The sequence below is a fragment of the bacterium (Candidatus Blackallbacteria) CG13_big_fil_rev_8_21_14_2_50_49_14 genome (assembly GCA_002783405.1).
GTDB lineage: Bacteria > Cyanobacteriota > Sericytochromatia > UBA7694 > UBA7694.
This window is the reverse complement of sequence record PFGG01000073.1, coordinates 1-57,671: the sequence shown is the minus strand read 5'-3', so window position 1 is coordinate 57,671 and position 57,671 is coordinate 1. Positions and strand designations below refer to the sequence as shown.

At 46.7% G+C, this 57,671-nt stretch carries 50 protein-coding genes and 3 tRNA genes (1 of these 53 running past the window's edge); 29 read left to right on the top strand and 24 right to left on the bottom strand.

Features of this window, described 5'->3' with window-relative positions; translation table 11 throughout:
- The 4 genes from COW20_20730 to COW20_20715 form a co-directional block, all read right to left on the bottom strand.
- Positions 1-1,293, bottom strand: partial view of a hypothetical protein gene (locus COW20_20730; GenBank protein ID PIW45353.1) — the 5' portion only. It extends 141 nt beyond the left edge of the window; only the first 1,293 of its 1,434 coding nucleotides appear in the window; the start codon lies at positions 1,291-1,293; its stop codon lies beyond the left edge, outside the window.
- 71 nt (positions 1,294-1,364) lie between these two features.
- On the bottom strand, positions 1,365-2,729 hold the full coding sequence (mgtE, locus tag COW20_20725; GenBank protein PIW45352.1) for a magnesium transporter: 1,365 nt from the start codon (positions 2,727-2,729) through the stop codon (positions 1,365-1,367).
- A gap of 89 nt (positions 2,730-2,818) precedes the next feature.
- The gene (locus COW20_20720) at positions 2,819-3,757 is read right to left on the bottom strand and encodes a hypothetical protein (GenBank protein PIW45351.1); all 939 of its coding nucleotides are present in this window, start codon (positions 3,755-3,757) and stop codon (positions 2,819-2,821) included.
- On the bottom strand, positions 3,744-4,025 hold the full coding sequence (locus tag COW20_20715; GenBank protein ID PIW45350.1) for a hypothetical protein: 282 nt from the start codon (positions 4,023-4,025) through the stop codon (positions 3,744-3,746). Before COW20_20715 ends, COW20_20720 begins: the two co-directional genes overlap by 14 nt.
- A gap of 25 nt (positions 4,026-4,050) precedes the next feature.
- Here COW20_20715 and COW20_20710 point away from each other — a divergent pair, with 25 nt between their 5' ends.
- The 4 genes from COW20_20710 (at position 4,051) to COW20_20695 (ending at position 6,150) form a co-directional block, all read left to right on the top strand.
- Positions 4,051-4,479, top strand: coding sequence for a hypothetical protein (locus tag COW20_20710; protein PIW45349.1), 429 nt, complete (start codon positions 4,051-4,053; stop codon positions 4,477-4,479).
- Between the two features lie 223 nt (positions 4,480-4,702).
- Positions 4,703-4,778 (top strand) — tRNA-Lys (locus COW20_20705).
- Between the two features lie 3 nt (positions 4,779-4,781).
- Positions 4,782-4,854 (top strand) — tRNA-Glu (locus COW20_20700).
- Positions 4,855-4,896: 42 nt separating this feature from the next.
- The gene (locus COW20_20695; GenBank protein ID PIW45391.1) at positions 4,897-6,150 is read left to right on the top strand and encodes an adenosylhomocysteinase; all 1,254 of its coding nucleotides are present in this window, start codon (positions 4,897-4,899) and stop codon (positions 6,148-6,150) included.
- Here COW20_20695 and COW20_20690 read toward each other — a convergent pair.
- Both COW20_20690 and COW20_20685 read right to left on the bottom strand, forming a co-directional pair.
- Positions 6,147-6,662, bottom strand: coding sequence for a hypothetical protein (locus COW20_20690; GenBank protein PIW45348.1), 516 nt, complete (start codon positions 6,660-6,662; stop codon positions 6,147-6,149). The genes COW20_20695 and COW20_20690 overlap by 4 nt on opposite strands.
- 114 nt (positions 6,663-6,776) lie before the next feature.
- Positions 6,777-7,946, bottom strand: coding sequence for a hypothetical protein (locus COW20_20685; GenBank protein PIW45347.1), 1,170 nt, complete (start codon positions 7,944-7,946; stop codon positions 6,777-6,779).
- Positions 7,947-8,209: 263 nt separating this feature from the next.
- Here COW20_20685 and speD point away from each other — a divergent pair, with 263 nt between their 5' ends.
- From speD to COW20_20670, 3 genes are read left to right on the top strand one after another with little or no spacing between them, the layout of a single operon-like run.
- Positions 8,210-8,635 carry an adenosylmethionine decarboxylase gene (gene speD / locus COW20_20680; GenBank protein ID PIW45346.1) on the top strand — a complete coding sequence of 142 codons (426 nt, stop codon included), beginning with the start codon at positions 8,210-8,212 and terminating at the stop codon, positions 8,633-8,635.
- Positions 8,635-9,492 carry an agmatinase gene (speB, locus tag COW20_20675; GenBank protein PIW45345.1) on the top strand — a complete coding sequence of 286 codons (858 nt, stop codon included), beginning with the start codon at positions 8,635-8,637 and terminating at the stop codon, positions 9,490-9,492. Before speD ends, speB begins: the two co-directional genes overlap by 1 nt.
- 1 nt (position 9,493) lies before the next feature.
- A complete protein-coding gene (locus COW20_20670) occupies positions 9,494-10,528 on the top strand; it encodes a deoxyhypusine synthase (GenBank protein ID PIW45344.1) in 1,035 nt (344 codons plus the stop codon).
- 28 nt (positions 10,529-10,556) lie between these two features.
- On the opposite strand, the gene COW20_20665 is transcribed toward COW20_20670, so the two are convergent.
- The 6 genes from COW20_20665 to COW20_20640 form a co-directional block, all read right to left on the bottom strand.
- Positions 10,557-11,087 (bottom strand): hypothetical protein, encoded by a 531-nt coding sequence (locus COW20_20665; GenBank protein PIW45343.1) that lies wholly within the window; start codon positions 11,085-11,087, stop codon positions 10,557-10,559.
- A complete protein-coding gene (locus tag COW20_20660) occupies positions 11,088-11,588 on the bottom strand; it encodes a hypothetical protein (GenBank protein ID PIW45342.1) in 501 nt (166 codons plus the stop codon). It lies immediately after the preceding gene.
- A 6-nt stretch (positions 11,589-11,594) separates the two neighbouring features.
- A complete protein-coding gene (locus tag COW20_20655) occupies positions 11,595-12,311 on the bottom strand; it encodes a 2-oxoglutarate oxidoreductase (GenBank protein PIW45341.1) in 717 nt (238 codons plus the stop codon).
- Positions 12,311-13,342, bottom strand: a complete 1,032-nt coding sequence (locus COW20_20650; GenBank protein PIW45340.1) for a hypothetical protein — start codon at positions 13,340-13,342, stop codon at positions 12,311-12,313. The genes COW20_20655 and COW20_20650 overlap by 1 nt, the downstream gene beginning before the upstream one ends.
- Complete coding sequence (locus COW20_20645) at positions 13,297-13,626, bottom strand: hypothetical protein (protein PIW45339.1); 330 nt, start codon at positions 13,624-13,626, stop codon at positions 13,297-13,299. Before COW20_20645 ends, COW20_20650 begins: the two co-directional genes overlap by 46 nt.
- Before the next feature lie 73 nt (positions 13,627-13,699).
- Positions 13,700-14,692, bottom strand: a complete 993-nt coding sequence (locus tag COW20_20640) for a hypothetical protein (protein PIW45338.1) — start codon at positions 14,690-14,692, stop codon at positions 13,700-13,702.
- A gap of 368 nt (positions 14,693-15,060) precedes the next feature.
- Between COW20_20640 and COW20_20635 the strand changes: the two genes are divergently transcribed.
- Positions 15,061-15,924, top strand: coding sequence for a hypothetical protein (locus COW20_20635; protein PIW45337.1), 864 nt, complete (start codon positions 15,061-15,063; stop codon positions 15,922-15,924).
- Between the two features lie 78 nt (positions 15,925-16,002).
- Here COW20_20635 and COW20_20630 read toward each other — a convergent pair whose 3' ends face one another.
- Entirely contained in the window at positions 16,003-17,436 is a 1,434-nt protein-coding gene (locus COW20_20630; GenBank protein PIW45336.1) for an rRNA methyltransferase, read from the bottom strand.
- Positions 17,433-18,167, bottom strand: coding sequence for an SAM-dependent methyltransferase (locus COW20_20625; protein PIW45390.1), 735 nt, complete (start codon positions 18,165-18,167; stop codon positions 17,433-17,435). The genes COW20_20630 and COW20_20625 overlap by 4 nt, the downstream gene beginning before the upstream one ends.
- A 494-nt stretch (positions 18,168-18,661) precedes the next feature.
- Here COW20_20625 and COW20_20620 point away from each other — a divergent pair, with 494 nt between their 5' ends.
- The 4 genes from COW20_20620 (at position 18,662) to lepB (ending at position 23,287) form a co-directional block, all read left to right on the top strand.
- Positions 18,662-20,038 carry an NADP oxidoreductase gene (locus COW20_20620; protein PIW45335.1) on the top strand — a complete coding sequence of 459 codons (1,377 nt, stop codon included), beginning with the start codon at positions 18,662-18,664 and terminating at the stop codon, positions 20,036-20,038.
- Positions 20,039-20,091: 53 nt separating this feature from the next.
- Positions 20,092-20,622 carry a TIGR00730 family Rossman fold protein gene (locus tag COW20_20615; protein ID PIW45389.1) on the top strand — a complete coding sequence of 177 codons (531 nt, stop codon included), beginning with the start codon at positions 20,092-20,094 and terminating at the stop codon, positions 20,620-20,622.
- Positions 20,623-20,691: 69 nt separating this feature from the next.
- Positions 20,692-22,599 (top strand): hypothetical protein, encoded by a 1,908-nt coding sequence (locus COW20_20610; protein PIW45334.1) that lies wholly within the window; start codon positions 20,692-20,694, stop codon positions 22,597-22,599.
- Between the two features lie 79 nt (positions 22,600-22,678).
- Positions 22,679-23,287, top strand: coding sequence for a signal peptidase I (gene lepB / locus COW20_20605; GenBank protein PIW45333.1), 609 nt, complete (start codon positions 22,679-22,681; stop codon positions 23,285-23,287).
- Between the two features lie 22 nt (positions 23,288-23,309).
- Here lepB and COW20_20600 read toward each other — a convergent pair whose 3' ends face one another.
- The gene (locus COW20_20600; protein PIW45332.1) at positions 23,310-23,777 is read right to left on the bottom strand and encodes a hypothetical protein; all 468 of its coding nucleotides are present in this window, start codon (positions 23,775-23,777) and stop codon (positions 23,310-23,312) included.
- Positions 23,778-23,847: 70 nt separating this feature from the next.
- Here COW20_20600 and COW20_20595 point away from each other — a divergent pair, with 70 nt between their 5' ends.
- A complete protein-coding gene (locus COW20_20595) occupies positions 23,848-25,404 on the top strand; it encodes an ATPase (GenBank protein PIW45388.1) in 1,557 nt (518 codons plus the stop codon).
- Between the two features lie 5 nt (positions 25,405-25,409).
- Here COW20_20595 and COW20_20590 read toward each other — a convergent pair whose 3' ends face one another.
- The 3 genes from COW20_20590 to COW20_20580 are packed head-to-tail and all read right to left on the bottom strand — an operon-like array spanning position 25,410 to position 28,124.
- On the bottom strand, positions 25,410-26,384 hold the full coding sequence (locus COW20_20590; GenBank protein PIW45331.1) for a hypothetical protein: 975 nt from the start codon (positions 26,382-26,384) through the stop codon (positions 25,410-25,412).
- Between the two features lie 4 nt (positions 26,385-26,388).
- Positions 26,389-27,165: an ABC transporter permease gene (locus tag COW20_20585; protein ID PIW45330.1), complete on the bottom strand. Its 777-nt coding sequence runs from the start codon at positions 27,163-27,165 to the stop codon at positions 26,389-26,391.
- Complete coding sequence (locus tag COW20_20580) at positions 27,162-28,124, bottom strand: multidrug ABC transporter ATP-binding protein (GenBank protein ID PIW45329.1); 963 nt, start codon at positions 28,122-28,124, stop codon at positions 27,162-27,164. Before COW20_20580 ends, COW20_20585 begins: the two co-directional genes overlap by 4 nt.
- A 156-nt stretch (positions 28,125-28,280) precedes the next feature.
- Between COW20_20580 and COW20_20575 the strand changes: the two genes are divergently transcribed.
- Together COW20_20575 and msrA are read left to right on the top strand one after the other, a co-directional pair.
- On the top strand, positions 28,281-30,491 hold the full coding sequence (locus tag COW20_20575) for a penicillin-binding protein (protein PIW45328.1): 2,211 nt from the start codon (positions 28,281-28,283) through the stop codon (positions 30,489-30,491).
- Between the two features lie 3 nt (positions 30,492-30,494).
- A complete protein-coding gene (gene msrA, locus COW20_20570; protein ID PIW45327.1) occupies positions 30,495-31,034 on the top strand; it encodes a peptide-methionine (S)-S-oxide reductase in 540 nt (179 codons plus the stop codon).
- On the opposite strand, the gene COW20_20565 is transcribed toward msrA, so the two are convergent.
- The 3 genes from COW20_20565 to COW20_20555 are packed head-to-tail and all read right to left on the bottom strand — an operon-like array spanning position 31,027 to position 33,257.
- On the bottom strand, positions 31,027-31,422 hold the full coding sequence (locus COW20_20565; protein PIW45326.1) for a SecC motif-containing protein: 396 nt from the start codon (positions 31,420-31,422) through the stop codon (positions 31,027-31,029). The genes msrA and COW20_20565 overlap by 8 nt on opposite strands.
- Before the next feature lie 4 nt (positions 31,423-31,426).
- Positions 31,427-31,807 carry a hypothetical protein gene (locus COW20_20560; GenBank protein PIW45325.1) on the bottom strand — a complete coding sequence of 127 codons (381 nt, stop codon included), beginning with the start codon at positions 31,805-31,807 and terminating at the stop codon, positions 31,427-31,429.
- Positions 31,808-31,862: 55 nt separating this feature from the next.
- Positions 31,863-33,257 (bottom strand): hypothetical protein, encoded by a 1,395-nt coding sequence (locus tag COW20_20555; protein ID PIW45324.1) that lies wholly within the window; start codon positions 33,255-33,257, stop codon positions 31,863-31,865.
- A 215-nt stretch (positions 33,258-33,472) separates the two neighbouring features.
- Between COW20_20555 and COW20_20550 the strand changes: the two genes are divergently transcribed.
- The gene (locus tag COW20_20550) at positions 33,473-38,782 is read left to right on the top strand and encodes a hypothetical protein (protein PIW45323.1); all 5,310 of its coding nucleotides are present in this window, start codon (positions 33,473-33,475) and stop codon (positions 38,780-38,782) included.
- A complete protein-coding gene (locus COW20_20545; protein ID PIW45322.1) occupies positions 38,764-39,096 on the top strand; it encodes a hypothetical protein in 333 nt (110 codons plus the stop codon). Before COW20_20550 ends, COW20_20545 begins: the two co-directional genes overlap by 19 nt.
- A 24-nt stretch (positions 39,097-39,120) precedes the next feature.
- Here the strand turns inward: COW20_20545 and COW20_20540 are convergent, their stop codons facing one another.
- Positions 39,121-40,692, bottom strand: coding sequence for an ATPase (locus COW20_20540; protein ID PIW45321.1), 1,572 nt, complete (start codon positions 40,690-40,692; stop codon positions 39,121-39,123).
- Positions 40,693-40,888: 196 nt separating this feature from the next.
- Between COW20_20540 and COW20_20535 the strand changes: the two genes are divergently transcribed.
- From COW20_20535 to COW20_20495, 9 genes are all read left to right on the top strand, one after another.
- Positions 40,889-41,737 carry a hypothetical protein gene (locus COW20_20535; protein ID PIW45320.1) on the top strand — a complete coding sequence of 283 codons (849 nt, stop codon included), beginning with the start codon at positions 40,889-40,891 and terminating at the stop codon, positions 41,735-41,737.
- Positions 41,738-41,747: 10 nt separating this feature from the next.
- A complete protein-coding gene (locus COW20_20530; GenBank protein PIW45319.1) occupies positions 41,748-42,644 on the top strand; it encodes a hypothetical protein in 897 nt (298 codons plus the stop codon).
- Positions 42,645-42,652: 8 nt separating this feature from the next.
- The gene (locus COW20_20525; protein ID PIW45318.1) at positions 42,653-43,768 is read left to right on the top strand and encodes a hypothetical protein; all 1,116 of its coding nucleotides are present in this window, start codon (positions 42,653-42,655) and stop codon (positions 43,766-43,768) included.
- A gap of 220 nt (positions 43,769-43,988) precedes the next feature.
- Positions 43,989-44,062, top strand: a tRNA-Pro gene (locus tag COW20_20520).
- Between the two features lie 17 nt (positions 44,063-44,079).
- Positions 44,080-44,898 carry a UDP-3-O-[3-hydroxymyristoyl] N-acetylglucosamine deacetylase gene (gene lpxC, locus COW20_20515; protein ID PIW45317.1) on the top strand — a complete coding sequence of 273 codons (819 nt, stop codon included), beginning with the start codon at positions 44,080-44,082 and terminating at the stop codon, positions 44,896-44,898.
- Between the two features lie 33 nt (positions 44,899-44,931).
- Positions 44,932-45,372, top strand: coding sequence for a 3-hydroxyacyl-[acyl-carrier-protein] dehydratase FabZ (gene fabZ / locus COW20_20510; protein PIW45387.1), 441 nt, complete (start codon positions 44,932-44,934; stop codon positions 45,370-45,372).
- Positions 45,359-46,189 carry an acyl-[acyl-carrier-protein]--UDP-N-acetylglucosamine O-acyltransferase gene (locus COW20_20505; GenBank protein ID PIW45316.1) on the top strand — a complete coding sequence of 277 codons (831 nt, stop codon included), beginning with the start codon at positions 45,359-45,361 and terminating at the stop codon, positions 46,187-46,189. Before fabZ ends, COW20_20505 begins: the two co-directional genes overlap by 14 nt.
- A gap of 83 nt (positions 46,190-46,272) precedes the next feature.
- Positions 46,273-48,405 carry a hypothetical protein gene (locus COW20_20500; GenBank protein ID PIW45315.1) on the top strand — a complete coding sequence of 711 codons (2,133 nt, stop codon included), beginning with the start codon at positions 46,273-46,275 and terminating at the stop codon, positions 48,403-48,405.
- Positions 48,406-50,439, top strand: a complete 2,034-nt coding sequence (locus COW20_20495) for a hypothetical protein (GenBank protein PIW45314.1) — start codon at positions 48,406-48,408, stop codon at positions 50,437-50,439.
- A 139-nt stretch (positions 50,440-50,578) separates the two neighbouring features.
- Here COW20_20495 and COW20_20490 read toward each other — a convergent pair whose 3' ends face one another.
- The gene (locus COW20_20490; protein ID PIW45313.1) at positions 50,579-52,087 is read right to left on the bottom strand and encodes a potassium transporter; all 1,509 of its coding nucleotides are present in this window, start codon (positions 52,085-52,087) and stop codon (positions 50,579-50,581) included.
- A gap of 124 nt (positions 52,088-52,211) precedes the next feature.
- Between COW20_20490 and COW20_20485 the strand changes: the two genes are divergently transcribed.
- On the top strand, positions 52,212-53,579 hold the full coding sequence (locus COW20_20485) for a Trk system potassium transporter TrkA (protein ID PIW45312.1): 1,368 nt from the start codon (positions 52,212-52,214) through the stop codon (positions 53,577-53,579).
- Positions 53,579-55,387 (top strand): hypothetical protein, encoded by a 1,809-nt coding sequence (locus COW20_20480; GenBank protein PIW45311.1) that lies wholly within the window; start codon positions 53,579-53,581, stop codon positions 55,385-55,387. Before COW20_20485 ends, COW20_20480 begins: the two co-directional genes overlap by 1 nt.
- On the opposite strand, the gene COW20_20475 is transcribed toward COW20_20480, so the two are convergent.
- The gene (locus tag COW20_20475; GenBank protein PIW45310.1) at positions 55,384-55,749 is read right to left on the bottom strand and encodes a 6-carboxytetrahydropterin synthase QueD; all 366 of its coding nucleotides are present in this window, start codon (positions 55,747-55,749) and stop codon (positions 55,384-55,386) included. The two genes, COW20_20480 and COW20_20475, sit on opposite strands and share 4 nt — an antisense overlap.
- 117 nt (positions 55,750-55,866) lie before the next feature.
- Here COW20_20475 and COW20_20470 point away from each other — a divergent pair, with 117 nt between their 5' ends.
- Complete coding sequence (locus COW20_20470; protein PIW45309.1) at positions 55,867-57,621, top strand: ABC transporter ATP-binding protein; 1,755 nt, start codon at positions 55,867-55,869, stop codon at positions 57,619-57,621.
- Positions 57,622-57,671 lie beyond the last annotated feature (50 nt).

Sequence of the window (57,671 nt, the reverse complement as noted above, 5' to 3'; positions counted from 1 at the left end):
ACCTTCACCCTTTTCAAGTTTGTTCTGACGGGCCAGCATGATCAGGCCACGGCGGAACAGGACATTGTTGATGCGATCTGCAGCCTGTGCAACAGCGGGATCTTGGATATTGGTTTTGGAAAGATTCAGAATCCGGTTGAGATCACGGAAGGGAATATTTTCACCCAGATGAAACTCACGGGTAAGTTGCATGGCGCGAATCACATTGGCGCGCTGAGGGCCAGCCAATGCTTTGCGCAGAGCGCGAGCGAGCAAATCCAATTCAGGTTCGAGTGCGCTCATTTTGCGAAGGTCAGTTGCAGAAATCGTCAGGGTTTGGTTGCCTGCGCCCTTGCTGTGGACATCCAGAACCATCGAGCGAACGATTTGATCAGGATTCATGGCAGCAGGATTTTGGGCAATTTTTGCCATGGTCTGTGCATAACCGTGACCCCAATAATAGGTGGAATCTTCAGAACCGACCATGATATTGGCGACATCCTGCAATTCAGAACCGACTTCGACAGTCGCCATCAGACAGGCATCAAAACTGACAATATCCAACTTTTTGCCGCCCATGCCCTGGCGAACACCTTGGGCAAAACTCATAATATTCATGCTGGCTTCAGGAGCGTCATCATAGGCGATGCCTGCAAAACCCATACCATGAGAACTGATATTCAACCAGTTATAGCGGGCAGGGTAAGCCTTATAGGCCCAGTTGAGGGCATTTGCGAGGGTGCGGGGATCGCCTGAATTTTCAGCATCGGGCCCCAGTTTGACATAGGGAGAAGCTACAATCGGCGCATTATCATTGAATTCTTTATTGGGAGAAATATAGTAGCGGGCAGTATTGCCACCACCATAGCTGTCGGTTTGAGCGAGTAAGTTCATTTGTGAATTGCTGCCCACCAACTCAAGGGCGTCTAATACGCGGTTTAAATCTCCGAAAAGGTTATTGTCCAAAGCTTCATAGGTGAAATAGGTAAAGGGTTTGGCCTGGACAGGAGGCAGTTTGTCTACGGCTTGACCATCTACGGGTGCGCCTTGCGTAATTTCTTCAGAGGCAGCACCGATTTGACGGTTGCTTGGCTGTTGCGATTTGATCCATTGGGTAAAATGGTCTGTGACCATCAACTGGGAACTGGCAAGAGGGCTGGCTGCGCGCGTACTCATGCTGCCAAGTTGGGCAGGTACACGTGCGGGATTGAGTGCCAAAGGCAGAGTTTGAGAAGAGCAACCAACCATAACAGTCAGGCCAAGCAGAGCGGAAGACAGACGGGCAAATACTTTCATTGGATATCCTCTACGCATTCATTAATAATTTAGTTATGCCTGAAAACTGGAGATTCTTTCTTATACTGACAATAAAAAAAGTTTAAGAACTAATGAAGAAAGGGAAGGATGGCACTGGCGATTCCCAAATAAATGATCAGGGCCGTTGAGTCGTTGATGGTGGTCACAAAGGGGCCAGAGGCAACAGCAGGGTCAATTGAGAATTTTTGAAACAGAAAGGGGATACTGGTTCCTAAAAAGGTTGAGAACAAAATACTTAAACAGAGTGACAGACCAATAACCCCACCAATCCAAGGATTGGCATGAAAGAGGAAAAACGCAACGGAACTGGCAATACTGCCACAGAGTAAGCCAATCACAAAAGCAGTGCGAAACTCTTGGAGTACCATGCGCCAGAGAAAATGGCGGGGAGTGGGGCCCCCGCCCATATTGCGAATCAACAGAGTAGAGGTTTGCACGCCGGTATTGCCTGCCATGCCCATGACTGCGGGCATAAAAGAGGCTAGAACAATGGCTTGCTCCAAGGTACTTTGGTAGAGATGGATGATCGTACCAGCAGACATAGAACCGCCCAGGCAGACCAATAACCAGGGAATGCGGGCCATGGCAGCTTCAAAGGCTGAAGATTGATTGTCAGGGTCTCCCAAAGCAGCCATTTTATAGGCCTCTTCATCGGCCTGTTCTTCCATAACATCCATAATATCGTCAACGGTGATAATGCCGATCAAGCGTTGATGCACATCGATCACCGGGACAGTCATGAGTTCATATTTGCGTACAATATCCACCACGTCGTCTTCATCCATCATGACATCGACGGCAATCACATCACGGCTCATGACTTCTTCAATCAAGGACTGGTGGGGGGCTGCTATCAGTGAGGGCAGGGGCAAAACGCCTGTGAGCCGCTGTTTTTCATCGGTGATATAGATATAGTTGATATCTTTAAAGGATTCAATATTTTCGCGGATCATGGCCAGGGCCTGATCGGTATTCAAGGATTCAGGTACATAGACAATATCTGGATTCATCAAGGCGCCGGCAGCGTCATCCGGGTATTGCAGAAGATTGCTTAAATTGCGAAAAGACTCTGAGTTTGCCTGAGATTCAAGAATTTTTTCTGAGAGTTCATCGTCCAATTCATTCAGCAAGTCGGCCGCTTCATCTGAGGGCAGTTCTTCAATAATTTCAACCAGACGGGTTTCATTCAGGGGCGTCAGCAACTCATGCCAATAATCTGAATCAATATGAATCACCAATTCACTCGCCAATTCTGCATCAATCCAGGTCAAAACCTGACGGATCTGTTCCTCTTCAAGTTGCAGCAGAATTTCGGCGACGTCTTCAGGCCTGAATTGGCTTAAAAGCGCCTGAATTTCAGATTTTTTTTCCTGCTCTAAGAGCAAGGTCAGATGGCGTGGTAAAAAATCCAGATTGAGTTTATCAGTGGGCATGCGAAGCTCCTGAAACAGCACTGCCTGCAGTATACTGCCCCCGTGCGCAATAACAGAATGGTTTTATGCAGAAAGCGCCAAGAAATATCTCAAAGCAAGTCAGAAATTTCCTGGGCAAGTTGGTGGGCTGTCTGATCTGAGCTGGCCTCAGGAAGTGCGTCCTTTAAGCGAGAAAAAATCCTGCTTTGAATTTGTTGGGGTGAATCTTCTGTATTCAAAATTTCATGGGGTTGGATTCTGGCGGCCTGATGATCCAGGGGGCGTTCAAAGGCAAAACTTAGAATTTTTTTTGAAAAAACCCTACTTTCGGCAATTAAATTGTATCCCCCTCCCCCAATCAAGAGATCGACCCCAGTCAAAATTTCTGAAAGTGGAAAATAGTGTATCCAGTATGCCGCTAGTTCAGGCAGGGGGGATAAAAAAGAGGCAAAACGCAGTTCAAGTGGAGCATGCTTGAGGGCCAGCCAAAGTCGCATGAACAGCGCATAGGTTTCGCTGGGGGGGCCATTGTGGGCGATCAAGACCAGGGGGAGATTGCTGCTGGCTCTCAAAATTTTTCGCGCCAGCTCAGGCGCGAAAAGCTCACTTTTTTCCCTGTTGACCAAATAGCCTTTTTCAGCAGGTGTAAGCAACCAGTTTTGGTCATAGGCAGTGTGGAGCGGGGTTTGAAGATCTCTGCGCAGAAAAATTTTATACCCCTTGAATTTTGACCAGAATTGAGCGAAGTCTTCGTTCATTCCTACACTGTGTGTATCTACCAGCAAGACCTGGGGAGAGGCCTTTAAACACAGGGTTTCAAGCAGCTGAAGGGAGAATCCTGACTGGTTTTGTTCTGTGGGAGAGGGCATGCGCAAGACGCTCAGGCCTTCCTGAATCAGGGGCGGTAAAAAGGGGGCACTGGTCAGGATCAAGGGGGAAAGATGGGGCCTTATTTTTTTTAAGCTTCGCGCCAGTGCGTAGGCCCGGTTGAGATGGCCGGTGCCCCCTCCTGGTGCGTAAAACAAGACCCGATGTTCAGGTAAAGTCAACCCAGCCGCCCTGCTGGCCTTTTTGTTTGCGCCAGGCTTCTGAAAACTGTTCAAGATCTTCTGCGCTAAAGCGGATTTGCTCATTGAGCTTAAAATGCTTAAGATCATAGGGCAAGGCACATACCGGGCACAGAGCACCTGATGAATCTATCTGGGTATGCTTTGCGCAAATGGGTATTTTGCAATTTTCACAGTGTGTTTCAGCGAGGTTTTTGCATGCCTGCCGAGGGATTAAAAAGCCAATCACAGCCTGACAATTTTCACTCATGCCCCTATGATAACATGGAGTTGCCATGAAGAAATTTTCTCAATTAGTTTGGTTGGGGCCCTACCCAAATTCATCAGCACAGAGATTGCCAGAGCTGCCTGAGCATTGGCGCATTTTACATCTTTTGGGCTGTGCTGATTTGCGTCCATGGGACACGCATCTGCTCGTGCGAGATCCTGTTTCTGTTCTGTTCTGGGGCCAAACCCACAACCCTGTTGAAAATTTACAGTTTCTTGAGCATTTACTCCAGAGACTGGATTGGCAGGCGCTCTGTGTCTCTGAGCCAAACTTAATTTTTGCAGCAGTTTTTTTTGCTCAAATGGCTGAAAAACCTGCCTGTGTTTGGCTTGAAAAACCTGAACTGCTTGACCTGCTTTCTGAAAACGAGAGACAGTGGCTGATTCAATCAGAAACCCATTTGTGGGAGCTTAAGAATGCCCCAGAATGGCTTTGAGAAGTTTAAACTGAGAAGAAATAATCTAAATTTCTTGATTAAATTTTATTAAAGGAAAAATAAGATTCTTGGATTGATTCCTATTGCACCCGGCATAACCATCGTTTATACTAACCTATGTTTCGGACAAGAAAACGGCTTAACGCACTCTAGGCGCTAAGTTCAGATTCTTAAAAATCAGCTCTTAAAACCTGATGACAACCCGAAACAACTGTGGTAACATGAGCCATTAGCTCAGTTGGTAGAGCAATTGACTTTTAATCAATGGGTCCCGCGTTCGAGTCGCGGATGGCTCACCACCTGCCCGTATCGTCTAGAGGCCTAGGACACCGCCCTTTCACGGCGGCGACAGGGGTTCGAATCCCCTTACGGGTATTTTGTTTTTCTTTGTTATCTTTTTTTCATGGAGTTCCCTTGGTGGCCTACGATATCACCGATCCTCAATTGGCACCTTCGGGAATGAGTAAAATTCTCTGGGCTGATAATCAAATGTCGGTCCTTCGTCAAATTCGACAAGACTTCGAATCCCGTCTTCCCCTTCAAGGTTACCGTGTAGGTGCCTGCATGCATGTGACCCCTGAAACAGCAAATCTTATGCGCACACTGAAAGCCGGTGGGGCTGAGGTTACGCTTTGTGCCTCGAATCCGCTCAGTACCCAAGATGATGTGGCTGCGGCCTTGGCCTGTGAATTGGATATTCCTGTTTTTGCCCGACGTGGAGAAGACAATATCACCTATTACAAACATATCAATGCGGTTTTAGATGCTCATCCGCATCTCACTTTGGATGATGGGGCGGATTTAATCTCAGAATTGCACAAAAAGCGCCCCTCACAATTACCTGAAATTGCTGGGGGAACCGAACAGACGACCACAGGTGTGACCCGTCTGAGCAGCATGGCCCGCAATGGGGTTTTGCAGTTTCCCGTCATGGCTGTCAACAATGCCAAAAGCAAATATCTCTTTGATAACCGTTATGGAACAGGTCAAAGTACTTTAGATGCCCTGATGCGCTCTACCAATATCCTGCTGGCGGGTAAGACGCTGGTGGTTTGTGGCTATGGTTGGTGTGGTAAAGGGGTGGCCATGCGCGCCAAAGGCTTGGGAGCCGTTGTGATCGTGGTTGAGGTCAATCCTTTACATGCGCTTGAAGCGGCCATGGATGGTTTCTTTGTCACCCATATGGATCAGGCTGCGGGGCTGGGCGATATTTTTATCACTGCCACCGGAGATTTGAATGTGATTCGCCGCAGCCATTTTGAAGTGATGAAAGATGGTGCCATTCTCTGTAATGCAGGGCATTTCAATTCTGAAATCGAAATTCAGGCCCTTGAAGAAATGGCGAGCTCGAAAGAAGAGGTTCGCCCCTTGGTGGAAGCTTATCAGCTACCCGAAAAACGGTTGTTTCTCTTGGCCCAAGGGCGTTTGATCAATCTTTCTTGTGGGGATGGTCACCCTGCTTCGGTAATGGATATGAGTTTTGCCAATCAAGCCCTTTCTCTGGAATATCTGGTCAAACACTTGGGTCAGCTCGAAAAGAAAGTTTACGCAGTGCCAGGCGATATTGACGAAGAAGTGGCGCGCCTCAAACTGCAGGCCATGGGAATTCAAATTCATACCCGTACCCAGGAACAGGAAATTTACCAATTGGGTTGGGAACTGGGCACCTAATCCCAATCCAGGTTTTGAAAACAGTGCAAGCGGTGAAAATCGGGTTCGTCTCCAGGCACTGCAAAAAGTGCTGCATACGTCCTTTCCTCATCAACTCCATGAATCGCATAGGCATTGAAGGTCCAAGGTTCTGGCGGCAGCAGTTCGATCGGAATCAACGTTTTTCCAGACCAGATTTCTTGAGATTTTTCCCAATGATACGTCAGTTGTGAATTCCGCGTGAGGGCCTTGCGAATGCCCTTTAATTGGAGTAACAGATAATGCCCATGGGGGCCCAGCTCCAATTCTGTATACTGATCCCCATGGGCAATAAACAGTTCAACCACTTCATAATCCCAGAGCCCATCACAACTGCCGGGGGGGGCTAAAGGTTCTGGATCCGCAAAATAAGGGGCTTGAATTTCCACTTCGAGGCCTGTTGGCAAAAGTTTCAGTTTGATAAAAACTGTTTCTCTGGGCTTGAGCATCTTTCCTTGCCAATCATTTTGAATGTAAACAGTTTTTGTTTTCACGTATTGAAAATCCTTTAGCGAGGGTAATAGATATGCAATGCGATTTGATGCCTTTGCGCAAGCTCAACCATAAAAACTCCTTTTTTTGTGATCCTAACATAGCTTGAAAATCTTTTAGAATTGAGCCAAGACTTCTGAATAGAGCGTAAGCCAGTTTTGGAGTTCCTGCTCAGGGCTGAAATAGGCTTTGATTTTTTTTCGACCAGCCTTACCCCAGGCTTTGCCCTGTTCAGGGTTTTTCAAGAGTTCACGGCAGGCTTCAATCAGGGCTTCAGTTTGATAGGGGAGAATCAGTTGTCCCTCTTGCCCCGTGTGAATCAAATCGGGAAACCCCCCCACCTCGGTTGCAATCACGGGGCGTGCGCAACTGAGTGCTTCCAGTGCCGCATTGGAGAGTCCTTCCTGCAGGGAAGGAAACAGCACCCCATCTAACCAGGCATAAAGGGGGGGCAGATCACCAGGGGCCTGATTGGGAATGTGAAAAATGCGGTTTTTCAGTTCAGGGTTTTGGGATAAAAAGATTTTCAGCAACTCGCTGTCTTTTCCTGAACGGACTGTGCCAATCAAAATCAGTGAAAGCTCAGGAAACTCCTTGGCAAGGGTTGCAAAACTGAGCAAAAGGATCGCCTCTCCTTTTTTCTGACGCAGTTCCCCTACAAAACCCAAGCGTTGACCTTGGGTGGGAATTTTGAATTTTTTTGCAATTGCTTTTTCTCGGGGCAGAGGCTTGAATTTGAGCGGGTCGACACTGTTGGGAACCCAACGAATACACTCATTTTGAGGGACTAAAACCTTTAGCTTTTTTGTCAGTGCTTGGGTAACGCCGCTCAGCCCCTGCGCTTGGGGAAGCCATGACAAAAGCTCTGATCGTTTGTGTGGGAACCAAAGATCCCGATCCAAATCGTTTCCTCGTGCACTGAGGATGACAGGAATTTTGAATGCCTTGCCCAACTCCAGACTGAGATGGGCAGTGGCGCTGAGATAATAGGCATGGATCAAATCAGGGGGCGCTTCTTCAAGCTTTTTTAGAATCAGGATAGGATTTGTTTCCTCAACTGAGCGAAAGCGCAACACTTCACAGGGGGGGGATTCGGGGTGCAGGCCAGGACTGTTGACCCAGACACTGACGGTATGTCCCTGATTTGAAAGTTGTTGTGCTTGTCGCCAGACAGCTTGGGCCACGCCTCCGACATCGGGTGGGAAACGGGGAGTGACCAGGAGAATTTTGGAATGCCGAAAATTATTTTTTTTATTCATGACTTTCCTCAGTCTTAACCTTACCATATCGCTTGTGGCATCTGAAATAGCGAGCTTTTGATGTCGATATGGGTATTAATTTAATAAAAAATAGAGTATTGATGTGAAAGAGAATGAAAAATATATTTTTTAAGCATATTACTTGTTCGTAATATCCCTCTGATATTCACAAAAAATAAAAATTTATTCTTGAAAATACTTTTATTTTTGCCTGGATTTGCTATCATATAATCTTGTAAAAAACACGCTCGAAAGGCGAAAACTTATTTTATGATTTATAGGAGCTTAAAATGGATAAAACCGATTTCTTTGGTCCACACCTGACTCTCGATCTCAATGACTGTAATCCTGAAAAACTTCAGGATTTTGACCTTGTTTTCGATATATTAAATAATCTTCCCGATAAAATAGGGATGACAAAAATCACCCAGCCCTATGTCTTTAAATACCAGGGGCTTGTTCCAGAAGACAAAGGAATTACCGGATTTGTGGTAATTGCCGAAAGTCATATTTCAATCCATACTTTTCAAGAAAAAAATTACGTATTCATCGATTTATTTTCCTGTAAGCCATTTGATTACACTTTTGCAGAAAAATATTTGATCGAACTCTTTGAGTCTAAAAAACCTACGATTCAAATGCTCAAACGGGGACATGATTTCCCCCGCAGCAGTGCTTTAATGCCTCCTGCGCGTGAGCTTGTGGGATCTGTTTGATGGCCCCCGTTTTCGGGGGATTGGAAGCAGAATATTGCCAATACGCCACGTCCCGTTATGCGGTGCTTCCAGTTCCCTATGACCAGACCAGTACCTGGCTGCGTGGCGCAGAAAAAGGGCCCGACGCGATTCTTGAAGCGTCTGCCCATATGGAACTTTACGATCTTGAAACGGATAGTGAGCCCTATCGGGCAGGCATCTTTACCGATGCTCCCTTGATCTGTAAAGACAGTCCAGATCTGCTTTTTGAAAAGGTTTTGGCACGTGCCAACCGTCTTTTGGATGATGGAAAATTTTTGATTACCCTGGGGGGCAATCACTGTGTTCCAATCGGCTCGAGCAAAGCCTGTTGTGAACGGGTTCAAGGGCCCGTCTCCGTTTTGCAGATCGATGCGCACTCTGATATGCGCGAAAGCTATGAGGGCAACGCCTATAACCATGCCTGTGCCATGGCCCGTATGAAAGAATGGGCCCGCCCTGTGGGGGTTGGGATTCGCAGCATGGATATTTCTGAGCTGGAGAATATTCGCCAGGCACGAATTTTTACAGCCGCCTATATCCATCGGACACCCGGATGGATCCAGGAGGTTGTGGATGCCTTGGATGAAAATGTGTATCTTACGATCGATCTGGATGGCCTGGATCCTTCGATTATGCCTGCAACGGGCACCCCAGAACCGGGTGGCCTGTTGTGGTATCCCACCCTTGATTTGCTGGCAGCAGTGATCCAGCAGAAAAACCTGATTGGCTTCGATATCGTCGAACTTTGCCCTGGGGAAAATACCTTCCCCTCTCATTTTTTAGCCGCCAAGCTGGTTTATAAAATCATTGCACTTCAAGAATCTAAAGGAAAATAATATGCAGAAATCAGAGTATTTAAAAAATCCCGTGCAACATGTGGATATCACTCAATTTGATGCCTCACCTTTAATCCATGCCTATCGTGGCATGGCTTTTCAGGCGAGAAATCTGGCCCGTGCTGCCGATATTTGGCAACAGATGGTTGAAGACAAGGAGTGTACGATTATCCTCACCCTGGCAGGGTCTTTGGTCAGTGCGGGTTTAAAAAAAATTATTGTGGACTTACTTAAAAATCGTCTGGTCGATGTGATTGTTTCGACTGGTGCAAATATTGTCGATCAGGATTTCTTTGAGGCCCTTGGTTTTAAACATTGGCAGGGCTCACCTTTTGTCGATGATCAGAATATGCGTGAGCTGGGCATTGATCGCATCTATGATACTTATATCGATGAGGATCAGTTGCGGATCTGTGATGATACGATTGCTCAGATTGCCGATCAATTGGAACCCCGTGCCTGGTCTTCGCGTGAATTTATTCATGCCATGGGCCAGTATCTGATTGAAAAGGATTTGGGCGAAGATTCAATTGTACGCACGGCTGCTGAGTTGAATATCCCGATTTTTGTGCCTGCTTTCTCTGATTGCAGTGCCGGTTTTGGCCTGGTCTACCATCAGGAAAAAAATCCAGATCAGCATGTTTCAATTGATTCAGTGCGCGATTTTCGCGAACTGACCCAGATCAAAATCGCTGCAGCTGAAACCGGGCTGGTCATGCTGGCTGGCGGTGTGCCCAAGAACTTTACCCAAGATGTCGTTGTGGCTGCAGATATTTTAGGCAAAGAAGTCAGTATGCATAAATATGCAATTCAATTGACCGTGGCGGATGAGCGGGATGGTGCACTCTCAGGATCGACCTTAAAAGAGGCCTGCTCCTGGGGAAAAGTGGATACGGTTCATGAACAGATGGTGTTTTCTGAACTGACGTTGACTTTGCCTTTGCTTGCAAGCTATGTCTATCACCAGCATGCCTGGGAAAACCGCAGTTTCAAAAGCTGGAATACGCTTTTTCAAAAAAAATTGGCAAGGGTCTAGCTTATTTCCCCTGACCCCAAATCTGGGGTCAGGGGATTGTTTGTTCTGCGTAAGTTTGAATAAATTTGCGCAGATTTTCCAGATCATTTTGCATGGCCTGACCTGAAACCTGCCCTTTGGCAAAACGTGCCATCAGACTACGATTTAAAAGGGTTTCAAAACCTGAATTTTCCCAGCTTACCTGAGGCAATTGCTTGAGAAAATCTTTAAGTTCCTGATCTGTAAAACTGCTTACGGCTTGTAGATGCAAACCCTCTAAAAAGTGTTTGAAAATTGCTTCAAGTTCCAAATAAAAAAGTTTGGACTGTTCCTGACGAATCCAATTTGAATTTGCAAGTTTTTCAAGTGCAGCCAAAGCTTCATCACGGACGGTCTGCGGCTCTTTGATGTTTTCTTCGTGCGCCTCATCGGATTCTGGGGCTTTGCGGCCACGCAAAATTCGCAGAAGTATCCAGGCTGCGAGTAAAATCAAGCCAATCATGAGACTGAGGGTGGCCAGGAAGGGCAACCAGGGAAAGTCCAGGTTCATCAAGGGTTTTATTTCGTGAATATCTTCCATTTAAGCTAATTGTGCTCCGAATTCAAGCATCTCAAGATTTAAGGGCATGGCTTTTAAGCGGGTCGGTCCCAAACTTTGTTTTAAAGCCCATGCCGCTGTGTCTTCTGAAAAGAGGGGGCATTTACTCAGTAAATAGCCAAGCATTAACAGATTGAGCATTTGCTGGGCCTTGTGCTGGTGCGCCAAGGCGTAGGCTCCAGAATCCCAACTGTTCAGGATCAGGGCTTCAGTATCTCGTGCCTCAGGAATCCATTTTGCGCCAGGATCGAGAGAAAGTAAAATATTAAAGTTTTCAGGGGCTGCCCAGGTTGCTTCGGGTGCGGGATCTGCAAAAACACGGGCGATCACCAGACCGCCGCGAATCGCCCATTCTGATGAAACCTCTAAGCGCGCATGTTTTTTTTCCGCAATAAAAGCATGAATCAGCAAATCTCCCAAAAAGCTAATACCCTGGCCGCCTTTGCCGCTGATCCAGATCCGATAATGGGGTTGGTTTTCCATGGGATTTCAGCGAATCAGGGTCACACTGCGGAAGATGCCCGCGGGTGCATGTTTCAAAAGGGTTTTATCCAGTGTCAGACGTGCTTCTTCTGGCGTTTCGTGCCAATAGGGAGGGCACATTCCCATGACTTCAATAAAAGCAAGTCCTTGTCCGTTTTCTTGGAAATGAAAGGCTTCACGTAAAGCCAGGCGGGTTCTTTTGACAAAATCAGGGGTATGCAAGGCAACACGTTGTGAAAAGGCAACACCTGGCAGACGTGCGACCATTTCAGCCAAACGCAGGGCTTTGCCTGAACGGGCGGTAGAGCGTCCCAGGCGGGTTGAGGTTGTAATTTGACCGGGTCGGGAGCTGACGCTCATTTGCCCCCCTGAACCTGCCATTACCTGATTGTTCAGGCAGATCACGGTAATCGAGTCTCCGCGCAATGCAGCATGCATCAAAGCATCCAGACCTCTGCTGCCCAAATCCCCTTCTCCCTGATAGGTAAAGACCAGGCGATCAGGGCTGGTTCGTTTCATGCCTGCTGCAACTGCGGGTGCCATTCCAGGGGGCGATGAAATGATGGGGATTCGAAAATGGGTTCCCAAATCTTGGCTGCAACCCGGGCCAACCACGCCCACCAAACGATCTTTCCAGGTCTCGATTGAAAAAATTTCAGCAAGCAAACCCTGTAAATGACTGTGAGAGCAACCGGGGCAATAGGGAGTTTCAAATTCTGACATCAATTTGTTTGCTCCAAGGCCTTTTTTAACTGGGTTTTTAATCCGACAGATTCGGGGGGGGAGGGCAAACTCAGTTGGCGAAATTTCAGATCGGTAAAAAAGGATTGAACCTGTCGGTACCAGGCAGTATCTTTGTATTCAACCAAGAAAACTTCAGCCTCAGGATATTCCCTGAGCTGTCTTCGGAGCTCTTTGCTTGGAAAGGGGGAGAGGCTTTGGGGGATCAGGGTGCCCCAATCGGGTTCTTTTAAATTCTGAATCCAATGTCCCAAGAGGCCTGCGGCGAGCCAGAGGATTTTCGGGCTTTCTGGAAGATCACTGAGCAGATGGTTTGAATCCTGATCCCATAATTCTTGCTCTAAATCAAGTGCCAGTCGCTCGTTATTTTCAAGCGTGTTCAGCTTGTGTTGGCGGAAAGTCGAAGTATGGGATGTCATTCGTACTTCAGATACGGCTTGTAAGAGCAGCGGATCCATCAGCAGAAGTACGGGCTGAGATCGTTCGAGTGAACGGCTGAACGCGCGTCCGGTAAGATTCCAGAGTTCTTGGTGAGAGGAAGGCAAAAGTGTCAGCAAAGGTTGGCCTGTACCCATCATGGGTGAAAAGAAATAGCGCAAAGATTGAAATGAGAGTTGATTGCTCTGTTGCCCTGGCGCCCCATTGGCAAGCACTACGATGACCATTGCTTTTTGATTCAGACAGGCGTAACTTAAAACCTCTTGCATGGATAGAAAATCCTGTTCATTGCAGGTGACCAGAGGCAGAGCTCCGACTGAAGCTGCTCCATAGGCCATGGAGAGGGCGGCAGCAGGACTTTCTGCCTGAATAAAACTGCCGTGGTTTTCCTGAAAGCGATGTGCACCTTCATTGAGCAACAGGGCGTGGTAAGGAGAGGGAGAGGCGAAATAAGAACGCGCCCCTGCTTTGAGAGCGGCTTCAATGACGACCTGGTAGCCGGCCATGGGACGCAGATGGTTCTTGACGATCATGTTTTGTATTTTCCCCTGCGTTGCAAGTGGAATTGATGCCATTGAAAGCTGGCCCAGTAGACTATTCCACTCCAGTTGAGCTGACTGTGACCCGGAGAGAGCAAGGCTTGATCGGGGCAGATTTCTACGCAGCGTTGGCAGTTCAAACAATAATCTGCATTTTCCATCAAAACAGGAAAAACACCATTTTTATTGGCTTTTTTATCAATTGAGAAAAGTGCGTTCGGGCAAATGTTCAGGCAAAGATAACAGCCTTTACAGCGTTCCCGATTCAATTCAACTGTGTTTTTTTCTGGGTTTGCTTCCACTGAGGAATCCTGATAGATCTGTTAAACCCTGGTATTTAGGTGTCTATTATATCAGGATTCCCATTCGGAAGTTTGAGTCTTAGGCTAAAATTTAATGGCTTCCTTCAGCTGTTTTACTCAGATCGATGGCAGGAACTATCCGTTTTGGCTCTTGCGTCAGGCTGTTCCAAAACCAGCTTGAATTTTCAGAGACAATCATCTGTTCTGTTGGGCGCATGTTGTCTTTTTGGCGACCCTGTGTCACGAATTTCCCACCTTTCCATTGAAAAATAAATTTTCGGTAGAGTTTGCCATCTAATTGAATCTCCAATTCATAATTGCCGTCTTTCAGGTCGGCTTTTTTAATGATTGAATTATTGGCTGCTTTGCTGATCGGAAGGGTTTCAAGAGTGGTATAGGGGTAAAGAGTAATATTGTGGGGTTCTTTGCCCGGCTGTTTTGCAAAAACTTTGCCATTGTGTTTTAAGGTGACCAGCATTTTTTTCGTGATTGAGCTTTGATCGCCCACTTCTTTTTCTCCCGCAAACCCAGCATCGATCAATAATTGACCATCTGAGGCAAAATGGAAGCGGGCCATCTGAGTTTGGGGCAAATAACTGTAAAAGACTTCTCCTTTGGCGAAACGACCTTCTCCTTGTTTATAGGATCTGACTTCAAACCATTCAGCCGAAAAGATTTTGCCTTTTTCAGAAAAGATCATCCAATACAAACCGGGTTTAAGTGTGATTGAATTGGGGCTTGAGATACATTTCCCGCCCTCGCAGGCGTTTTGCCAGGTATTGATTTCACCCAGGGCAGCACCATTTTTATAGGTGTGAAGATGCTCGCTGCTCAAAAGAAGTGTTCCGTTATTGTCTGCGATATCAGTTCTTACCTGGACATTTCTTCCGGGAAGATAGACATGCACGCTCAAGACCTTGTTCGCAAAATAGAGTTTTGCATTTTGCGTGTCAAGTTTGACGGCTTCAATAAAATCATCGTAGTTTAAGGCCGGTGGATATTCTTCAGCTCTGAGGGGGGATTGACTTGCCAACCCTGCCAAGAGTGCTATAGCTATTAAGGTTTGAATTATTTTGCAACGCATCGTGAAGTACCTCCAAAGTTTTGGGGGATGCACCACACGCAAGGGCGCTGTCATGCATCCCTTTCACTTGGGAGTTTACCACATTCAATTTGACGAAGATCACATTCTGCCTGTGAGCAGGGATCTGTGGGCTGGGTTTCTGAGGCGATAGAATAAAACTCATGAACCCCAAAGGTTCAAAGCCGAACAAGGCTGCAAGCTAGAAGCAAGCTAGAGTTTTGAGGGTTTATGCAGCTCACTGAGGCTGCCCTGAGTTTCAGGGCAGCTTTTTTTCTTGCGAAAATAAGCTATAATAAAACCTATGGCAAATTTTTTGCCTTGAGTTGTCCAAAAAGATTCACTTCAATTCAGCCAGGAAGGATAGCAGTATGGGTATCGGAGATATCGGTTTCAGCGCTGTAAAATCCCTGATCACAATCGATACATGGATTTCAAATATCAATGCCAATATGGGTGGCGCAGGCCGTGTCGGTTTTAAGCAATCCAAAACCAAGTTCGAAGGGATTGGTGTTGTAGAGAACGCCAATACTGCATCCCCCATGATGGGAACCAGCATTGGGGAGCAAACGCTTGGCATTGTACAGACTTCTATCGATTTCAGTGCCGGTACCGTGGTTGCTTCTAACGAAATTACCCATTTCGCTGTAGAAAAAGTACGTGATAATTTCTTTTTGGTGGACAGGCGCGTGAGCGGTGCCTTAAATGTATTGGGAACAGCACAAAATTTCTCGACACTTTTGGCTACGCGTGATGGTGAGTTTCATTGGGGGCCTCTAGAAGCAGATGGTTTTCACTATCTTCGAGACAGTTATGGCAATTATGTTGTGAATTGCGCGACAGGTTTTAATTTTAAAAATGGTCCGGCTGATGTTGAGTTGGTCAGGGCGACGCCGACCCAAATGACCGATCCTACTTTTCTTCTCAGCACAGCAGCAGCGACTCCTGGTCTGGTACAGATTACCACTCCACAGTTTATGGAGTTTTCTGAATTTGGGGCCACACATTTCCGTTTGCCTTCGGATCCCAACAATGTGGTCGGTGCGACGGCCACGACACCTATCGATGGACGCGCCTCTGGAGCGCTTAAACAATTTGCCCTGGAAGGTTCCAACGCTTCATTGACTTTGGCTGTGCCAGAGCTCTCTCTGGCCCAAAAACTCTACAGTGCGATCGGTAAAGTCATGTCTGTCTTTAACAGTACAGTGGATGATACCTTGCAATTGATTCGCTGATTTCAATCTTATAAAAAAGCCTCTATCAAGGGGCTTTTTTCATGGCTTAAGTGTGAAGTGACGCTAACCCAAAGCGGCTTAAGTTCGAATTGACTGAAAGTCAGGCAAGTGACTTAAATTTTCTTCAAGTTGAATATTGGCGAAGCGTTGGCGAATTTTCCATTCCTTGGGCCAGGCATTGTTAAAATGGGTGGCCGTTGCTTTGGCCCATCCCAGTGCCAAGCCCTGGTAGCAAAAAAGGTGCCAGCCTTTTCCCTGGCCGGGAAGTGCTTCTCGGCTGAGATAGGCAATCGCTTCCTCTAGGCTCAGTTCTCGAATTTGAAAGTTTGTTGACCTGAGTCCTGGATACAGGGCCAAAGGGGCTGCTGGAATCAGATCTTTTCCTTTGATTTCAGCGCTGAAGATGCCCTTTGAGAGCAATTTTAAGGCCTTATTCAGTTCCTGAAATTCATGGGCAAAGCGTGAGGGTAAATACCAGATCTGCTCTTTTTCGGTTATAAAATCCTGTGCTTCAGCTGCTTGAACCCATTCAGTGACTTGAGCCAGATGCACCCGATTGACTGGGGCTTCAGATTTTTTTGCTTGCTGGCGTTTCAACTCCTTGGGGGGGTGAGAGTGGGGGGGCGTAGATTCAGGCTTCCGCAAGACGCTGAATGAAAACCCTTCTCCTTCTAAACGGTGGGGGTAGCAGCGATATAGTGGCATTTCCTTTGAACAGTCAATTCCCCATTCTGGGGGAAAATGCATTTCCAGGTTTTCAAAATCATGCTTCAGTTGAAAGGCTTGAAGCAGCATTTCGTTTTCTGAGCTGTTCCAGGTGCAGGTGCTATAAATCAAGAGCCCGCCGGGTTTTAAACAGGGCCAGATCTCTTCTAAAATTTGGTCTTGGCGCGTGGCGCACTGCAGGACCTGTGCCGGCGACCATTCTTCGAGTGCCTCTGTCTGGCGGCGAAAGAGCCCTTCTCCTGAACAGGGGGCATCGGCAAGAATCAGGTCAAATTGAAAGGGCAGTTTTTGAAAGTCCTTGGCCTGATTCTGACTGACAAAGACATTCTCTGCACCCCATTTGGCAATGTTTTCAGCCAGAATGCGGGCTCTGGCGGGCACTACCTCATTGGCGATCAGCCAAGCTTCTCGAGAAATCAAACTGGCAAGATGGGTTGATTTTCCGCCGGGTGCGGCGCACAAATCCAAGACTTTCAGGGCTTCAGTTTTGAAAGGCAGTTGTAAATAGATGGCTTCAAGTAGCATGCAAGAAGCGTCCTGCACATAATAACCTCCGGCATGAAAGCGGGGATCCAAGGTGAATACAGGGCGTTCGGAAAGATAAAGCCCGGTTTGAGACCAAGGCACCTGGTGAAGATTGTCTTGCGCTGAGGAGATCCTTAGTTTTGAGGGGTTCATGCGCAGACTGACAGGAGCGGGTTGTGCTTGCGCGGCAAAGAAAGCCTCTGTCTTTTCATTCAGAAGTTTTTGCATTTGGGCTTTAAATTCGGCGGGCCAGCGGGTCATGGTTTTTCTGCTTTCAGCAGCAGGAAGAGCGGAACACGCATCCGGCGTTCATAGAGTTTGCGGTTTTGAAACAGTTCTGGGCGGGGTTTGGATTCGCGCAAATCCAGGATTTGGAAACCTGATTTGCGCAGGGCCTGGTAATAATCTTCGACGGTACGATGGTATTTAAGAATCGGGGCGCCCAACCACGGATATTCGCGTTTGCCCGTGTGAAAATAGCGATCTACAAGCCAGTCTTGACGAGCGCCTCCTTCTTTCATGCTGATTTGATGCGAAGTAATCACAGGGTGTTCAACAGAAAAAACGAAATGCCCTCCCTTGCGCAGGGTGGTCTGAATTTTTGCAAAGAGGGCTTCAATATCTTCGATATAGTGGAAGGCCAATCTTGAAATGACACAATCAAAGCTTTCAGTAGGATAATCCCAGTTTTCAAGAAAAGCCTGCTCCACCCGCGCTTTTTTTCCAGACAGTTCCTGTTGCGCCAGTTTGACCATATTGGCGGAACCATCCAGCCCCAAATAACTTTGGGCTCCGGCTTTGAGTAATTCAGCGGCCAGGGTGGCTTCACCACAACCTAAATCCAGAATATCTTTGTTTTCAAGGGGGGGAAGCAATTCCATTAAGATAGGTTTTTCAAGGGTGTCATTAGCGCTGGTTTCACTGTTTCGACGGCTCATATAGTTTGAAAAGACTTGCGGATCATCATAAAAAAAGGGGCCACTGAGAACCATCTTTGTTTTCCTTTGGCAGAGTTCTGTTTCTGCCATTGTAACGCTTCATCTGCCCATTCTGGCAAAATGGAGAATGCCCATTTTCACAAACCTTTTATTGGTCTGAAAAAATGGGCATCGGTCGGAAGTGCCCGGTCGGGGTACGCATTTCTTTGCCACTTAGCGGGCAATCTGCTTAGGTGTTTAGCCCTAATTCATAACGCGATCCGTTCCGAAAAAAAGCGATCAAAACAGAAAGACTACTAAATTGCTAAATAGAGTTCTAAATAACTCTCAAAATGTGGTCTTTGGTTTTGTTTGCTTTACTTCCTTACCCTGATTATAGGTCTTTTAAAATATTAAATCAACACCCCAAGTGCAAAAATTACAAATAAAATTGGTGTAAACTGACAGAAGTGTTTTGGCCGATCGGCAAATGCTTTGCCGGAGGAGATTCTCCCTGATAAAAGGCAAGACATTTTTTGAACTGATATTAAGATTGAGGAATTCGTATCATGAGTTTAGGAACCCCCGAACGCCCTTTAAGAGTTGCCATTATTGGCGCTGGTCCCAGTGGCTTTTACGCCGCTGAGGCTTTGTTTAAATCTGATAAAACCCTGACTGTCGATATGTATGAAAAACTTCCAGTTCCCTTTGGACTGGTGCGCAGTGGGGTGGCACCTGATCATCAGAAGATCAAGAATGTAACCAAAGTATATGAGAAAATTGCCAGCAACCCGGCCTTCCAATTTTTTGGAAATGTCACCATTGGCAAAGATATCACCGTTGAAGAACTCAAGACCTTTTATGATGCCTTGATTTTTACCTCAGGGGCCTCATCGGATCGTCGCTTGGGCATTCCCGGTGAAGATTTGGCTGGAAGCCATACTGCAACTGAATTTGTGGCCTGGTATAACGGACATCCTGAATACCGCGATCGTGTCTTTGATTTGTCTCAGGAAACCGCTGTGATTATTGGACAGGGAAACGTAGCGATTGATGTCTGCCGGATTCTCTCAAAGTCTGTAGATGAATTGAAGAAAACAGATATTGCAAAGCACGCGCTGGAGGCCTTGGCTGAAAGCAAGATCAAAGATATCTATATGATCGGTCGCCGTGGCCCTGCTCAAGCCGCTTTTACGCCCCAGGAAGCCAAAGAATTGGGTGAATTGGAGATCTGTGATTCTCTGGTAAATCCGCGTGATATGCAATTGGGCCCTGTCTGTGAAGCTGAATTGCAATTGGCTGATAAGGCACATAACCGCAAAAATATGGAAATCTTAAGGGCACTTGCCGAAAAAGGTGAAACAGGCAAAGCCCGTCGTTTGCATGTTGAGTTTTTCTACAGTCCTGTTGAATTACGCGGCGAAGGGCGTTTGCAGGAAGTTGTTCTGGAGCGCAATGCGCTTTCGGGAGAAGCAGGTAAGCAAAAAGCCAGTGGAACCGGTGAAAAGCGTGTTCTGCCCTGTGGTCTGCTTTTCCGTAGCGTAGGTTATAAGGGGCAGGCCATGCCGGGTGTTCCCTTTCATGAAAGTTGGGGTGTATTTCCCAACGAAAAAGGCAAAATTGAAAATGGTTTATATGTTGCTGGCTGGATTAAACGAGGTCCCTCAGGCGTGATAGGCACCAATAAACCCTGCAGTTATGAAACCGTAGAGTCTCTCCTGGCAGATTTGGATGCTTTGCCTGCCTGTGCCACCCCCCATACTGCGGCCGTACTTGAGCTTTTGCACAAGCGACAGGTGCGTGTGGTCAGTTTTGAGGATTGGCGTAAAATTGATGCGGCAGAAATTGCCAAGGGCCAGGAAGTGGGCAAACCCCGTGAGAAATTTACGTCGGTTGCTGACATGCTGTCTGTTTTAAACAGCGCTGAAGTGGCTGTTGGCGTCTAAGCTAATTCCCGGCAGAGTTTTTACTCTGCCGGGATTCAGAATTTATGAAAAAAATAAAATCGCTTTGTATCTTTTGTGGATCTCAATCGGGGAAAAATCCTCTTTTTGCTGAGCATGCGCAAATCTTGGGACGTGGGCTGGCCCAAGCTGAAATTCGCCTGATTTTTGGTGGCGGTAAAATAGGCTTAATGGGTGAGGTTGCTGAGGCCTGCCTCAATGCTGGTGGAGAAGTCATTGGCGTGATGCCGCGACTCTTGATTGCGCGGGAGCGTGCCCATCGGAGCTTGACCCAATTAATTCAGGTTGAAACGATGTCTGAACGTAAAGAGACCATGGCGCAATTATCTGATGCTTTTCTGGCCCTGCCGGGTGGCCTCGGAACCCTGGATGAACTTTTTGAAATGTTGACCTGGAACCAGATTGGCTTGCATACCAAGCCCAGTTTTATCCTAAACAGTGCTGATTATTATCAAGATTTGCTCAGCTTTCTGTCCAAAGGAGAAGAAACGGGTTTGGTTTATCCATTGGGAACAGATTTGACAGTCTTTCAAACGCCAGAGTCTCTCCTGGCGGCAATGCACTGACGCAGGTGCGTCTGAATTTGAGCTGTGTTATGCTGTGACGGAGATTGAACCCCCGCAGTGAGGCTGAAAATGAATTGTTTACCCCCCGCTTTGCTATTGGTTTTTTGGTTGCTCTTAGATTTTACGGGGATTCTTCTCTCTGTTATCTCAACCACCTTCTATTTTGGCTGGGCGGGTCTTTCACTTTTGGTTGTTCGAATTTTTCTGACTGCCCTTTTGGCTTTTAGTGCTCCTTTGGCCTATCGCCTATTCTTTTGGCGATTGCCACAGGGACCCGTTTTAAAAATTTTGGTGGGAATACAGTTTGCGCTCTATTTAGCGATCAGTTTCAATCGGGACACGCAGTTTTTCGCCTGGGCGGTTGTGGCGGGGACCTGGGTCAGTGGTTTGGCTTTGATGGCCATATTTAGAAACTTTTCGGGTTTTAAACATCCAAGTCTTTCATTTATAGCCTTGATGTTTTCAGTATTTTTGTATCTTGGCAGTCGTGTCAGTAATCAGGGGCTTGCCTTGTTTTTTTTCCCCCCTTCTTTAAACGAAGGCAGTCCCTTGGCCTGGATCACAGTTTTGATTTTTGCTTTGGCCACACTTTTTCTACCCGCTCCTCTGAAAACAGTATCTGAATCTGAGAAAACATCGCCGCTCTGGTTAGCAGAGTTTTATGGTCTGCCATTGGGGCCACTCTTAGGACTGAGTGTGGGTTTAATCTACAATCTGCATATTTGGAGTGCGCGCACCTCAGATTATCAGGCCTCCGTATACTTTCTCTCCTTGATCTTGGGCTGTGCTGTGGCCTGGTTTGTATTTCTGGGGTTGAAACAGAAACGCTTCTTTGTCATTCCCATTGCCAGTTTTACTTTGGCAGTCTCTTTGTACTGTATACTCTTGGTTCAGTATCAGTTGGCTACAGGTTTGGCCGCACATTTTATGGGTAGTTTTGGATTGGGTTTGTTTTGGTTGGTGTATTTGACCCGTTATCAGGCTTTTAGTCAAAGCAAACAGGACTATTTTCCTGTTTGGGGTTTGCAATTGGGCTTCGTCGCTTTTTTGCTCATTCTGGCGATTTTTTTACTTCAATCAAATCCCAAAGGATTTTGGCTGGCCTGGTTGATGGTCTCCGCTGTTTTGGCGCTTGCAGAGTATAAAAATAATTCACTGCCTTTTGAACCGGGCCGCCTGCAAAGAATTTGGCTTTTCAGCTTGTTTTGTTTTTTTCTGCCCGGCATTTTAGCTCTGTTTATTCGTGAGCGTTCGGATCTCGCTCAAGCCGTTGCTCAACCTGTTTTGCGGATCATGTCGACCAATATACGCTATGGCTGGACAGATACCTATCGTTTTGACCCTTTTCCCCATGTGCAGTGGTTGAAAGCCCATCCCGTAGATATATTGGGTATTCAGGAAGTCAATAAAGGACATACTTCAGGGGCCTACTCAGATTTGTTCCGTCTCTATCAACAGGCGATGCCAGGACATTGGCGCTATGCCGATGCGAATTATGGCTTTGGCAATGCCCTGATGACTCATTTCCCCATTCTCAGTTCTGAAACGCGAACCTATCAGGCCAAAGATATGCTCAGACGCTCTTGCCTAAAAGCGACCCTGGCAGTAGGTAAAAATAAAATAGATGTGTATGTTACCCATTTAAGTCATCTGCCGCCTCCCAATCCAGTCAGAGAAGCCCAAGTTCAAGAACTTCAGACTTGGATTCGTGAAAGCCAAAATCCCTGGATTGTGATTGGTGATTTTAATGCCCATCCTGATTCGGCTGAAGTGCAGTCCTTGTTGAAACTGGCACACCCTGTTTTCAGTCAAAATAAGCAGCTTTTGCAGACACTTTCTTTTCCTTCGCTTCAGCCTCAGGAACGCATTGATTATATCTTTTTTAGTTCTCAATTCAGTTTGCGAAACCAAGAGATTCCTGCCACTGAAGGCAGTACGGATCATCGACCGATTCTGACGGAGTTAATCTTACCTTGAGCTGCAAGTCATTTTCCCCAGGCTTCGAATTGCGTTATAGTAAAAACATAGAAACAGGTAAGTTGGGAATAATGAAGTCATGCAAGAGTTAGATTCAAATGACGCACCTTTAAAGGCGTTGCCCAAAAAGTCAAAGGCACGCGAAACCGTTGAGACGGTGGTTGTGGCTTTGGGACTGGCTTTGATCACGCGCGCTGCTGTTGCTGAACCGCGTTATATACCCTCGGAATCGATGTTGCCGACTTTAAAAGTTCAGGATCGGCTGATTGTTGAAAAAATCTCGAATTATACACAGAAGTATAAGCGCGGCGATATTCTGGTTTTTTATCCCCCTTCTGAAACCCAAAATCAAGAATCTCCAGTCTCCAATACCTTGAAATGGTTGGGCTTTTCTACAACCCCTGCCTATATCAAGCGGGTGATTGGGCTTCCAGGAGAAACGATTGAAGTACGGGACGGCAAAGTCTGGATCAATGGCAAAGCACTTGAAGAAAGCGCCTATATCAAAGAGCCTCCCGTCTATGATATGCCCCCGGTGAAAATTCCTGAAAATAATTTTTTCATGATGGGGGACAACCGCAATAACAGTATGGACAGTCATGTCTGGGGAACTTTGCCCACTAAAAATATTATTGGACACGCGGCATTTCGATTTTGGCCTTTGAAACGAATTGGTACCCTGGATTAAAGTTTTCTTTTTCAGCCTGGGTTCAGTGTTTTACGCCCCGAATCTTGCGATCCTCTTCAAGCAATTTATTGCAGCGATCGATACATTCTGAGCAGATATAAACAGGCGTACGTGGGTTGCCTTTGCCCACTACCAGCAATTCTACATCCTGTTCATTCTTGCCACAGAAGGAACAGGAGGGTTTGGTGATCAGCATAATCGCAGGTGCACCACTGCTATGCTCCAAAGAGATTTCGAACATTTGATCGACCGTGACTTCAAGCGCATCACAAAGTTTAGCCAGGGTACTGAAAGATACGCCTTTGGATTTGCCGGTTTCCAGCTCGCTCAGGGCCTTTTGAGAAATGCCAGTCATTTTGGAGAGATCGGTCTGGCGCAAATTTTTCTGCTTGCGCAGATTGGATAGGTTACAGTGAATTCGACTCATAGATCTAGGCCCGCTTATTTTAGAGTGATTTATGCAAACAATATATCTTGTAGGTAATATCATTTATTATATAATCGATTAATCGAAAAAAAAATACCTCTTGATGGAAAAATAGTGCGTTAAAATGGGTATTATGCAAAATCAAAAGAATCGCAATGAAACCAATGCTCTGATTGATGAAGTCCATGTCATGATTCGGGCACGCTATCCCTTGATCTATGTTGTGTCTTGGGAAGAAAAAAGAGTAGAAAATCTACTAATAGAAATCGCACGCAGCCGAAACAAGGCCATTTTTAACTGGACGATTACCCAAGGGATTCAAAATTTAGAAGCTGGCAGTGCAGCCAAGAAACTTTTTGAAAATACCCAAGACCCTGTTGCCGCTCTGGACTATATTGAGCGTTACCAAAAGGGAGCCCTGTTTATTCTCAAGGATTTTCATCCCTTTATGCACGACGCCCGTGTGATTCGTCGCTTACGAGATTTAACCATTGCGCTCAAGACCAGCTTTAAAACGATCATTATTCTTTCCCCTGTTCCCCGTGTACCTGAAGAATTGGAAAAAGATATGGCCATGGTCGATTTTCCTTTGCCAAATCTTCCCGAATTGGGAAAAAAACTGGATGATATTATCAACTCAGTTAGCAATAATCCCAATGTCAAAATCAATCTTCAGACCGGAGATCGTGAGAAACTCCTGCAGGCAGCCCAAGGATTGACATTGGTTGAGGCTGAAAATGTATTTGCAAAAGCGATAGTTGCCAAGGGACGAATAGATCCTCAAGATATTCCTATTATTTTGCTTGAGAAAAAACAAATTATTCGTAAGAGTGGTATTTTGGAGTATTTCTCTCCAGAGGCAACCATCGACTCAGTAGGGGGGCTGGATCATTTAAAATCGTGGATGAGCAAGCGCAGTCTGGCGTTTTCAGAAAATGCACGCAATTACGGCTTGCCCCACCCCAAAGGAGTCTTGCTGATTGGCGTTTCTGGTTCTGGCAAAAGTCTGGTGGCCAAGGCTGTTTCTGCGCTTTGGAACTTGCCCCTTTTGCGTTTGGATATTGGCAGTGTTTTTTCGGGGTTGGTGGGCTCTTCAGAGGCGAATATTCGCACCGTGATTAAAACCGCTGAATCCATTGCTCCCTGCCTGCTTTGGCTTGATGAACTGGATAAGGGCATGAGTGGGGTTCACAGTTCTAATTTCTCAGATGGAGGCACCACTGCCCGTGTCTTGTCGAGTTTTTTGACCTGGATGCAGGAAAAAACCGCGCCTGTTTTTCTGATTGCAACCGCCAATGATATTTCTGCTCTGCCTCCAGAACTCTTGAGAAAAGGTCGATTTGATGAGATCTTCTTTTTGGATTTGCCCAGCCAACGCGAGAGAATGGAAATTTTTAAAATCCATCTTCAGCAACGTGGTCGGGATCCTCAATCTTTTGATGTCAAATTGTTGGCTGATCTATCGAAGGGGTTTTCAGGTGCGGAAATCGAACAGGTTGTGATCTCTGCGCTATATGACAGTTTTGACAGTCGTCGCGAACTCCAGAATCAGGATTTAATCAATACCATTCGTCAATCAGTTCCGCTTTCACATACCATGCGCGAAGCCATTGATGCTTTGCGACAGTGGGCGCAAACCCGTGCCCGACCGGCTTCGGGTGACCCACAAGAGATGGTCCTGGGTGAGTAAACCGCTTACGATTTTTTACTGAGATAGGGTTGTAAGTCGATATCGTAGACGGGCCATGGCAAGTCTTGTACTTTGACCTTGCCTGTTTGTGGATCATAGAGGTACGGGCGTTTATAAAAATCCAAAGGCAAGGATTTTAACAAGCCAACCTGCACCAATTCTTCCAGGCTGCGGGGGTAAATGGAACGGCTGGGAGCTACACTTGTTGGCTGAGGTCTCCGAAAACCTCTGCGCAAAGGCGGTAGCGGGGTCGGTTTGGGCTGAGCTGCGATTTGTGTGCCAAAGGCTTTAATAGCGTGTTCAATCCGAATTAAATCACAGAGTGTGGCTGTTTCAATAAAATGGCGTTGGGCGCGTTCCTTGAGATTTTTTTCAGAAGCATTTTGAATATTTTCAGACCAAAGTTGCAGCGAAAGTTGGCAATTGCTGAGGGGATCTGCCTTGCGGTAAAGTTGGGCGGCCATGCGCGCTGCAAAATCGGGCGCATGGGGCAATTTACTCGTGTGTTCAAAATATTTGGCAGCATTTTCATAGTCTTTATAGTAAAGATAGTAAAACAATCCCATATGATAGGGGATGAGCCAGTTATCCGGATTTAAACGCATCCCTTTTTGGAGCAGTTGAATGGTTTTGTCCCGCAAATTTTTGTCTTCACCCATGACGTAGCTTGCAAAGGTGTAAAGATTGATGAAATCAGGATCCAGTGTCGTCATTGCATCAAAATAGCGGTAAAGATAGGGGGAGGGTTTTCCCTGTTTTTCACGATCACCGTAATACTGAATGGTTTGCAACCAGAGCAGATCTGCATACAAGCTTTGATGCCCCAAAGCAGTGATTTTCAGAAAAGCAGGATCGGGTAAGTACAGCTGATCGAAGCTGTTTTTATCTTTGGGCAGGGCTTTGATCTGATTTAAATGCAGGGAGTGGGTCAGACTCGCTGCACCAATAAACAGAATGGCTATCCATGTACGTGCCCACATCTGACTAAAATTCCTTAAAGTCGAAAATCACCATGCTCAACAGCAGTAAGCCCAGGGTGTACATCAGACCATAAGCGATGCTTCCCCCAAAAATTTCAGCAGAAACGGCATGGCTCATTAAATGGTTCTTCAAGTTGAGACGTTCAAGATCAGGCAAAAGATAAAAAATAAACTGTGTCAATTGAACGACCAGGGGGCTTTGTGAGAGTTTACCAAAACTGACAATATCATTGCTCATATGGCCGATGGTATAAGCTGCAAGAGTAAAGATTGCACTCATGACAGGCGTTGCAAAGGTCGAGAAAAAGATGGCAAGGGCCGTTAAAAGTACCATTTCGATATAGATCAAGAGAATGGCTTGGGCGCTGCTTTCAAAGATTGGCAAAATGCCACTGAGCCCCCCAGAGGTATACCAAAGCACAAGATAGAAAGCCATGCCCATCGAGGCCACAATCATCAGCAGCATGATCGATAGCCCCATAAATTTTCCAAGGATGAAATCTGAGCGGTTCAAGGGTTTGCTCAGCAATAAATAGATAGTTTTTTTATCGATTTCTTTATTGAGCAGGTTGGTGCCTACAAAGATCGTAATAATCAAACCAAAGATACTGATGCTTGAAAGGCCCAGATCCAAGACGATTTTGTTTTCTTGATTCAAGCTCAGCGATTTGAGCAGAATGCCTGATGAGATCAGAATAAAGGAAAAAAGCAGAATGACATAGAGAATTTTATCGCGAATAGCTTCACGTAGAGTATTGAGGGCAAGCGGAAAACTTCTCATTCTTCTCCTCCTGTCTGGCGGGCTTTTTGAACTTCATCGACAAAGAGGTTTTCCAGGCTGCGATAATGTGTTTTGAGTTCAATCAATTCTCCCCCCGATTGGCGCGCGACCGCCAAGGCTTTTAAGGCTTTATCCAAGCTGTTAAAAGTAGCCTCTACCATGCCAGGCTTTTGCTCAATGCACCGCAAAGACAGGCGTTTGAGATTGGTATGTCCCAATTTATCAAGTTTATGAATTTGCATATGGTAGAGATTGTCCATGGGACGTAAGAGTTGTTGCATTTTTCCTGTGAGTACGATTTTTCCATCAGCCATGATGCCCACTCTGTCACAAATGGCTTCGACATCGGAAAGAATATGCGAATTAAATAAAATCGTTCGGCCTTCACGTTTAAGATCGAGTACCAGTTCTTTGACATCATGTCGTCCCAAAGGATCCAAACCCGACATGGGTTCATCTAATAATAAAAGTTGAGGATCATTGATCAAGGCTTGGGCAAAGCCCAGACGCTGCATCATGCCTTTTGAATAGGTTCTGATTTGTTTGCGGGCAGAGAAATCAGAGAGTTGAACCCGATCCAGAAGCATGGGGATCCGTTGTTTCAGGATACGGGCTGAAAGCCCGAAAAAGTCTCCGCAAAGGTTTAGAAATTCATAACCACTCAAATAGCCGTAAACGGAAGGGTGTTCAGGCAAATAACCTATTTGAGAACGATTACGCGTATTTGAGGGAAGTTGGCCGAGTACATGTACTTCGCCCCCATCAGGTTTGACCAAACCTACGAGTGTTTTGATTGTGGTTGTTTTTCCTGCGCCATTTGGCCCTAATAATCCAAAGGTTTCACCTGGAAAGACTTGAAGATCAACGCCTTTTAAAACTTCTACGCGTTTGCGCCAGAAACCCACATGAAATGTTTTGGTGAGGCCCTGAATATCAATTGCTGCTGTGTGTGGATCCATCGCTATTCAATACTCACTTCAGCCATTTTTAACTAGCATTATACCCTTTTGGTATCCAGATAGGGGTTAAATAGCATATATCGGTTGTGACCGATCACCTGATGGCATGAATCTTTGTGATGTTATAATGGCCTGAGATGCAGTTGGAGGCCTTTGATGAGTTCCTCAGTTTCGATAACCGAGCCACACCCTGAATCCAAAACAAAAAAAATCACAGTATTCATTCTCGTGCTTTTTTTAAAATTCTTTGTGGCGTTGCTTTTTTTAATTCTTGCGATGGCCGGTGGCCTTGCCACAGGTGCTTATTTTCGTTTGCAAAGTTTGCCTGATGTGCGGAAATTGGGGAATTTTGATCCCCATGAGCGTAGCGAAATCTTGACCTCTGACGGTACGGTTTTGAAACAGGTTTTTGGCGAAGAAAATCGCAAAGTGATCCTTTTAAAAGAAATTCCTGCGCATGTCCGCAATGCTGTACTCGCCATTGAGGATGCCCGTTTTAAGCAGCACACGGGAATTGACCCCATCGGGATTGCCCGTGCTGTAAAAGCCAATATGGATAGCAATGAAACGGTTCAAGGGGGCTCCACAATTACCCAGCAGGTCGTGAAAAACCTGTTCTTTACCCCAGAACGCTCCTATGCTCGTAAAGCTGCAGAGGCCGTACTTTCTGTACAGGTCGATCAAACTTTTTCAAAGGATCAGATCCTTGAACTCTATCTCAATTTGATTTACTGGGGGCACAATGCCTATGGCATTGAAGCGGCTGCAGAAACTTATTTTGGTAAATCCTGTAAGGATTTGACAATTGCTGAGGCTGCCATGATAGCCGGTTTGATTCGGGGGCCTGAAGCTTTTTCACCCTATCGGAACTATCAAATGGCGAAAACCCGTCAGATTGAAACCCTGCGTAAAATGGTTGAGAGTGGTTATATTACCAAAGAAGACGCTGAGAAAGCAAAGTCTGAGCCAATCAAACTCTATGGCATTCGCAGAGGCATGCAACACCCCTATTTCACGACCTATGTCATGGATTATTTGAAAACATTGTACAGTCAGTCGGAATTAGAAACCAAAGGCCTTAAAATTTATACCTCCATTGACGTAAAAGCACAAAACCATGCCGTTAAAGTCGTCAATGACCACCTTGAAAAATTAAAAAATTATAATATTCAACAGGGTGCTTTGGTTTCGATTGATGCCAAAACCGGACACGTGGTGGCGATGGTAGGGGGAACTAAATTTGGCTATGGCGCAAATGAATTTAACCGTGCTTTTCAGGCTCAACGCCAAACGGGATCTTCTTTTAAGCCTTTTGTGTATGTGACTGCGTTTGAAAATGGCTATACCCCCTATACCACTGAAATGGATAGCCCGACTGTTTATAAGACGGGGCCAGGAACCACCTGGAGCCCGCAAAACTATGGCCGCAATTACCGTGGAGCCATGACGATTCGCACTGCCTTGATGGCTTCAGTCAATGTGGTGGCTGTGAAAGTCATGGACAAGGTGGGCATTGATAAGGTGATTGAAATGACCAAGCGTTTGGGCATTAAAAGCGAAGTGCGTCCTTTTCTTTCCTCGGCTTTGGGGGCCTCTGAAATTACCCCGCTTGAAATGGCCCAGGCTTATTCGGCCTTTGCAAATGATGGCATTTTAAATATGGCATCGCCGATTGTGCGCATTGAAGACAAGAATGGCAATGTGATTTTGGACAATGCCAAACCCAAGGGCAAAAAGGTTTTAGATCAAGATGTTGTTCGCGCTCTGAACCATTCCCTGATGGCCGTCGTCACCGGGGGTACCGCCACGGCAGCCTATATCCCGGGTTATCAGGTGGCTGGTAAAACGGGAACGACCAGCAGTCACCGGGATGCTTGGTTTATGGGCTATACCCCTCAGTTGGTCACTTCGATTTGGGTCGGCAACGATACTCCCACTCGTATGTATGGGGCAACCGGGGGCGTTTTCTGCGCGCCTATCTGGAAAGATTTTATGGTAGAGGCATTGAAGAGCCGTCCTGCAGAGAAATTTCCTGAAGAACTGCCTTTGCGGCGTAAACGCCTCTACAGCAAAGGATCTTTTGTTTCCAGTGCTGAAGTTGAAGATGAAGATGAAAAAAAGAAAAAAGCGCGTTTAGCGGCTACCGCAGCGGCGGCGGCCCGTGCCCGTCAACAAACCACGGAGTCTCAATTGGATACCAGTTCCCAAGTGCGGGTACGCGTTCGCAATACGGCTCCAAGAGCGGTGGTCCCTCAAAATATTGAGAACAGAGCGCCCTCTGGCCGCATGACAGGTCTGCAACGTTCAACCTCCCGTTCGGGCCGTATGGAAGGTGGCAGTGCGACCGGACAGGCAGCAGGAGAATAATTGATGCCAGAAACAGCTACTTTTGGCGCCGGTTGTTTTTGGTGTGTAGAAGCTGTTTTTCAAAGACTTCAGGGGGTTTTAAGTCTTGTCTCTGGCTATACAGGAGGTCAAACTTCAAACCCTACTTATGAACAGGTTTGCTCAGGTCAAACGGGCCATGCTGAAGTGATTCAGATCGTCTATGACCCTGCTTTGGTTTCGTTTGCTGATTTGCTTGAAGTCTTCTGGCATACCCATGATCCGACCACCCTGAATCGACAGGGCAATGATGTTGGCAGCCAATACCGTTCAGCAATCTTTTATGGGTCTGAGGAACAGAAAAAGATTGCGGAGGTCTCTTTGCAGGCCACAGAGGCCTCAAAACTTTGGCCCAAACCAATCGTCACAGAAATAGTACCCTTGGGTGTTTTTTATCCTGCTGAAGACTACCATCAGAATTATTATTCAAACAATCCCAACCAGCCCTACTGCTCTTTTGCCATTCCGCCCAAGCTGCGCAAACTTGAGCAAAAATTTGGAGATCGACTGAAACCGATCAGTTGAGCATTTCACCATCCCAATAGCTCCAATGACCTTGGTAACGCTTAAATCGGGAGCGTTCGTGAATCAGTCCATCTTCGCCATTCAGCTTATAGTGTGCTTTGAACTCTACTTTGCCGGTTTTATCCTGGACTTTTCCCTGTGAGCAATTGAGGATTTCAAGTTTATAAAAAACAACGGCATTTGCCCATTTTTCAATATTTTCACGCTCTTTGGTTTCCTGGTGACGTGGATGCCGGGTCTTCAGCAGATAATCAATCTTGCGCAGCACATAAGCGCTATAGCGGGAACGCATCAAAGCTTCTGCGGTTTCAGGCCAGGCCTGACCCGCGTGAAAGGGTTCACAACAAGACGCATATTTTTTTTCAGAATGGCATGGACAAGCTGACATCTCTTTACTCCAGGGAAGCCCCTTGTGCAATCCAATCCCCCAAGGTTTTTCTTTCTGCTTCCGTCATTTGGGTGGCATTGCCTTGCGGCATGCTTTGGGTGCTGACGGCACGGGCTCTGATGCGCTCTGTTCTTGCTTTGATTTGTTCGGGTGTATCCATGGCTACGCCCGCCCGGGGGCTTTGGCCGCCTGCGGCAGAGTGGCACATTGAGCAACGTTGTTGAATGATCTGATTGGCAACAGAAAAGCTTACTTTTTCTGTTGTTGGGCTTCCACTCGCTGGGCTTGCTGAGGGAGAGGCTGTGGATGTGGGCGCTGTTGCATTGTTGCATGCGGCAAACAAAAGCAATGAAAGGCACCCAAGGGACAGAAGCCAAGTTTTCATAGTAAGAGATACTCCTTCAGATCTTGCATTTGCCGGGTATGATAGCACGAGATCCCTACTCGCTTCCAGCACCGAGCCCGTAGAGATAAGCTGCCATGGTGCGGATCCCATTGCGGATTTGACTCATGCGAAAGTTTTCATTGGGGCCATGGTAATGGTCTGACATGAGACTTTGCGCAATCAGCACCAGGGGAGAATTCGGAAAGATTCGCTGGAATTCTGGCAAGGCGCCAATCGAGCCGCCACTGCCTACAATTAACGGACTTTTGCCAAAACCAAATTCGCAGGCTGCTGCAGCGGTTTGCATGGCTGGAGAATCCAGATCTGATTTACAACCCCGCAATTGTCCCCGATCATGCACCTGAATATCAGGATGGCTGGCTTGTAAATGTTTTTCAAGTGCTTTTAAGACCTGGTTTGGGTCCTGTTCTGCCATCAGGCGAAGGGTAAGCTTGGCTTTTACATGGTAGGGCAGAGCTGACTTGATCATGCCTGGCGTGGTCTGTATGCCCTCAAAACCATGAATTTCAAAGGTCGGACGGCACCAGATTCGCTCAATGATTTCGCGTGTGTCTTCAGTATAAAAGCGCGAACCGTGGGTATCCAGATGTAAGCGCTCCAAATTAAACACAGCTGCTGTTTTTTCTAAGGCGGCCTGTTCTTCTGCATTTAAAACAGGGGCGGTGACGTCAGGAATTGTCACCGTTCCGGATTCATCGACACAGGTGGCGAGTGCTTTGACGAGCAGATTGAGTGGGTTTTCAACCACACCCCCTACCATGCCGGAATGTTGATCCTGTGACCCAGAAATCAGCTCTGCTTCTGCCTGCAGCAAGCCACGCAAACGGTAAGTCAAGGCGGGATGATCCCCTTCAAAAATGGTATCGCTGACTAAAATTGAACGGGGTGTTTTTAACTCAGTCTGCATTTTGTCCAAAAACTGACCAAAATGTTTGCTGCCATTTTCTTCCTCTGTTTCGTAAATCAACTGAATATTGGGAAGTGGATAGCCCTTTTCTTTGAGAAAGGCAATGGCATACAAGGTGGTGAGCGCAGGGCCTTTATCATCGGTACTGCCGCGGCCATAAATGCGTTCGTCTTTGAGCAGTGGTTCAAAGGGGCTGCTTTCCCATTGGGGCTCATCAGCCGGTTGTACGTCCATATGGTTATAGATTGTGATCCAGGGGGCTTCTGGATTTTGCTCCAACCAGGCTGTAAAAACAGGCAAGCCCTGAGTTTGAGTGATTTTATAGCTGAAACCGAACTTCGCTGCCATTTTAGCGACGGCTTCCAGTACACGTTGGCAGTCTTCGGCATGCTCTGGAAGTTTCGAGATACTGGGAATGCTCACCAACTCAAACAAATTCTGAACCAGCTCTTCGATCTGGTCTTGGATATAGGCATTCAGTTCTGTCTCAAAGTGATCGGGAAGATGAAGGGGGGGTGGCATAAAGTTTATTCCTCCAGAGGATCAGATAGTTCAGTTTAACTGATTTAAGCGCAGGCTTCGTCATTCTTTCAGTTTTCTGAATTGAAAATGCAGCGCATCAGCAAAGCGTAATGATTGACGAAAGCGCGAAATGGGTGTAGTATAATTTTCAATTGAATAAAATACACTCTTCAGCCTTTCAGATTCAAATCCATTTATTTACAAGGAGCCTCCCTATGAGCGATTTGAGAACTTCGGGACATCTGCCTGTTCAACCCCTTACCACCACTGCCCCCATAACGACACCGATTCAAAAAGAAATCTCTGAATCTCCCCAAGATAGCCAACCTGTTTCCAAACCTGAAGCCTTTCAAGATCTTAAGTCTTCAAACCACGTCGCCACTGAACAGGATTTACAGAGCCTGCAATCGTCAATTTTAGAAAAAAGTCCCAGTGAAATATTGAAAACAGCAAAAATACTTCCCGATATTCTTCTGCATGAAAACCTGTCCTCAGAGCTGGCACCGAAACCCAGCAACGAACAATTGATGCAGATCTCAAAAGATACCAGCCAACCACTGGAAGTTCGACTTCAAGCTTTGAGCCAGCTCGATACGACTTCAGATCCCCATCTGCGCGAAAATTCAATTAAATTGTTCCGCAACCAGAACAAAGCTGAATTGCAAACTATTCACGCCCATTTTACAGGGCAGATGCACCATTTGCAGAATGAGTTTCAGGCCCATAAAAGCCTGTTGTCAAAGCTTCCTGAATGTCAGCCATCCATTGAAAAAATCAATGGCTATGAGCAGGAGTTAAGCAAATTAAACCTGGCATTGGGACAGGCTTTTGCCCGTGGTGAAGATCTCAGCGCTTTGACTGATCGCATTGCAACCCTGAGACAGAAAATCAACAGTGTGCGCGAGGAACTCCTGGTGAGTTTGCCTGCCAATGCACGTTCGGGGCAAAAGTTTGCCTTGGAGAGCTATTTGAAGCTTCAGGACCAGATTCATCAAATTCAAACCCAGACGCAACGTTTGGATTTGCTCTTAAGATCCCCGGCATTTCCTGTCTCTGGTATGGAATTATTAAGCCGCGATCCCTTGCCTACCTCAAAAACAGTTCAAGAAGCCAAAGACAATGCTTTTTACCTTGAACTGGATCAATTTCAGGTCAAAACACCTGGAGATGTCTCGCGCTTGGTTGCGAAAATCACGAACCATACGAAATGGAATCTAGACAGCAATGAGGGATTTGAACATTTTTTTCACAAGGTTTTGGGGCGAGATGGCCTCAAAGTGATGCCACATGCCTTGCGCGGTCAATTGCTGGCGGAACTCTATAAAGCGGGTGTCGGCCACCCGGATTTGGTCGTGCATTTTATCATGAACAACGCGCGGAATTTGACGGATAAACCTGATCGCGCACTCTTGCAACGACCCGAAGTGAAGTCTACGCATATCTATCAAGCTGCAAAAATGGGGGTTTTAAACGAAGCCTTAACCCGTTTAAAAACGACGCATACGGCCGTAGAGCTGATTTCTGTTTTAAAAAACCGGACGGATCTCGATGTCCAAATTTTGGGAAATGGAACGACCCAACTGGATTTGACGGCCTGCAAAAATTTGCATGAAGTTTTAACGGATAAACATGCTGGCCCCAATCTATTGACTTCAGTGGATCTGCGCAACACCTTCCTTCAAAGCATCAAAAGTGAAGGTTTAAATACTGAAATCTTAGAGGGCAATGACGCTCAAAAGATGTTCAACCTGCTCTTTAAGGCTTTGGTGACAGGTTCAGATGAGGGCTTAAAAGAAAGTGCGCCGAAACTGCATGCCCTATTGGAAGAGATGAAGTCTCAAAATATTTCGCCAGCGGTTCCGCCTTTGGCGCGTCTGTATTTTGAAATTCAGGCCCATCCTCAAAAGGACACGATCATTCAAGATTTGAAAGCAACTCCCAGCTTGAAGTTTGATGCGATTCTCGATTCTCGAAATTTACCAGATATGGCAAAGGTCATGCTGCTTGATGAGGCTTTGCGTTTAAACCGTCCTGAATTGCTGAAAGATCAAGTGGAGCTGAAAGCCCTTTTTGAAAAGCTTCAGGCCCACCCTGCGCAGGACTTGCTCTGCAAGGCCCTCAAGAATATCCCGGTCAATGAGCATGAAATTGAAACTCGGATTTTAGAGCGTTCTGAAGCTGTGGCTTTAAAAGCCTATGAACCTGTTTTGGATATGAAAATGATTGAGCCTGAGTTTGGTCGGTTTGAGGATTTTCATAATAATTTAAAAGAAAAAGCCAGACCTCAGGGATTGAATGAAGGCCATCATGTCAAAGCGTTTCAAGAAATCCAAAACCGCCTCAGTCCAGCGTTCTTTAAGCAATTAGACGCTGTGAAAAATATTTCTGATCCGCTTGCTCAAAAAGAGGCGGCTCAAGAACTCTTGAAGCAATTGAATCTGCGGCGACAGGAAGATCGCATGGAGAACTTCTTTATGGAGTATATTTTGCAGGATATTGCTGATGATTGTCAGCAAAGAAACGAAGTGAATCAACAATTTCAAGAATTATTGAGTCTGGATCAACCCTTAACAGGCTCTGATTTACGCAATCTTTCCAAATTGGTGGGAAGCAATCTAGCCTATTACAGCCAGGCCTTGGCGGAAATGAATCCCAAAGCGCCCAAATCTTTATTGCAGATTTTTTCTGAGGTTCAGGTGCGTGGTGGAGAAATGGGAATCACCCGTTTGGGTGAAACCAAACCGGCTCCAAAATTTGAAGTCAATCAGGGTTTAAAAGATGTATTGTCACAAGTGAAAGGAGCCTCCTTAGAAAAAGGCAAAGTGCATGAGTTTTTTCAGGCTGTTCAAGTTCAGGGAGGGCAACCTCAAAACCGTGAATGGGCCTTGAATCTTGAAATTATCCGCCATTCTCTGGCCCAAGTGCCCCAGGATGATAGAGCGACCCGGGATCAACTCACCCTGCGGGCTTTGAGTTACCTTACCCGTTTTGCCAGTATTCCCAACCCGAAAGACTTAGGCGTGCAGACCACCCCCTTGCAGAAACCCCTGACAGATTATCACCGTGCCAATGGCAATCCTTTGGTAAAAAAATACCGTGAGACTTTGGCCCAGCACTTGGGCGTACATGCTGAAAATATTCAGGCGGTTACAGACAACCGGGTGCTCGAAGTTTTGAAGCGTGATTTGCGCATGACCGGTCATCATCAGGTGGTGGATGCCTTTGACCCGAAAATTTCGAGTGACGATCAGGGGAAATTACTGAAAAACCTTGTCAAAACAGTTGTCTCAGGAGATGATAAGAGCTCTTTCTTTGTGGATATCTCCCCCATTCTGGCCCATAATTTCAAAGGGGGCAGTCAGGATGAGAATTTTGTCAAAGACTATATTGCCACCTCTCGCCAGTTTGTAAGTGATGTCATTTCCAGTACGGCTGAAGAAGTTGCTTTGGACCAATATAAGCAGGCTCATCCTGAAGATCAGCGGGATGAGAAAGAAATTCGCAAAACGGTGCTTGAAAGCCCCGATTATTTGAAAATGAAACAAGACTTAAATGAGCGTGTGGTCTTGGGAGGCACTTTGAATATTGGCAATCAAAGTGTTTTATATACAGCACCTTTGGACACTGATTTTAGCAGTTTGCAACCTGAAGAGCGTAAATTGAGTTCTGATGCCAGTACAGAATTTAAAAACCTGGTTTATCACAGCGGGTTTACTGTTGGACCCCAGCAGATGCTTGAAAATTGGATTCAACTCAGTGACCTCGACAGCATCATGGGCAGTATGGAAATTTCGGGGGCAGGCATTCAGTTTCCAGATACTTCTGGAAAATTGGAAAAAATCTCCAAGTTTGATGATTTACTGAATCACGCTACCTTTAAGAGCTTTGAAAATCTTAAAACTGAAAATAAACCCTATCTACAAATTTTGCCCTCGGCTACCGCCAGTTTATTGAAGGGCTTAAATGAAACGGATCTTCAACGGGTTTTTCAGGAAAAAGGTTTGGGAGATCTGTATCAGCTGTCGGCCAATCGCATTCTTTCCTCCATGGAGCAGATCACGGCAAACAAGGATCATTTCAATCAGGTTTTGGATCATATTCAATTGATTCATGAGGAAATTTCTACATTGCTTGCGATTGCCCAACCCCATCAGCTTGAAGATTTCAATGCGATGATGCGTAAAAATACAGATTTGATGCCCTCTGAGTTTAACCCGGAAATTCAACCCGAATTCTATCTGAAAAATTCAGGCATGCGCGGGCTGGCGACTGTCTTTACAGGGGTAGAAAGTTTAAAAGGAACTGGCAAACTCAATATTGCCGTTCAAAATGATACCTATTATGAGTCGGCCTTTGTGATCACTGGGGACAAAGAACACAGTACCTTAGGCAACCGTGAACATACCCTTTTCAGTTTGGATGGCGATAAGGTAGATGAAACCGCTCAGAGCATGAAAACGAAACTGAACAGCGAAAAACTGGATCTTTATCTCTGTGAATTTCACCACAATATTTCCTATAGTAAAACCAGTTACCATATGGAAAATCTGACTGAGCAAGTGGATAAACTCTTTGCTGAAGAGATGGTGTCTGACCACTTTACCGTGGCAATCGACAATACGATTGCCAAGACAGATGGGCAGGAGTTCAAAGACTTTTTAAAACACAATGAGAAGCGGATTTCAGAAGGCAAATTAAATATTGTCTTCTACCGCAGCGCGCAAAAATTCGATATGTTGGGCATGGATAATTTTAATGGGGGCGTGATGTCCGTGATTAATAATGGCAAGGATTTTAAAGCCTTTAATACCCAGATGCAATCCTCTGAAGGCCGTGAAGATCACCTGTCTGATATGAATATTCAGGGCTTCAGTCATTTTGAGAAATATGCGCAAAAAGAATTGAATGCCTATCGCTCAGGTATTATGAAAGCTGCCAGCAATATGGCCAATCCGGATTCTGGCTCACCCTTGGCTTTCCCCAAAGCCATGTACCATGCTTCGGGTGACGATATGTCCAATCCAAATGCGCTCTTGAAAATTGCGGCGAATACGGATCCTTCTGCCGTTTTCCTGGATTTAAGCTGCCCACTCTATGAGGTAGACAGCCAGGGCGCAAATGATTTCCTGCAACAATTGCAGGCCAATCTGATACGGAGAAACCGTGAAAAACCAGAGGATTTCCCACTTTCAAACCGTGCAAGCTTTGGCTTTCCCCACTCCAATATTTCTCTGATTGGGGGATCGAAGTTCCGTTTTAATCCTGGCCTTGAAAGCGAAGAAACCCTTAAAAATTTCCAAGCGCATTTTATTAAATTGAATGAAATGATGTTGGAAGCCTTTCATGGCGCACCCAATGAGCAATTGCGTGCTTCGGCTGTCAAAGCGGTACTGACCAGTACGGGAGACAAGCTTTTGAAATTGCGTGATCAGGTCAAAGAACTGGAAGACAAGCGTGAACCTGTTTCTCAGGAATTACACCTTGAATTGGCAACAACCTATTTGAATTGGCAACAACCTATTTGAATTGCCGTAACCATCAGCAAGTACAGGCACAAATTCTCCTGATCGAAGCATCGCCGCGTTCAGAGCAAGTTCAAAAAGAATTGGACCTGCTCAAGGCAAAGCTTAAATCCGATCAGATGGAAATACAAATCACTGCACTTGAAAAGGCCAATCAAGCTGTTCCTGATCACTTGCTTCTCGAGCGTGCGGTGGCGGAAATGGCCCAGGGGCACAGGGGCAATGCAAGGTTTGATTTGGCAAAAATAGATTATGCCCATCTCGACCAAACAGGAAAAAATACCTATCGGGATTTGAAATTGGCTTTGGAAAACTAATCGCGATCGCTGGCAGTGGGAGGCTTATGTCTTCCACTGCAACCATTTGAGATAGTTGGTATAGCGTTGGTGTAAATATTTTAATTTGATGGCATCCTCATAGGTCGAGGCAGACAGAGGGCCCGCTTGGCTGAAGGATTCAAGCAGGATTTCGATTTCATGCATGCGTTGGCGCACCTCTGGATCGGTAACGCCCTCCAAACCTTGAGCAAAAGCTGCCGAAAGTCTGGCGACAGGATCATTGGTTTCCAATTCTTGGCGATCATAGGCCAAACAGGCCAAGTCAAACAGTTTCCGCAACCAGCTGATTTTGTCTACGCGGTAGACCTGGTGTCCGGGTTGTTCAAAAAACAAAGCTTCTGGGTTTTGAATGAGTTTGTCATGAAGTACAAAGGGCAGTATCTGGCGAACATCTTCCAATTCGACCTCTGAATTGCCTCGGAACCAGGCCATGGCTTTGCAAAAGAGGATCAGGGTCAAAAGGGCCCTGACAGACAAACCATTCAAGGTTTGCGCACCCAAAGCCAAAAGGGGGTCGGGGTGAATTTCCTGGGCCAGCAGGTAGCGGGGATCCAGGGCAGAAAGACGGAGCGTGTCTTTTGTTTTATATTCAAATTGCTCGCCTGCTGGGCCACAGTATTCAAACTGACTGGCGAAAAATTCAATTCGGCGTTGTACCTGATAAGGAATCGAAACCTGAAGTACCTGCTGATAGAGTTGATCCATTTCCTGATTTGAGAAAATGATTTCAGAGGGGACGACTTCTTCAGGGAGAATATCATTTTCTACTCTGAGTATTAAATCCCCCAAAAAACGGCTGCTGAAATGCAGGGTTTTGACGACAATATCGATGCGGTCGCGCAAGGCTTCGATAACTTGGTAGGTGCCGCCGCCTTCTTCTGCATTGGCTGTTAGAAACCAGGCCGATTCAGGACATTCATAGATTTGATCAAAAACTTCAGCGTAATTGTCCCCCATCACGGTTAATAGGGCTGATTGGGTACGGGTGGGAATTCGATTGTACTCATCGATAATTTTGACCCGCATGCCCAGCCATTTACGCCAGGCAATCTGAATTTCATCCATATTTCGGGCTTCGATCAAATGGGCAGGCAAGGGGTTGCCCAAGAGATCGGCGATGGTCATTTGGGGTTGCCCGTGTTGAATTGCGCGACGTACCTCCTGTACGGGGTAGCCCGCTAAAACTCCCATTAAGACAGCACTTGCTGTTTTTCCTCGGCCAGGCCCTCCAATCAGCAGGCATTTGCGCCTGACCGCAAAATTGAGCAAGGGCAAAAGTACAAAGCTGGAATAACTTTGATCTGAAGGGAGATGAAGCCATTGATCGCCAAAGGAGAAGCTTTTGCGGGGGCCATCGTGGTATTCAATATCGTAATAGGGGCTGATAATCGCATGGTTGACAATCCAAAAATAGGCTTGCCTCAGTTTTTCTGCCAAACCCAAAGCAACGGGGGCCGTGATCGGGGGATTGCCGAGACCCTCATAAAAAGGAGCGCCTTCTTTACGCTCAGTTTGAAGATGGGGATTTGTAGGGGATTTTGAAACCTTTTGAAAATAGCGGATTGTATTGTCCATGCCTGCTCCTGTTCTTTCAGTATAGCCCAAATACTGGTTTTTCCTGTAGTAGCAGGTTCTGTTTTCTTTTGCAGGCACCTTGACTCCCCGATTTGGTATGCTTTACTCAGTGCCAGATCTATCCTTTGGTTTGATTGGAACCACGGATTGAATCTGAACCCCGATGAAGAGGTGATAAACGGTGACTTTAGCGACCATGGCCTTAGAAGTGCAAGGACAGCACTTTCAAGTGGTAACCCCTGATGAAAACCCCTATGTACAGAAGTTTAAACAGGTGTATCGTGATCGAGCGGGGTATGAGTATGAAGCCGTGCTCTCAGCACTCTTAAAAATAGTGCTTTTGGAGATTTCTGAGCCTGTTTACTTCGATTTGGGTGCTTTTATTGGCTATTTTACTTTTTGGCCAGCAAAATTATTGGGGCCAAACAGAAAAGTTTACGCCATAGAAAGCAATCCTGAACATATTGAAATTTTGAAACAAGGCCTTGAACTCAATCAACTCCAGAATGTTGAAATCCTTCACAGTGCGCTTTCAGATAAAGTAGAAACCCTGCGAATTTTAAATAACAGTGTTTCCGCGATTGGCAATCCAGGTGGCCAAGAGATTCAGTCTGAAAGTTTGGATCAGCTTTGTCAACGACTGAACTTAAGCCCGAATGTGATCAAAATGGATATTCATGGTTTTGAAGGCAAAGTTTTGCAGGGGATGAAAACCATTCTGCAAGACAGTTTAGAATTTTTGTTCTTGGAACTGCATCCCAATGTCTATCTTGAAAAATTCACGCCCGGCATCACCCGGGGCATGATCTTGGATCAATTGGAAGCTGCAGGTTTTAGCAATTATTATGTGGCAGGTCACCGCTACAGTTGGTCAGATGGCATGCAGCGCTTTTTTGAAACAGGAAAGTTTGCCTACCAAGCGATCACCCCTGAAAACAGAGGCTTGATACTCTTTGACCGACACAATCAAATTTTGATAGTATCCAGCAAAAGACCCTTGGAGTCGCTGATCGGGCCCAGTATCATTGACCCCAGTACAGAATAGGTTCAAGCAGGTGCAGGTTTATCAGGATTTTGATTTGGAATCGTTCAGTGTCATGCGCTTTCAAGCAGATTTGCTTGAAAAGGGCGCTTTGCTCTTTCGGGGTTCTCAGCAAAAGCTTGAAGATTTTCTGCGTTTTTCAGCGCGCATGAGCGATCGCTTTTTGGCCCTGTCTTCTGAGCAGGGCATGGGAGCCATTGGGGCAAATTTTAACCGAACACCTGTCGCAGACTTCGACAATTTGTTTCACGTAACTGGAAAGCGTCAAGGTTTTGCGTTGCCCTTGCATGGGGAAGGTTATTTTCATTTTAAGCAGCCCCCGACTTTGCTCTGGTTTTATTGTGCCCAGCCTGCTGAAGAAAAGGGCCAGACCTTTCTGTGTGATGGCGGGCTGCTCTATGAGTCTCTGCCGTTTGAAATTCAGGCGGGCTTGCTGGCCCAAGACCTGGTTTATACCCGGCAGCACACGTCTGAAGTGTGGCAAAAGCTTTATCGTACAGAAGAACTGGCTGAAGTTGCAAAATTTTGTAATCAACGGGGGATCGACCTCTGCGAAGTGGAGGGGGGAGATGTACTTACGCGTTTTCAAAGTCCTGCCCTGCAAAAAAGAGCTGGACGCTATTTTTTTGTCAACAATCTCCTGCCTTTTGCCTTGCGCCAGCTTCAAACGCCTGATCTCACCCGTGCCAGAGTCGCTTTGACCAATGGTGAAGCGCTGCCTGAGAATTGGGTTTTGACGATTCAGGCCCAGGCAAGACAATTGCAATTGAAAATAGATTGGCAAAAAGGAGATTTTCTCGCCGTGGACAATACCCGTTTTTTGCATGGCCGTGACCCCATCGACGACCCGCAAAGGGAACTCTATTTGCGTTTGGGTTATGCTGATTTTATTTCTATGGCCAATGGATGACCTCTCAGATGCCTGAAAAGAAACCATTTTCAATTTTGTTGACAAGTATGGGCAGTCTCTTGGGGCAGAATATGCTGGATACACTGGAGGGTCGCCGTGACGGTCTGCGTATCATTGGACTGAACAGCGTTGCTGAAAATCCACGCAATTTTCGAGCGGATCTCACCTATCTGGTGCCCGTGCTTCAGGACCCAGCCTTTTTTGACCATTTTATGCAGATCTTCGAGTTTGAGAGCCCCGATCTGATCCTCGCTGGGCGGGATGACGATGTGCTTTTTTTAACCCGATTAAAGGAAGCACGGGCGGATTTGGCTGATAAAATTCCCTATGGGACTTCTGCCTGTGTTGAAATAATGCAGAGTAAACTCAAAAGCTTTCAATTTTCGCAGTTATATAGCCTGGATTTTGTGCCCTCGTTCAGTCTTGAGCCTGATTTCTCCTGGTCTGCCCTGGAAAAATTTGTCGAAACAGAGGGTTTTCCTTTGATTCTTAAACCCTTGGAGGGTTTTGGCTCCCATGGCGTCTATATTATTACAGAGCAAACACAGCTTCAAGTTTTAAAACAGGCGCAAGAACCACTTCTGTTGCAACCTTATTTAGATCCTCCTGCTGATCTTTCCGATTTTGTTTCTGCCTATCAATGGGCGATGCCCTTGTTTTTTCAAATTCCCGACGAAAATCAATATGCTTATCAAACCGTGATTTCACCTGCCGGTGAATTGGGGCCAGAATTTGCGATTCGGGCTCAAATGGTGCTGGGGAGAGTAGAGAAAATTGAACGCTGTTTAGACAACTCGCTGCTATCTTTGGGACGAAAATCTGCCCAGGTTTTTCGTGATCAGGGTTGGAGAGGTTCCTTTAATCTTCAGGCCAAGCAAGACAAAGAGGGAAAATGGAAGGTCTTTGAGTTCAGCCCGCGTATGACAGGCAGTTTATCGGCGCGGCGTCTCTTGGGGTTTGATGAAATGGGCTGTCTTTTGCAATTCTTTTATCCCGAACTTGAGTTTCAGGCAGAGTCTTTTCAAGCACAAAGTCAGGGGTTGGTCATGCGCTCACTTACCGATGGTTATATTGCCTATCAGGATGTGGAGAGATTAAGAACTGAAAAAAAATGGAGGAAATAATTATTATCAGCCCACCGTTCGGGTTCAAAATCTGACGGAAGGGCAATCCCGCAATGACCAAGAGATGAACCGCTCGAAAATCAGAAAATATCTACCTGAGTAGCATTTTGCTGAAGGATATCAGATGACCGCTGTCTTATTCAAAGCAGCTTAGAATTGCAAAGCTGAATTTAAATCCCCTGTAGCATCTGATGGGAGTATGTTAAACTAAAAAACAGTTCGGGATGTAGCGCAGCTTGGTAGCGCACCTCGCTTGGGACGAGGGGGTCGCAGGTTCGAATCCTGTCATCCCGATTTTTTAATGGATTTATATGCTTTCCCCTGATTTTCAATTTGATTGGACCTTGGCCGCTGAATGTGAATTTTCTGGCCTGGGGCTTCATTCTGGTCAGTTTTCTAAACTTCGGGTATTGCCTTCACAAACGCCAGGAATTTTTGTTCTATCTGAAAACAAACCTCAGCGTATCTCTGTTTCTCAGGTCACCTCAACTCAATATTGTACCTGTCTTGCTTTTCCGGATTTTCAGATTCAAACCGTGGAACACCTTTTGGCTGCACTTTGGGGGGCTGGTATCTCAAGTGCTTTACTGGTCTTGGAAGGGAGCGAAGTTCCGATTTTGGACGGAAGCGCGCAACCTTTTCTTGAGCGGTTTATTCAGGTGGGACGCAAGCAACTTCCCAGTTTACGGGCTGTTTTTCAGCCCAAGGCAGGCCAGTGGGGCCATCAAGAGGCTTGGATCCGTTGGCAGCCTGCTGAAAAATTGAGTCTTCACTATACCGTGGATTATGCGGGGCCTCCAGCTCTTCAGCAAAGCTATGACTTTGAATTTGAACCGCTTGCCTTTCAGCAAAAAATTGCGCCTGCCCGAACCTTTGTTTACAGGCGGGAAGTCGAAGCGCTTTGGCAGGCAGGTTTGGCCCAGGGTGGAAGCCAGGAGAATGCCCTGGTGATTGAAGAGCAGATTTCTCAGCCCGATTGGCGTTTTCAAAATGAACCCGTCCGTCATAAAATCTTAGATTTGTTGGGTGATTTGGTATTGGCTGGTGAATTTCCTCTGGCAAGGATTGAAGCCTTTCGGACAGGGCATCAGGCCCATGTTACAATGGTGAAACTTTGGTCTGGAAGTTGAAACGTGGAAGAACAAGCATCCCAAAATTTACCTGTGCTGAATATCTTAGAGATTCAGCGTATTTTGCCGCACCGCTACCCCTTTTTATTGCTCGATCGGGTGATTTCCTGTGAAACGGGAAAACGGGCTGTAGGAATAAAAAATGTCAGTGCCAACGAACCTTTTTTTCAAGGACATTTTCCAAAACATCCGATCATGCCCGGTGTCTTGATTATTGAAGCCATGGCGCAATTGGGAGGTGTTTTACTTTTACAGCTTGCACCCCCTGGCGAAAAACTGGCTTTGTTGACGGGGGTTGATAAGGTACGCTTTCGCCGTCCTGTGATGCCAGGTGATCAATTGCGTCTTGAAGCCGAAATTTTGAAAATTCATGGCAATATGGGAAAAATTAAAACACTTGCCTCTGTGGAGGGCCAAGGGGTCTCAGAGGGTGAACTGCTTTTTTGCCTGAGTGATTACGATGCTGTTCCCTGAAGTGACCAGGATTTCTGCGCATATTCATCCCAGCGCTGTGATTGATCCCAGCGCACGGCTTGCACCAGATGTGGAGATTGGGCCTTTTGCTGTGATTGGCAGGGAAAGCCAGATTGGTGCCGGGTCGAGAATTGCGGCCCATGCTGTGATTGGCGACTATACTATTTTGGGGGAAGATTGCAGAGTCTCAGCCTATGCCGTGGTGGGATCTCCTTCCCAGGATTTGAAACATCGGGAATCGGATATCAGCTGGTTAAAAATAGGGCGTGGCAATCGGATTCGTGAGTTTGTCACCATCAATCGGGCCACTGCAGCCGGCTCCTTTACTCAAATTGGAGATGAAAATCTTTTCATGGCCTATGCGCATGTGGCCCATGACTGTCAGTTGGGGAACCGTATCGTATTGGCGAATGGAGCAACCTTGGGGGGGCATGTGGAAATTGCGGATGATGTTGTGATTGGAGCCATGAGCGGTATTCATCAATTTGTCAGAATTGGCCGCTTAAGTATGGTCGGGGCGATGTCACGGGTTTGTCAGGATGTGCCGCCCTTTCTGATGGCGGTGGGCTCTCCCCCCCGAGTCTATGGCTTAAACAGTGTAGGCCTGCGTCGCCAAAACTTTTCAACGCAGAGCCGTCAGCAATTGAAACAGGCTTTTCAACTGATTTATCGAAAGAATCTGGCTGTTGCGCATGCTTTGGAACAGCTTGACGAAATCGACAGATTGCCGGAACTTAACGAGTTTTTAGACTTTATTCGTCATTCTCAGCGTGGGCTCGTAGGCTTGACGCAACCGGATTACCGTACTTCTTTTTAAGGCTGCGATCGGGTGCTTTTGCCGGTCATCTGTTATGATGAGAGAGTTTAGACAAACGCAGGTAGAGAGACCAGGGGAGCTTCGTGGAACGCATTGATTTCCAGGAAAAAATTGAGTTAACGGAACTGGATTCTTTAGAGCAGACGCTTCCGCCCCAGGGAAGTTCTGCTATGGCAGAACTTCAGGAAGCCTGGCGACTTCATTCTCCTTATCAAATCAAGGAAACGCTGACGAGCAGTCCCCAAGGCGAGATTCAGCTGGCCCAGGAGCTTCGTTTGCAACGTCTGGTAGCGCTTAAGCGTTTGCCTTTGGAAAAGTCCTTGCTACCCCAGGCGCTTAAGCGCTTTCTCAATGAGGCCCAGATCACAGCGCAACTCAATCACCCTTATATTGTGCCGGTTTACCAGTTGGAATACAGTCCCGAGGGTGTTTTCTATACCATGAAACCTGTGGTTGGAGAAAGCCTGAAAGCACTGCTTCAAAGAGCACGTAAGCTCAGTGAAACAGGCCAGGTCTTTCCTCCAGACTTGAGCTTTCCCATTTTGCTAGAGCATTTTCTGAAGGTCTGTGATGCTGTTGATTATGCCCATTGTCGGGGTGTGGTTCATCGGGATTTGAAGCCAGCCAATATCATGATCGGGCCTTTTCATGAGGTCTATGTCATGGATTGGGGGGTGGCCTGTTTGTGTGATACCCTCCAGGTCTCAGAACCTCAACCTTCAAGTGCAAAGACGCTTTCTGGCTTGGATTTGGAAAGCACGCAGGAATCCCCCGTCATGGGAACACCCCGCTATCTTTCGCCGGAACAGGCCGCTGAAAAGCCCTCAAAAGCGGATCCCCGCTCTGATCTCTATAGCTTGGGACTTATTTTGCAGGAAATGCTCACCCTGAAGCCGGCCTATGCAGGCGACACGCTGGAGACACTGATTGCGCAGGCCCGTCAGGCCCAACGTGAAAGCTTGAAAAAATCGCCCTTTCCAATCAGCCCTTCACTGAAGGCTATCCTCGAGAAAGCTACCCGCTTAGAACCTGCCCAACGCTATACTTCTGTCGCTGAATTCGCAGAGGATTTGCGCCGATATCAACGCCGAGAAGCGGTATTAGCGGCCCCTGAAACATTTTTGCAAAAATCGGGGCGCTGGATTTATAGCCAACGCAAAGCCATTCTGATCGGGGTCGTGCTGATGATTGCTTTAAGCGCAATCATCAGCACGGCTTTGCTTTTTCAGCGCAGACAGATGTTGTTATTAGCGCATCAGCGTGAAGAAAAATTGTATACCTTTTTCAATCAGGTCAACCAGCAAAGCCAGAATATAGATAGCCAATTTCTTCAGATTGAAACCTGGCTGGAAGGACTGTCTAAAACCGTCATCTATTATTTGGAAGCAGGGAAACCCAGCTCAGAGCCTTACTATCTGACTTCAAATTTTCATCCCCCTGATTTGCAGGCTTCTTCTTTTTATCGCGGCCCGACCAGTATCGACTGGCCGATCTGGGCGATTGCCTGGAATGTTCAAGAAAATGCTGTCGAGGAAAAAATCAAACAAATCATTCCCTTGCGAACGGGTTTTAAGCGCTTGTTTTTGCGCAGTGCCGGGGATACTCTGCCCACAGATCCTGCTTTGCAGCGCCAATTGATTGCAGAGCAGGGGGGCGCAGTGGTTTGGGCGACGGTTGTTTTAAAAGAAGGTGTTTTGGTGTATTATCCCGGCAAAGGGCATTATGAACCGCACTATGATCCGCGTACGCGCCCCTACTATAAATTGGCAGATCACCGATGGGGCCGGCATTGGGGAAATCCCTATATAGATGGGGCAGGAATGGGGTTGATTTTGCCTGTCTCAAAGGGCTTGTTCAATTCAAAACATGCGTTTTTAGGGACTGCGACTTTGGAAATGCGTTTTGACTATTTGATTCAGTCTTTGCTTTCAATGACGGATGTGCCTGCCGTAGAACAAGCTTATCTGGTTGATGAGCAGGGGCGAGTGGTGGTTCATTCGGGCCAACAGAACCGTTCTTTTCCGGGCAAAATCTTTCCTGACCTGAAGCTTCCTCTTTTTGAAGTGGAAAGTGTTCGCAAGGCCCTCTTAAAATCAGAGCATGGGTTTGAAGTTCTGGATCAAGGCCGGAGCCTTTATGTCTATACGCGACTGGCCAATGGCTGGAACTATGTGGTTCGGGCCAATCGCATCCAACTATTGGGTGAGGGAAGCTAAGTGGACTTAGAAGATCTGCGCAAAAGACTTCCTTTTGCTTTGGCGAAGCAGTTAGAGAGCCTTTATGCTGACTTTTTACGCCACACCCCCAAGGGCGATACTTCCGCATTTCTGGAGTGGTTAAAGGAGCGCAAACTGGTCGATCAGGCAAGCTTTAGACGGGGAACCGATCAACTTGAATTGAGCAATTTAGATCAAACCCTGGAAATGAAGGCGACAGAACAGGCCAAAGGGCTTGAAAACCAAAGCTTGGAACGCTACCAGGCTTTGGGTGTGATTGGAGAGGGCTCTGTGGGACAAATTCTCAGCATGCAGGATCGCCATTTGCGCAGACAGGTGGCTGTGAAACAACTGCGCTCAGAGTGGTTGGGACAACCCGAAGTGCTTTCGAGGTTTTTAAATGAAGCGCAAATCATGGCTCAACTCGATCATCCTGCAATTGTTCCAGTTTACAGCCTTGAGATTCAACCTCAGGGGCAATTGGCTTATGCCATGAAATGGGTTAAAGGCAAAACCTTAAAGGAATGTATCCGTGAAGAGCGTTTGAAACCCGAAAAAAATAAGCAAAACACTGAACGTTTGCTTGATTATTTCCTGAAGGTTTGTGATGCCTTGGATTATGCCCACAGTCGGGGAGTGATTCATCGCGATCTAAAACCTGCGAATATTATGATTGGCCCTTACCATGAGGTGTATGTGATGGATTGGGGGATTGCCCGCAGGGTTCGCGATCTGGATCAGGAATTGGATCAAGAACTTGCTGAAAAAATTGCGCCAGACCAGGGAGAGCCATTGTTGGAAAGAACGCAAATGGGGCAGGTTTTGGGAACGCCCCGGTATATGTCGCCACAACAGGCGGCTGCCCGCAATGACGAATTGGATGGCCGTACCGATCAGTTCTCATTGGGTTTGATTTTATATGAGATTCTCACACTTCGCCCAGCTTTTCAAGCCAAGCACTCCTTTGAACTTTTGCAAAAAGTGCTTCAGGCTGAATTGGAACCGATTCCTGAAAAATTGCCCTCTGAATTGCTGGCTATTCTTGCAAAAGCCACGGCCCTTAAGCCCTCCGACCGTTACCCTTCTGTGCGTGAGTTTGCTGAGGATTTGCGTTGCTATTTGCGTGGAGAGGCTGTTTTGGCGCGTCCTGATACGCGTTTTCAGAAGGTTTTACGTTGGATTGGAAACCGGCCCTTGACCAGTTTTAGTTTGGCGGTAGGGCTGGGGGTTCTCTGTCTGATGGGCTTAAGTTTCAGTTTTTATCAACAGCAGCAGACCACGCTGCAAATCCAGGCCAGAGAGCGGCAGCTTGCACCTGCTCTCAGTACCTGGGCCCGGCACAGTCAGAATCTCAGTCGAAAACTCTATGCCCAGGAAACACTCTTGGAGGGCTTTGCCGCTCCAGCAATTGCAGCCTTGGAAAATATTCCAGAACAAAACTCTCAAGGGGTATTGGAGGGCTTAAAACCTCTTTTGGCCCAAACTTTGGCAGAAAGTGCAGCTCCGCAAAAGCCTTTCCTCAGGGGTCAAGCCTTTGCCGAGAGCCTGGTCAGCCCCCAAACGCCCTTGTACAGAGCGGGTTGGATTTTGAAGACAGGAAGGGCGATTGTTTTCCCTGAATCCTTGGAAAAAATTCAGGCTCCCCAAATTTCTGAATTGAAGCAAACGAAAATCCAATGGGCTGTTTTGCCCGAACAGGCAGGACTTCGAGCGAGTCTTGTCTTGCGGTTAAAAGGCACAGAGGTATTGGGGACTGCCTTTGCCGATCTGCGTTTTTCCAAGCTTCAGGATTGGTTGGGGGCCACCCCGTTAAAGGCGCTTAAAGCTGCCTATTTAATGGATCTGACGGGGAAGATTTTAGTGGCTTCCCCGAAAGCGCCTCTGGAATTGCCTGAACGCTTGAGCCTTGAACAATTGCGGGCTTCAGGCTTGAAGATTTCAGGCGAGACGCTGATGATTTGGAATCCCCTGCCCCAGGGGTTCATTTGCCTGGCTGTGGCTGATCTGAAAGCCATTTTGAAGGCTCCCATTTGAGCAGCATCACAGTTTTGCTGTGAGCCAGATAATTCTATTTTGTTCTCAATTTGAATATACTCAAAATATCTCCAAAAGGGATAGCAAAAGGCCTGACAGAACTTCTCCCCCCCGTCTCTGTCGGGCTTTTTGCTTGATTTTATTTTTTCCAGAAATCGGGAATAAACAAGACGATGGCGGTATAAATTTCAAGCCTTCCCAATAACATGCAAAAGACAAGCAGCCACTTGGCCAAATCAGGCAAATGATGATAATTATGGGCAGCACCGACCCGGGCTAGGCCTGGCCCCACATTGCCCAAACTTGAGATCACGGCGGAAATGGAAGTGATCAGATCGACTCCCATGGCAGCCAGTGTAAGAGTTGAAAAGAGAATCATCAGATTGAAAATCGCGAAAAAAGCCAAGACGCTGCGAATGACATCTCTGCTGATGGGATGGCCTGAAAGCTTTAACGAAATCACGGCTCTGGGATGAATAATCATTGCCAATTCACGCAAGGTATATTTGATCAGAATGATCAAACGAACGGTTTTACAGCCGCCAGCTGTTGAGCCGGCCATGCCTCCCAATAACATCAGGGTAAGCAGGAGGGCCTGTGAAAAGACAGGCCAATTTTCCCAATTGGCAGAACTGAATCCCGTGGTGGTCATTATACTGGCCATTTGAAAGGCACCGTGTCGGAAGGCTTCTGATGCGCTGCTATAGGTTCCGCTGAGCAGCAGATTAAATACCAATAAAAGTACGGCCAGAGCAGAAATGGCTGAGTAGACTCTGAATTCAGGATCTTTTAAAACAGGTTTGAATTGTTTACGGGTGATTTTATAGAGCAGTACAAAGTTCATTCCCCCCAACATCATAAACACGGTAATGATCCAATCGACCCAGGCACTGTGAAAATGTTCTACGGAGATATTTTGGGGTGAAAATCCGCCAGTAGAGAGGGTAGTGAAAGAGTGGCAGACGGCATTGTAGAAATCCATGCCAGCGAACATCAGGGCGGTGATCTCGAGCGCAGTCAGGCCGGCATAAACCAACCAGAGATGTTTCGCCGTTTCGCTGATCCGTGGAGTGACCTTGTCGACAGAAACCCCCGGAACTTCGGCTTTGAAAAGTTGCAACCCCCCCACGCCCAAAAGGGGCAAAATGGCTACAGAGAGAAGAATAATTCCCATACCTCCCAACCATTGCGTTTCTGCCCGCCAAAGCAATAGACTGCGTGGGAAAATTTCAATTTCGGTCATTACGCTTGCACCCGTGGTAGTAAAACCAGACATGGCCTCAAAATAGGCTTCTGTAATTGCCGAAAACCAATTTCCTCCTGCCTGCGGGAATACACCACCAAGTAAATAGGGCAAAGCACCCAAACCTGCAATTCCCAGCCAGGCAAAGGTCACAATAAAACAGGCTTCCCTTTGTTTTAAACAATGGGGATTGAAGTTTTTTCTGAACAGCAAATAAAGCAGGCCCCCTGAAGTCAGTCCGACCCCCATGCTGCTCAAAAGCGCATAAAAGGCTTTCCATTCCTGGTACCAGATAGAGGTACCAAGGGGAAGGAAGAGTGAGAGGCTGCTAAAAGCTAAAATCAAGCCAATTACATAGAGAACGCTTTGCCAGTGTAGGATAAATGAATTGCGAGAGTGTGCCATGGGGTTTTTCCAGGAATATTCAACGACCCTCACTGTACTATGCTTGCTTCCTCACTGTCCAGAAGACTGTTATCCCTATCTGAGGGGTGTTACAATACGCTCACCAAAATCGTGGGGATAAAGCATGCGGATTGTGATTATCGGCGCGGGAGAAGTCGGACGCTATCTGGCCAAAGGACTTTCCAGTGAAGCCAAAGACGTCATTATCATCGATCGGAATGAACAGCGGTTGATAACCTTGCAGGAACAACTGGATGTGCAAACCGTGCATGGCGATGGCAGCAGTTTGGATGTGTTGCGTCGGGCGGGTGCAGATCGTGCCGATATCCTGATTGCTGTAACAGATAGCGATGAGGGCAATATGATGGCCTGTGTGGTTTCGCGTGTTTATTTCAGTATTCCCCGTGTGATTGCCCGTATCCGCAATGCAGAATATACGGCGCCTCCGATCTTAAATAAACTGAGTATCGATATGGCCATCAGCCCTGAAAAAGAAGCGGCTGAGCATATTGTCAGATTGATTCATACCCCAGGGGCTTCAGAGGTACTTGATTTTGAGCAGGGAAAAGTATTGTTGGTGGGCTATAAGGTCGATGAAGACTCTGATCTCTTGCACCGACCCTTGAAGGATTTAAGTGGTTTAAGAGAAGCCTCTGTGCTTTTGGCTGCCATTCTACGTGATGAACGGGTTCAGATTCCCCGGGGTGAAGATCAGCTTCGCGTTGGCGATACGGTCTATGCTGTGGCTCCCCGTTCCCAGATTGGCTATTTGAGTAAGCTCTTTCATACCGATGGCCAGGAAGTTCAACGTGTCATGATTATCGGCGGCAGTATGATAGGAACCCTATTGGCTCGCCAATTGGAAAGCGAAGGGCTTCAGGTCAAGCTGATTGAGCCCAGCATTCAACGCTGTCATATTTTGTCAGAAGCTCTGGATCAGACAGTGGTTCTGCACGGGGATCCCACCCATATTGATTTTTTAACTGAAGAAAATATCGAAGATATGGATGTCTGTGTCGCTGTTTCAGACGATGAACAGACCAATATTCTCGTTTCTCTTTTGGCCAAACGTTTGGGCACCCGGCGGATTATTTGTGCAGTGACCAAGTCAGAATATATTCCCATTGCCACCTCTGTGGGGATTGATGCGGTGATCAGTCCCCGTTTGTCTGCCGCCAGTGCGATGTTGCGCTTTATTCGAGCCGGCAGTGTGCTTTCGGTGGGAACTTTGCGAGACTCAGAGGCAGAAGCCATGGAAGTGGTGGCACAGGCGACCTCGAGTATCGTTAACCGTCCGATTGCAGAGCTGGATTTTCCAAAGGATGCCATCATCGCGGCGATTATTCGCGAAAATCAAATTATTATTCCCCAGGGAAACGATATGATCATTCCGGGGGACAGGGTCATTCTCTTTACCTTGGCCAAAGCCGTTCGCAAAGTCGAAAAGTCTCTGCAGATTCAGGGAGGCCGGGGTACCCGGAGTTTGGGCTAATGTTTTCAGCTTCTTTTCCTACTTCTGATATACCTGTGACCAACCAGCAGCTTGCTATCCTGCGAGAGACCCTTCAGCGTGCGCCTGAACGGGAAGAAAATTGGATCAACTTGGGAAACCTCCTCTTTCAGATGGGTGAATATCAAGAGGCGATTCAGCTTCTACAGGAGGGGGCTCGAAAACACGAAAACTCAGCCCCTTTGAAATACAATTTGGGCTATATGCTGGAAGGCCTGCAACAGTGGCCGATTTCTATTTTGTGTTATCAGGCGGCCCTGGAATTGAACCCTCAGTTTTTTGAGGCTTGGTTTCGATTGGGGGAAGTTTTTCGCCAAACCAACCGTCATACCGAGGCTGTACAGGTATTTCAGCGCGCTTTTAAATTGAAACCGGACTATTTACCCTGTCTACAGCGTATTGTTGAGCAGTTGACCCTGTGTGGTGATTCTCTGGCGGTGATTCAGGCCGCTGAGCTTTTTTTAAAGGAGGACTTGGAAACCTCTGCCTGGTATTTGGGTTTGAATGCCGAAACGCAAAAATATTTGAGTACTTGGATTCCCCGTTTGGAAGGCCTGCAGATTTTTAGTTTTTTTTGTCGTGAAGAAATCGATACACCTGCTCTGATGGGGGCGATTCGCGATTTTTCCCGTCGACATGCTGAAAAACATTATCCTGAAAACTTGCCAGATCGCGATCTCAATCCTGAACGCAAATTGAGAATTGGCTATCTTTCCAATGAGTTTCATTCCGAGTCCTTTTATCAATTGCATGCTTTGCTCTTTCAAAATCAAAACCGTGAGAAGTTTGAATATTTTGCCTACGCCGATTGTCCTACGGCCAGTGTCACGGCTGAAACCCTGCGCGAGTATTTTCATTCCTGGCAGGAAGTTGCAAGCCTAGATGATGAGGCGCTTTTTAAGCTTTTGTCAGAAGATCAACTGGATCTGTTGGTGGATATGAGTGGGCTGGCCAATCCTGGACGTTTGCCTGTGTTGGCACGAAAACCAGTTCCACTTTTACTGATTTCGGGCTCAAACCCACCTTTTACCTCAGGTTTAAAGGTGGCTGACTGGCTTTTTAGTGATCCGGTTTTAACACCACCAGACATAGCCGAACTGTATCCCGAAAAAATCTGGCCAAGCGATTGTTTTTTGCATTGGACTTTGCCTGAAATACCTTATGAATCAGGTCTTCCACCTGTTTTTGAGAGGGGCTATATTACCTTTGGTTCTGCCAATTCCATCAATAAACTTTCAGGGCGCTGTCTTGAACTCTGGGCCCAGATTCTGAAGCAAGTTCCCCAGTCCAGACTGTGTTTAAAGACCTTCGCTTTGGATGATCCTGTGCTTTGTCAGGAATTACAGGCCTGGTTTTTACGGCAGGGCTTGAATCCCGAACGGTTGATGCTTTTGGGTACCCTGCCAGAACAGCCGCATCTGCCCATGTTTTATGGCCAGATTGACATTGCTTTGGATCCCTTTCCCTATAATGGAGGACTTACCAGTTTTGAAGCGCTTTGGATGGGGGTCCCTGTGATCAGTTTGGCCGGTGAACGGCGGGTAGGGCAGAGTGTCTTAACTGCTTTGGGGTTCTCGGAGTGGGTTGCCCAGAACCCGCAAGCCTATTTGCAAAAGGCAGTTAATTTGGCGCAGGATCCTGCACAATTGAAAGCCTTGCGGCTATCCCTTAGGCCCCAAATTGAACAATCTGTGCTTTGTGACGGGGTGGCTTTTGCCCGTGAACGTGAAACCGCTTACCGTGAGATCTGGCGAAAATACTGTTTGGCTTCAGAGCAAAACCAGATTTAGTCGGCGTTCCACTCGACCATGCAATTTTCAGTTTCCCAGATGCGCACCCAATTGCAACGAATTCCCGCTTGGAACTGATTCAGTTTTTCAAAAAAATAGCGGGCCAGTTCTTCGGCGGTGGGGTTATGGGTTTGAAAATAGGGGTGCTCGTTCAAACAACTGTGGTCAAATTCCATTAAGATGCGTTTGACGAGAGAAAAGTCCATCAACATGCCATTTTCATCGAGAGTGGCGCCACTCATGCTAACCCGGATTTTCCAATTGTGCCCATGCATATTGAGGCAGCCCCGTGACTCGGGACAGCCAACGCCGCGCAATTGATGGGCGGTTGATGAAATGACTTCGCGTACAACTGTAATCATAAAACTAATTTAACACAGGCCGCTGCTGAAGGAGAGAGGATACCCTTATTTGATTGACATGGGCCCTGTATTCTTCCTAGAATACCCCCATGTTTAATGAGAAGTTCATCTGAAACGATGCCAGTCCACCCTCCTCGTTCCAATCGCCTCATCTCTTTACTGAAACCATACTATGGCTTGGTTTTGCTGCTGATTGCCCTGACCGTTTTCAGCAATGGTCTGAATTTGGTTCTGCCCCGCTTCATTCAAGTGGCGATTGATGCCGTGGTTCAGGATAAATTTGTGATATCCCAACATCTCTTGCCTTTTCTTTGGGTTTCTTTGTTGATTTTTTTTCTGGCGAGTGCTCAAAACCTGATTCAGGTTTATGCTTCTGAACGGGTGGCCTTTGATTTGCGCCAAAAACTTTCACTTGCCGTTTCAATTCAATCCTATCCTGAGCTGCAAAAAATAACCCCTTCAAAACTGTTGACGCATTTGACTTCAGATATTGATGCGATCAAAGTCTTTGTCTCCATGGCGATCTCCTCTTTGGTTTCTTCGCTGCTCTTGATCGTGGGGGCCAGTGGGTTGCTTTTAAGTCTGCACTGGCAATTGGGCTTGGCCATTTTAGCGCTGATTCCCTTGATTGTTTTGGTTTTTTATCTGGTCTTTTCAAAGGTGAGACATTTGTTTCGTAAAAGCCAGGAGATCATTGACCGTTTGAATCGGGTGATTCGTGAAGGCATTGTCGGGGCACCCCAAATTCGTGTACTGCATGCTGAGGTTACAAGTACAGCGCGTTTTGACCTGGCCAGCGATGCTGCTCGCAACAACAGCCTGCGTATTTTGCGTCTTTTTGCCTCCCTCATCCCTGTGATTAGTTTTATTTCAGGTTTGGGCAGCCTGATCATTCTTCTGCTGGGGGGGCATTTTGCGATACTTGGCAGTTTAAGTCTGGGAAAATTAGCGGCTTTTAACGCCTATTTGGCCATGCTGATCTTTCCGATTATGCTGCTGGGATTTATGAGCAATTTAATTGCCCGTTCTTCGGCCTCCTATGCTCGAATTTCAAGTCTTTTGAACTCTAGCCAGGAGCAGCGGTCAGATTTGGAACAACCTGAACTCAGAGGCGCACTTGCCGTGCGTGACCTCAGTTTCAGCCATTCTGGGCGTCAGATTTTGAACCCCCTGAGCTTTGATTTGCCTGCGGGGAGCCGTACGGCTATTTTAGGCCCTACCGCAGCTGGAAAATCTACTTTACTGGCCTTGTTGACAGGATTGTTTCTGCCTGAGTCTGGTGAAGTGCTTTATGATGGCATCCCCCTTCAGAAAATCGAACCTGGAACGCTTTACCCACAGGTGGGTATGGTTTTTCAGGACAGTGCGCTGTTTAATATGAGTTTGCGCGAAAATATTGCCTTTAGCCGCCAGGTCAGTGAGCAAGAACTGCAAAAAGCGATCGAAACAGCCGAACTAACGCAACTCATCTCCAGTTTGCCCCAGGGTTTGGAAACCCAGGTTTCTGAACGCGGCTTGAATCTCTCGGGGGGACAAAAGCAGCGGATGATATTGGCGCGGGCTTTGGCTCAAAATCCGCGTATTTTGCTCTTGGATGATTTTACGGCCCGTGTAGACGCCCGGACTGAGGAGCTGATTCTGGGGAATCTGAAACGCAATTATCCTGAATTGACTTTGGTTTCAATTACTCAGAAAATTGAACCGATTCAAAACTATGATCAAATTCTACTGATGATGGAAGGGCAATTATTGGCGCAAGGTACCCATGCCGAGTTAATGCGCAGCTCCTCTGAGTATATGCAGATTTATCAATCTCAGCGCAGTACCCAAACCTTTGAAATGGAGGGGGGCGCGTCAACGACCCCGGCCTAAAGGCCAGAGCTTGTAACTAACCAAAGGAGATGTTCCCTTGAGTCGCTACA

Coding starts and splice junctions, on each gene's coding strand:
- COW20_20665 (PIW45343.1), bottom strand. CDS start 11,087: ATGGAAGATATTCACGAAATAAAACCCTTGATGAACCTGGACTTTCCC.
- speB (PIW45345.1), top strand. CDS start 8,635: ATGGCCCCCGTTTTCGGGGGATTGGAAGCAGAATATTGCCAATACGCC.
- COW20_20475 (PIW45310.1), bottom strand. CDS start 55,749: ATGATTACAGTTGTACGCGAAGTCATTTCATCAACCGCCCATCAATTG.
- COW20_20630 (PIW45336.1), bottom strand. CDS start 17,436: ATGACCCGCTGGCCCGCCGAATTTAAAGCCCAAATGCAAAAACTTCTG.
- COW20_20640 (PIW45338.1), bottom strand. CDS start 14,692: ATGCGTTGCAAAATAATTCAAACCTTAATAGCTATAGCACTCTTGGCA.
- msrA (PIW45327.1), top strand. CDS start 30,495: ATGCCAGAAACAGCTACTTTTGGCGCCGGTTGTTTTTGGTGTGTAGAA.
- COW20_20490 (PIW45313.1), bottom strand. CDS start 52,087: ATGGCACACTCTCGCAATTCATTTATCCTACACTGGCAAAGCGTTCTC.
- COW20_20660 (PIW45342.1), bottom strand. CDS start 11,588: ATGGAAAACCAACCCCATTATCGGATCTGGATCAGCGGCAAAGGCGGC.
- mgtE (PIW45352.1), bottom strand. CDS start 2,729: ATGCCCACTGATAAACTCAATCTGGATTTTTTACCACGCCATCTGACC.
- COW20_20590 (PIW45331.1), bottom strand. CDS start 26,384: ATGTGGGCACGTACATGGATAGCCATTCTGTTTATTGGTGCAGCGAGT.
- COW20_20585 (PIW45330.1), bottom strand. CDS start 27,165: ATGAGAAGTTTTCCGCTTGCCCTCAATACTCTACGTGAAGCTATTCGC.
- COW20_20580 (PIW45329.1), bottom strand. CDS start 28,124: ATGGATCCACACACAGCAGCAATTGATATTCAGGGCCTCACCAAAACA.
- COW20_20600 (PIW45332.1), bottom strand. CDS start 23,777: ATGATATTACCTACAAGATATATTGTTTGCATAAATCACTCTAAAATA.
- COW20_20565 (PIW45326.1), bottom strand. CDS start 31,422: ATGTCAGCTTGTCCATGCCATTCTGAAAAAAAATATGCGTCTTGTTGT.
- COW20_20550 (PIW45323.1), top strand. CDS start 33,473: ATGAGCGATTTGAGAACTTCGGGACATCTGCCTGTTCAACCCCTTACC.
- COW20_20485 (PIW45312.1), top strand. CDS start 52,212: ATGCGGATTGTGATTATCGGCGCGGGAGAAGTCGGACGCTATCTGGCC.
- COW20_20670 (PIW45344.1), top strand. CDS start 9,494: ATGCAGAAATCAGAGTATTTAAAAAATCCCGTGCAACATGTGGATATC.
- lepB (PIW45333.1), top strand. CDS start 22,679: ATGCAAGAGTTAGATTCAAATGACGCACCTTTAAAGGCGTTGCCCAAA.
- COW20_20685 (PIW45347.1), bottom strand. CDS start 7,946: ATGGTAAGGTTAAGACTGAGGAAAGTCATGAATAAAAAAAATAATTTT.
- COW20_20575 (PIW45328.1), top strand. CDS start 28,281: ATGAGTTCCTCAGTTTCGATAACCGAGCCACACCCTGAATCCAAAACA.
- COW20_20595 (PIW45388.1), top strand. CDS start 23,848: ATGCAAAATCAAAAGAATCGCAATGAAACCAATGCTCTGATTGATGAA.
- COW20_20715 (PIW45350.1), bottom strand. CDS start 4,025: ATGAGTGAAAATTGTCAGGCTGTGATTGGCTTTTTAATCCCTCGGCAG.
- COW20_20480 (PIW45311.1), top strand. CDS start 53,579: ATGTTTTCAGCTTCTTTTCCTACTTCTGATATACCTGTGACCAACCAG.
- COW20_20555 (PIW45324.1), bottom strand. CDS start 33,257: ATGCCACCCCCCCTTCATCTTCCCGATCACTTTGAGACAGAACTGAAT.
- COW20_20635 (PIW45337.1), top strand. CDS start 15,061: ATGGGTATCGGAGATATCGGTTTCAGCGCTGTAAAATCCCTGATCACA.
- COW20_20650 (PIW45340.1), bottom strand. CDS start 13,342: ATGGCATCAATTCCACTTGCAACGCAGGGGAAAATACAAAACATGATC.
- COW20_20610 (PIW45334.1), top strand. CDS start 20,692: ATGAATTGTTTACCCCCCGCTTTGCTATTGGTTTTTTGGTTGCTCTTA.
- COW20_20505 (PIW45316.1), top strand. CDS start 45,359: ATGCTGTTCCCTGAAGTGACCAGGATTTCTGCGCATATTCATCCCAGC.
- lpxC (PIW45317.1), top strand. CDS start 44,080: ATGCTTTCCCCTGATTTTCAATTTGATTGGACCTTGGCCGCTGAATGT.
- COW20_20620 (PIW45335.1), top strand. CDS start 18,662: ATGAGTTTAGGAACCCCCGAACGCCCTTTAAGAGTTGCCATTATTGGC.
- COW20_20470 (PIW45309.1), top strand. CDS start 55,867: ATGCCAGTCCACCCTCCTCGTTCCAATCGCCTCATCTCTTTACTGAAA.
- COW20_20710 (PIW45349.1), top strand. CDS start 4,051: ATGAAGAAATTTTCTCAATTAGTTTGGTTGGGGCCCTACCCAAATTCA.
- COW20_20560 (PIW45325.1), bottom strand. CDS start 31,807: ATGAAAACTTGGCTTCTGTCCCTTGGGTGCCTTTCATTGCTTTTGTTT.
- COW20_20625 (PIW45390.1), bottom strand. CDS start 18,167: ATGGTTCTCAGTGGCCCCTTTTTTTATGATGATCCGCAAGTCTTTTCA.
- COW20_20540 (PIW45321.1), bottom strand. CDS start 40,692: ATGGACAATACAATCCGCTATTTTCAAAAGGTTTCAAAATCCCCTACA.
- COW20_20535 (PIW45320.1), top strand. CDS start 40,889: ATGGCCTTAGAAGTGCAAGGACAGCACTTTCAAGTGGTAACCCCTGAT.
- speD (PIW45346.1), top strand. CDS start 8,210: ATGGATAAAACCGATTTCTTTGGTCCACACCTGACTCTCGATCTCAAT.
- COW20_20655 (PIW45341.1), bottom strand. CDS start 12,311: ATGTCAGAATTTGAAACTCCCTATTGCCCCGGTTGCTCTCACAGTCAT.
- COW20_20525 (PIW45318.1), top strand. CDS start 42,653: ATGCCTGAAAAGAAACCATTTTCAATTTTGTTGACAAGTATGGGCAGT.